Source organism: Hymenobacter segetis, assembly GCF_038448715.1.
In the GTDB taxonomy this organism is placed as follows: Bacteria; Bacteroidota; Bacteroidia; order Cytophagales; family Hymenobacteraceae; genus Hymenobacter; species Hymenobacter segetis.
Genome location: NZ_JBCEVZ010000043.1, coordinates 1 through 44549 on the forward strand (window position 1 = coordinate 1; position 44549 = coordinate 44549).

The 44549-nt window shown below is 61.8% G+C and carries 28 protein-coding genes, 1 tRNA gene and 1 rRNA gene; 10 read left to right on the forward strand and 20 right to left on the reverse strand.

What is annotated here, in order from left to right; genetic code table 11:
- The 6 genes from AAFH49_RS15650 to AAFH49_RS15675 all read right to left on the reverse strand — a co-directional run.
- Positions 1–161 (reverse strand): 16S ribosomal RNA (locus AAFH49_RS15650); the annotation flags it as partial.
- Positions 162–1307: 1146 nt separating this feature from the next.
- Entirely contained in the window at positions 1308–2576 is a 1269-nt protein-coding gene (locus AAFH49_RS15655) for an adenylosuccinate synthase (protein ID WP_342299644.1), read from the reverse strand.
- Positions 2577–2684: 108 nt separating this feature from the next.
- On the reverse strand, positions 2685–3035 hold the full coding sequence (locus tag AAFH49_RS15660) for an STAS domain-containing protein (RefSeq protein WP_342299645.1): 351 nt from the start codon (positions 3033–3035) through the stop codon (positions 2685–2687).
- The gene (locus AAFH49_RS15665; RefSeq protein WP_342299684.1) at positions 3032–3487 is read right to left on the reverse strand and encodes a Fur family transcriptional regulator; all 456 of its coding nucleotides are present in this window, start codon (positions 3485–3487) and stop codon (positions 3032–3034) included. Before AAFH49_RS15665 ends, AAFH49_RS15660 begins: the two co-directional genes overlap by 4 nt.
- Positions 3488–3741: 254 nt before the next feature.
- The gene (locus AAFH49_RS15670) at positions 3742–4074 is read right to left on the reverse strand and encodes a CHY zinc finger protein (protein WP_342299646.1); all 333 of its coding nucleotides are present in this window, start codon (positions 4072–4074) and stop codon (positions 3742–3744) included.
- 2 nt (positions 4075–4076) lie between these two features.
- On the reverse strand, positions 4077–6275 hold the full coding sequence (locus AAFH49_RS15675; protein ID WP_342299647.1) for a RelA/SpoT family protein: 2199 nt from the start codon (positions 6273–6275) through the stop codon (positions 4077–4079).
- A gap of 139 nt (positions 6276–6414) precedes the next feature.
- Between AAFH49_RS15675 and AAFH49_RS15680 the strand changes: the two genes are divergently transcribed.
- From AAFH49_RS15680 to AAFH49_RS15690, 3 genes are all read left to right on the forward strand, one after another.
- Positions 6415–6496: transfer RNA gene (locus tag AAFH49_RS15680), tRNA-Leu, on the forward strand.
- 88 nt (positions 6497–6584) lie between these two features.
- A complete protein-coding gene (gene tig / locus AAFH49_RS15685) occupies positions 6585–7907 on the forward strand; it encodes a trigger factor (RefSeq protein WP_342299649.1) in 1323 nt (440 codons plus the stop codon).
- A gap of 142 nt (positions 7908–8049) precedes the next feature.
- Positions 8050–8766 carry a ClpP family protease gene (locus AAFH49_RS15690; RefSeq protein ID WP_277881541.1) on the forward strand — a complete coding sequence of 239 codons (717 nt, stop codon included), beginning with the start codon at positions 8050–8052 and terminating at the stop codon, positions 8764–8766.
- 500 nt (positions 8767–9266) lie between these two features.
- On the opposite strand, the gene AAFH49_RS15695 is transcribed toward AAFH49_RS15690, so the two are convergent.
- Together AAFH49_RS15695 and AAFH49_RS15700 are read right to left on the reverse strand one after the other, a co-directional pair.
- On the reverse strand, positions 9267–9899 hold the full coding sequence (locus tag AAFH49_RS15695) for a GNAT family N-acetyltransferase (RefSeq protein ID WP_342299650.1): 633 nt from the start codon (positions 9897–9899) through the stop codon (positions 9267–9269).
- A 376-nt stretch (positions 9900–10275) separates the two neighbouring features.
- Positions 10276–14472 (reverse strand): two-component regulator propeller domain-containing protein, encoded by a 4197-nt coding sequence (locus tag AAFH49_RS15700; protein WP_342299651.1) that lies wholly within the window; start codon positions 14470–14472, stop codon positions 10276–10278.
- 425 nt (positions 14473–14897) lie between these two features.
- On the opposite strand from AAFH49_RS15700, the gene clpX reads away from it, so the two are divergent.
- Positions 14898–16121: an ATP-dependent Clp protease ATP-binding subunit ClpX gene (gene clpX / locus AAFH49_RS15705; protein WP_342299652.1), complete on the forward strand. Its 1224-nt coding sequence runs from the start codon at positions 14898–14900 to the stop codon at positions 16119–16121.
- Between the two features lie 349 nt (positions 16122–16470).
- Here clpX and AAFH49_RS15710 read toward each other — a convergent pair whose 3' ends face one another.
- The 5 genes from AAFH49_RS15710 to AAFH49_RS15730 all read right to left on the reverse strand — a co-directional run bounded on the left by AAFH49_RS15710 (position 16471) and on the right by AAFH49_RS15730 (position 24301).
- Positions 16471–20415 carry an IPT/TIG domain-containing protein gene (locus AAFH49_RS15710; protein WP_342299653.1) on the reverse strand — a complete coding sequence of 1315 codons (3945 nt, stop codon included), beginning with the start codon at positions 20413–20415 and terminating at the stop codon, positions 16471–16473.
- A gap of 217 nt (positions 20416–20632) precedes the next feature.
- Positions 20633–21745, reverse strand: coding sequence for a lipid-A-disaccharide synthase (lpxB, locus tag AAFH49_RS15715; RefSeq protein WP_342299654.1), 1113 nt, complete (start codon positions 21743–21745; stop codon positions 20633–20635).
- 133 nt (positions 21746–21878) lie between these two features.
- A complete protein-coding gene (locus AAFH49_RS15720) occupies positions 21879–22295 on the reverse strand; it encodes a 6-pyruvoyl trahydropterin synthase family protein (RefSeq protein ID WP_342299655.1) in 417 nt (138 codons plus the stop codon).
- 96 nt (positions 22296–22391) lie between these two features.
- The gene (locus AAFH49_RS15725) at positions 22392–23393 is read right to left on the reverse strand and encodes a FecCD family ABC transporter permease (RefSeq protein WP_342299656.1); all 1002 of its coding nucleotides are present in this window, start codon (positions 23391–23393) and stop codon (positions 22392–22394) included.
- Positions 23393–24301, reverse strand: coding sequence for an ABC transporter substrate-binding protein (locus AAFH49_RS15730; protein WP_342299658.1), 909 nt, complete (start codon positions 24299–24301; stop codon positions 23393–23395). Before AAFH49_RS15730 ends, AAFH49_RS15725 begins: the two co-directional genes overlap by 1 nt.
- A gap of 79 nt (positions 24302–24380) precedes the next feature.
- Here AAFH49_RS15730 and rfaD point away from each other — a divergent pair, with 79 nt between their 5' ends.
- The gene (gene rfaD, locus AAFH49_RS15735) at positions 24381–25349 is read left to right on the forward strand and encodes an ADP-glyceromanno-heptose 6-epimerase (RefSeq protein WP_342299660.1); all 969 of its coding nucleotides are present in this window, start codon (positions 24381–24383) and stop codon (positions 25347–25349) included.
- Positions 25350–25426: 77 nt separating this feature from the next.
- Positions 25427–26794, forward strand: a complete 1368-nt coding sequence (locus AAFH49_RS15740; RefSeq protein WP_342299662.1) for an FAD/NAD(P)-binding protein — start codon at positions 25427–25429, stop codon at positions 26792–26794.
- 54 nt (positions 26795–26848) lie between these two features.
- Here AAFH49_RS15740 and AAFH49_RS15745 read toward each other — a convergent pair whose 3' ends face one another.
- From AAFH49_RS15745 to AAFH49_RS15760, 4 genes are all read right to left on the reverse strand, one after another.
- On the reverse strand, positions 26849–27127 hold the full coding sequence (locus AAFH49_RS15745; RefSeq protein ID WP_342299664.1) for a hypothetical protein: 279 nt from the start codon (positions 27125–27127) through the stop codon (positions 26849–26851).
- Between the two features lie 167 nt (positions 27128–27294).
- The gene (locus AAFH49_RS15750) at positions 27295–28302 is read right to left on the reverse strand and encodes a zinc-binding dehydrogenase (protein WP_342299666.1); all 1008 of its coding nucleotides are present in this window, start codon (positions 28300–28302) and stop codon (positions 27295–27297) included.
- A gap of 151 nt (positions 28303–28453) precedes the next feature.
- Positions 28454–29335 (reverse strand): rhomboid family intramembrane serine protease, encoded by an 882-nt coding sequence (locus AAFH49_RS15755; RefSeq protein WP_342299668.1) that lies wholly within the window; start codon positions 29333–29335, stop codon positions 28454–28456.
- A 275-nt stretch (positions 29336–29610) separates the two neighbouring features.
- Complete coding sequence (locus tag AAFH49_RS15760) at positions 29611–30459, reverse strand: hypothetical protein (RefSeq protein WP_342299670.1); 849 nt, start codon at positions 30457–30459, stop codon at positions 29611–29613.
- Positions 30460–30610: 151 nt separating this feature from the next.
- Between AAFH49_RS15760 and AAFH49_RS15765 the strand changes: the two genes are divergently transcribed.
- Positions 30611–30901 carry a hypothetical protein gene (locus tag AAFH49_RS15765; RefSeq protein WP_342299672.1) on the forward strand — a complete coding sequence of 97 codons (291 nt, stop codon included), beginning with the start codon at positions 30611–30613 and terminating at the stop codon, positions 30899–30901.
- A 221-nt stretch (positions 30902–31122) separates the two neighbouring features.
- On the forward strand, positions 31123–32937 hold the full coding sequence (locus tag AAFH49_RS15770; RefSeq protein ID WP_342299674.1) for a glycoside hydrolase family 10-like protein: 1815 nt from the start codon (positions 31123–31125) through the stop codon (positions 32935–32937).
- A gap of 91 nt (positions 32938–33028) precedes the next feature.
- On the opposite strand, the gene AAFH49_RS15775 is transcribed toward AAFH49_RS15770, so the two are convergent.
- The 3 genes from AAFH49_RS15775 to AAFH49_RS15785 all read right to left on the reverse strand — a co-directional run bounded on the left by AAFH49_RS15775 (position 33029) and on the right by AAFH49_RS15785 (position 39328).
- Positions 33029–34312, reverse strand: coding sequence for a hypothetical protein (locus AAFH49_RS15775; RefSeq protein ID WP_342299675.1), 1284 nt, complete (start codon positions 34310–34312; stop codon positions 33029–33031).
- 174 nt (positions 34313–34486) lie between these two features.
- Positions 34487–36058, reverse strand: a complete 1572-nt coding sequence (locus tag AAFH49_RS15780; RefSeq protein ID WP_342299676.1) for a SusD/RagB family nutrient-binding outer membrane lipoprotein — start codon at positions 36056–36058, stop codon at positions 34487–34489.
- Between the two features lie 105 nt (positions 36059–36163).
- Positions 36164–39328, reverse strand: a complete 3165-nt coding sequence (locus AAFH49_RS15785) for a SusC/RagA family TonB-linked outer membrane protein (RefSeq protein ID WP_342299678.1) — start codon at positions 39326–39328, stop codon at positions 36164–36166.
- Between the two features lie 492 nt (positions 39329–39820).
- Here AAFH49_RS15785 and AAFH49_RS15790 point away from each other — a divergent pair, with 492 nt between their 5' ends.
- Positions 39821–43066 carry a SusC/RagA family TonB-linked outer membrane protein gene (locus AAFH49_RS15790; RefSeq protein WP_342299680.1) on the forward strand — a complete coding sequence of 1082 codons (3246 nt, stop codon included), beginning with the start codon at positions 39821–39823 and terminating at the stop codon, positions 43064–43066.
- Between the two features lie 91 nt (positions 43067–43157).
- On the forward strand, positions 43158–44483 hold the full coding sequence (locus tag AAFH49_RS15795; protein ID WP_342299682.1) for a RagB/SusD family nutrient uptake outer membrane protein: 1326 nt from the start codon (positions 43158–43160) through the stop codon (positions 44481–44483).
- Positions 44484–44549: the final 66 nt, after the last annotated feature.

Below are 44549 nucleotides of genomic sequence, written 5' to 3' on the forward strand. Positions count from 1 at the left end.
TATTAATCCGCCTTTCGGCGGGCTATCCCCCAGATTCGGGTAGGTTGGTTACGCGTTACGCACCCGTGCGCCACTATTGTTATTGCTAACAACCGTTCGACTTGCATGTATTAGGCCTGCCGCTAGCGTTCATCCTGAGCCAAGATCAAACTCTCCATTGTAAAATATTCTACACCACGGCGAACCGTGGCTGATGTCGAGTGCTGACCTTGCTCACATATTGACATTATGGTCAAATTCGTTTCGCTTGGTTTGTTTCACTGTGTTTCTTCCGAAGAAGAAGCAGCAAGTGGAACACTTACTATTTTGTCTATTTCCGTCATTCAAAGAACGTGTGATGCTTCCATTTGAAGCGTCAGTGTGGGTTGATAATTTAACCCGGTATTGGCGTTGTCAGCCTTTGTTCGTTTTGGGAGTGCAAAGGTAGAAACTATTTTTGATTTGACAACTTGTTTTCGAAAATCTTTGTGACTTTCGATTTGTTTTTCAAATCTGCCGATTTCGTTTAAAGCGGCTTTTTTATTTGTAAGTCAATTGTTTAAGACTGACTTTTAATTACCTCTGTTCGTTTTGGGAGTGCAAAGGTAGTTGATTTTTTCGACTTTCAAATTTTTCAGCGAAAAAATTTTATAATCTTTTCGTTTAGATTTTCAAGTCTGGCTGCTTCCGGTTGAAGCGGGCTGCAAAGGTACGGTGGCTTTTTTCGCCCGTGCAAGCTATCTGAGAAATAAATCTCGACGCTTGCAGCGGGCTGCGGTGGGTAAGACAAACTACTTTCCGCTGGAGTTCCTGACCTTTCAATTTGGTGCCAGAGCAGTTGCTTTTGGCTTTTCCGTTGGTCCGTTTGACGTTTCGGGACTGCAAAGGTAGGTGGACTTTTTGGGGTGGCAAGGGGGCTTTTACGAAATAGATGGATTAGAGTTGTAAGTAGCTGATTGATGCGGCTAAAAAATCAATTGAATTTGAGGTTTAGCTTGGAATGGTGGTGGATTAAGCGAGAGGGCGCTGCGTTGCGAGTGGATAAAGCTGGCGAGAAAATGCCTGCTTAGTGGTATTCGGAGCGGGTTTTGAAGGCGAAATCTTGAGGTTAGCGGATGTATCTTGATACGATATTTGCTCCTACCCTGCTGTTGGAGTGGGTGGTTTTGAAGTAATAATGCCCGCTTTGGGTGGTTATGGGAAAGTTGGGGCTGGAACATTCTTTGCAAAAGCCCCGCATCTATCTCCAGCATTTAAGGCTGGGGAGGAATGCGGGGCTGAATGAAGCAGCGAGAAACTGCGGCGCTGACGGACTTAGCGCTTAGTGCTTAGCGGTGGAGGGTGCTGACGCGGTCGGGGCCGACGCTGACGATGCGGATGGGGACTTGCAGCTCTTTTTCGAGGAATTCGAGGTAGGCGACGAGGTTGGGGGGGAGTTGGGTGGCGTCGGTGATGGTGGTGAGGTCGGAGTTCCAGCCGGGGAGGGTGATGTACTCGGGGGTGACGGTGGTGAGCTCGCCGGGGTCAGGGAGTTGGGGGGTGCTTTCGCCGGTGGCAGTGCGGTAGTGGGTGCAGGCCCGGATTTCGGTGAAGCTGTCGAGGACGTCGGCTTTCATGAGGTGGAGTTCGGTGACACCATTGAGCATGATGGCGTAGCGGAGGGCGGGCAGGTCTATCCAGCCGGTGCGGCGGGGGCGGCCTGTGGTAGAGCCGAACTCGCGGCCGGCCTGGCGGATTTGCTCGCCGACTTCGTCGTGGAGTTCGGTGGGGAACGGGCCGCTGCCGACGCGGGTGCAGTAGGCTTTGGTGATGCCGTATACTTTATCGATGTGGCGTGGGGCGATGCCGAGGCCGGTGCAGGCGCCGGCGGCGATGGTGCTGGAAGAGGTGACGTAGGGATAGGAACCGAAGTCGATATCTAATAAGGAGCCTTGGGCGCCTTCGGCGAGGATGCGCTTGCCTTGGGTGAGGAGGCCGTTGAGGAGGTATTCGGTATCTGTGAGTTGGAGGGTGCGGAGGAATTCGACGGCGGAGAAGAATTCAGCTTCGAGGGCTTCGATTTCCAGCTCTTTGTGGTTGTGAGCGGCGATGGCGGCGTGCTGGGCGACGGCTTCCTTATAACGTTGCTCGAAATCGGGCAGGAGGATGTGGCCGACGCGGAGGCCGACGCGGCCGATTTTGTCGGAATAGGTGGGGCCGATTCCTTTGAGGGTGCTGCCGATTTTGGTGTTGCCGCGGGCTTCTTCGCTGATGCGGTCGAGGGCACGGTGTGACGGGAGGATGAGCTGGGCTTTCTTGGAGATATAGAGGTTTTTGGACCAGTCTACTCCCCTATCGGTGAGTTTTTGGAGCTCCTGACGGAAAACGATGGGGTCGAGGACGACGCCGTTGCCGACTACGTTGATGATGTGCGGGTGGAAAATGCCGCTGGGGACCTGGTGCAGGACGTGCTTTACGCCATCGAAGAGAAGGGTGTGGCCGGCGTTGGGGCCGCCCTGGAAGCGGGCTACGGCATCGTAGGTGGGCGCTAATACGTCTACGATTTTGCCTTTGCCTTCATCGCCCCACTGGAGGCCTACTAATACGTCTACTGGCATGTGCTTGTGTGAAAACCTCACCTTGGGCCCTCCTTCAAAGGAGAGGGGAGCCGAACGGTGAATAATTGAAAATTGATTTGTTATTGGCTAGGACAAAAAAATGGCCGCCTAAATGGCGGCCGGGGTAAGCTGTTGGCGGGCGGTGGCTTCGTCGGGCGAAACGGTGAAGATGTTGTTTAGCTTCGTGATGGCCAGCATCTTTTTGGGGTGGTCGGCGGGGTTGATAAGGACCATTTCGCCGCCGCGGCTGCGGAATTTGGTGAGGAGCGAAACGAGAACGCCGATGCCGGTGCTGTTGATGTAGCGGATTTCGGAGAGGTCGACGGCGCACTGGTTGAGGTCTTCGCCGAGGTGCGTGTTGACGGACTGGAGGAGTTGGTCGGTGTCGGGGCTGCCGATGAGGTCGCCGTTGAGGCGGACGAACAGGATGCCGTTGTCGACGGTGCTGGTGGTGGTCATGCGTGGGGGTTTCGGGCGGCGGCCTGGGCGCGGCAGTCGCCGCAAATGCCGTACAAATTTAGAGAATGGTGCAAGATATGGAAGTTCAGCAGGTCGCCGACCATGGTCTGGATGCCGTGGATGCGGGGGTCACAGAATTCCACCACTTTATGACATTCGGTGCAGATGACGTGGTCGTGCTGGCGGTAGCCGTAGCTTTTTTCATACTGGGCAAGGTTGCGGCCGAACTGGTGCTTGCTGACGAGGCCCTGCTCAACGAGCAAATCGAGGGTGTTGTAGACGGTGGCGCGGCTTACTTGCAGGCCGCGCTCCTTCATGCCGGCGTAGAGCTCATCCACATCGAAATGGCCGGAGCGGGCGTAGATTTCTTCGAGAATGGCATACCGCTCGCCGGTTTTGCGGAGGCCTTTGTTTTCGAGATGGGCGGTGAAGAGTTTGCGGACTTCGTCCAGCTTATCGGTGTTAAGCGTTGCTTCGGAGGCGGGACTGGGCGTGTGTTTGGCGGCGTAGCCGGTTTCGGAGGAGCCGCCCGCGCCCTGGCCGGCCGCATCGGCGGGGGCGTTGGGGATAGAGGCGGCTGTGGATTTACTCACTGTATATATATGGTGTAAGTCGGCGGGACAAAAGTACGTTCTAATGGTTCACCTCGCCCCCCAGCCCCCTCTCCTCATGGGTAGGGGGAGCTACGGCGGCACGAATAAGGAATCTATTGTTCGAAATAGAGGTGATAGTGATTGGCGCAGCCGGGGTTAAAGGCGGCCTGGCAATGTGGGCAGGTACTGTCGCAGCTTAAGTAGCTGGCGATGGATAAGGTTTGGTGGCAGTTGCCGCAGTAGATGGCCTGGGTTTGGAATTCGGCTTTGGGCCAGACTTGCGCGGGGTGGTTGGCAGCTTCGTTGTGACACTGGATGCAGGCGTAGAACTCACTGCAGCATTTGTGTTGGATGGCGATGATGTCGCGCTCGGAGTGGTAGTGGGCGCATTGGGTGCGTGCATTTACCTCAGTGCCTTTGATGATGATGGGCTCGGTGGCTTTCACTTTTAGGAATCAAACCGCTCAACCTGGAGTACGCCGTCTACTTTCTTGAGGCGCTGGATGAGCTTGTTGAGATGGTCAGTATCATTGACGAAGACCATAATCTGGCCTTCGAAGAATCCGTCATCGGCGGTTAGGGAGATGGAGCGCATGTTCACCTTGAGGCTGGTGCTGATGATGCGCGTAACGTCGTTGACGAGGCCCACGCGGTCGGAGCCTTTGAGGCGGACGCCGGCGAGGAAGGCCAGCTCTAACTGGTCGGTCCACTTGGCGCGCACGATGCGGTTGCCGTAGTTCGACATGAGGTCGACGGCACGGGGGCAGCTGGTGCGGTGGATAATGAGGCCCTGGTCGGTTTCAAAGCCGAACACGTCATCGCCGGGAATGGGGTTGCAACAGCGAGCAATGCTGTAGTTGAACTTGTCGGTATGCTCGCCGACTACCAGCATATCCGGGCGCACGCCGCGGATTTTCTGGACTTCGTTGTCGAAGGTTTTGGGTTCGAGCACGGCCGGCAGCGGCTTTTCGGAGGTGAAGAGCGACTCACGGATGGCGCGGCCGTCAATCTGCCCCACGGCCAGACGGTAGTAGAATTCCTGGGCGCTGGGCACGTTGAAGTAGGCCAGCAGGCGGTTGAAGTTGTCCTGCGTGAAGGGCACACTGATGAGCTCCAAGCGCTTCTCCAGCAGAAAGCGGCCGTCTTCGGCTTTGGCGCGCTTGTCATCGCGCAGGAAATCCTTGATTTTGGAGCGCGCCTTGGTCGTGATGACGTAGTTGAGCCACTCGGCCGTGGGACGCTGCTTGTGTGAGGTCAGGATTTCGACCTGGTCGCCGTTGTGCAATTGGTAGCTCAGCGGCTCCAGCTTCTGGTTCACCTTGGCCCCGAGGCAGTGGATACCGATTTGCGAGTGAATGTCGAAGGCGAAATCCAGCGCAGTGGCCTTGTCGGGCAAAATCACCAGCTTGCCCTTGGGCGTGAAAGCATACACCTCCTTCACGAACAGATTCTGGCGGAATTCGTCCATGAATTCAAGCGCGCTGGAATTGTTGGATTCCAACATTTCGCGCACCTTGTTCACCCAACCTTCGAGCGAGCTTTCGGGCTGAATGCTGCCGGTGTCCTTGTATTTCCAGTGCGCGGCGTAGCCTTTCTCGGCGATGTCGTCCATGCGGCGCGAGCGGATTTGCACCTCCACCCACTGGCCGGCGCGCGACATCACGGTGGTATGCAGGCTCTCGTAGCCGTTAGCTTTCGGCGTGCTCACCCAATCGCGCAGGCGGTCGGGGTTGGGCTGGTAGAAGTCCGTTACGATAGAATAAACCTGCCAGCAAGCCGCTTTCTCCTGCTCCGGCGGCACATCCAGAATTACCCGAATGGCAAACAAATCATACACCTCCTCGAAGGTGATGTTTTGTTTTTTCATCTTCTTGAGGATGGAATAGATGCTTTTCGGCCGTCCCTTGATTTCATAATCGAAGCCCTGCGCCTTCAATTCCTCATCAATCGGCTGCACAAACTCCTTTATAAAGCGGTTGCGTGCCGCCTGGCTCTGCCGCACTTTGGCCTTTAGCTCATTGTACGTCTCTGTATCCGTGAATTTGAGGTACAAATCCTCCAACTCACTCTTTATAGTATAGAGCCCGAGTCGGTGGGCCAGCGGCGCATACAAATACAGCGTTTCCGAAGCAATTTTCAGCTGCTTGTGGCGAGGCATCGAATCCAGCGTCCGCATGTTGTGCAGGCGGTCGGCTATTTTGATGAGAATCACACGCACGTCCTCGCTCAGCGTGAGCAGCATCTTGCGGAAGTTCTCAGCCTGCTCGCTGGTCCCATACTCGAAGACCCCCGAAATCTTGGTTAGCCCGTCAATAATGCGGGCCACCTTGGGGCCGAATTCGCGCTCGATGTCCGAAATTTCAGTCGGCGTGTCCTCCACTACATCGTGCAGCAAGGCTGCCACAATGCTAGTAGTACCCAGCCCGATTTCCTCCACCGCAATCTGCGCCACGGCCAGCGGGTGCAGAATATACGGCTCGCCCGACTTGCGCCGCATCTCCTTATGGGCCTCCAGGCTCTGATTAAAAGCCTTTTTAATCAGTTTTGGGTCGCCGTCTTTCAGGTACGGCTTGGCGGTGCGCAGCAGGCGGCGGTAGTGGCGCAGGATTTCCTGGCGCTCAGCTTCGGGGGAGATAACGGGAGGCATAATGGGTAAAGTAACAACGCCGGGGCGGAAAAGGTGGCCCCACCAGCCCTTCTGATACGAGTTATACCCAGACTTTGCACGCAATGGTTTTCCCGAGTACCTTTGCGGGCCCGTAGCAAACGGCTGCGGCGCCCCATATGCGGATATGGCGAAATTGGTAGACGTGCCAGACTTAGGATCTGGTGCCGCAAGGCGTGTGGGTTCGAGTCCCTCTATCCGCACTTTTATTTGATGCAGGCCTTCAGTCGTATAGGCTGGAGGCTTTTTTTTCAACCTTTCAATCTGGCCGGCAGCAGCTGGCTCCCTGTTTTGAACATTACTCTCGACAAGAACGACGAGCAGCTGACCGGGCTGCTGACCGTGAACCTGACCGAAGCCGACTACGCCCCCGCCGTCGAAAAGCAGATTAAGGAATACACCAAGCGTGCCCAGGTGAAGGGCTTCCGTCCCGGCATGGTGCCCGTGGGCATGGTGCGCAAGATGTACGGTAAAGGCATCATGGGCGAAGAAATCAACAAAATGCTGGGCAAAGCGGTGGACTCCTACATCAAGGAGAACAACGTGAAGCTGCTCGGCGAGCCCCTGCCCGTGCCTTCGGAGGTTAATTTCGATACGGACAAAGACTTCGCTTTCCAGTTTGAGCTGGGCCTGCTGCCCGATTTCGAGCTGCCCGCTGACCTCACCGTAGAGCGCCACCAGGTGAGCCTTGATGACGAGACGCTGGCCCAGACCAACGAGCAAATCGCGCGTCAGTATGGTGAGACGACCAACCCCGAGGTTTCGGAAGCTGGCGACTACCTGTTCGGCAAGCTGAAGAAGGCTGGCGAAGAAGGCGAAGGCCGCACCATCCTGCTGCCCATCGGCAAGGTGACCGGCGACCCGGCTCAGTTCATCGGCAAAAAAGGCGGCGACGTGATTACGTTTGACCTGAAGGCAGCTTTCAGCAATGATGCCGCTTCGATTTCAAACGTGACCGGCCTGAGCAAAACCGAAGCGGAAGAAGCTACCGGCGACTACGAGTTCAGCGTGGAGAAAGTGAACCGCACGGCTGCCCCGGAAATGAACCAGGAGCTGTTCGACAAAGTATTCGGCCCCGAGGCAGTTTCGAGCCAGGAAGAATTCGATGCCAAAGTGCGCGAAACCATCCAGTCGAACTACGACCGCGAGAGCGACGGTGCGATGAACAACAGCATCGTGGAGCAGCTGGTGGAGAAAACCTCCATCAAAGTGCCCACGGAGTTCTTCAAGAAGTGGCTGGTGCGTGCCAACGAAGGCAAACTGACCGCCGAGAAGGTGGAAGAGCACTACGCTGACTACGAGAAGGAGCTGAAGTGGAGCATGATTCGCAACAAGGTGGTGGAAGAAGCCGGCCTGAAGGTGAGCAATGACGAGATTGTGGACCGCACGCTCGACAAAATCATGGGCCAGTTCAACATGCCGAACATGCCCGACGAGATGCGCGAATCGATGCGCAACTACGCCAACGAGTACCTCAAGCAGGAGAACGGCAAGAACTACGTGAGCGAGTACGAGGCCATTCTGGCAGAGAAAGTGCTCGAAAACCTGCGCGGCAAAGTTGTTGTTACGGACAAGCCCGTAACGGCCGAAGAATTCCGGACCCTGCACAGCTAACCCCTGCGCAACCCGATTTTTGGAAAAGCCCTTACGGAAACGTAGGGGCTTTTTTTATTGGGTTTCCAGCAACATTCGCTTTCTTCGTCCGTCTTACTAACCTCACCCGTGCGAGCGCAGGCCCGCACCCCATTTTTCTCCAATGAATCCATTACTGAATAGACAAGAATTCCGCAAGTTTGCCGTGAAAGGCCAGGGACTGAGCGGCCTGGGCGTTGACCAGTACCTGAACCACATGGAAGGCCAGGTGCGCAACGGCATGATGCTGCCCACCAACATGACCCGCTCGGTGATTGAAGAGCGTCCGCAGAACTTCCGCGAAATCGACGTGTTCTCGCGCCTCATCATGGACCGCATCGTGTTCCTGGGCACGGCCGTGGACGATTATATCGCCAACATCCTGACGGCGCAGATGCTGTTCCTGGAATCGGCCGATGCCAAGAAGGACATTCTGCTTTACATCAACTCGCCCGGTGGCTCGGTGTATGCCGGCCTCGGCATTTATGACACGATGCAGTATGTAAATCCCGATGTGGCCACGATTTGCACGGGTCTGGCCGCTTCGATGGGCGCGGTGCTGCTCGCGGGCGGTGCTGCCAACAAGCGCTCGGCCCTCCCCCACGCTCGGGTGATGATTCACCAGCCTTCGGGTGGCGCGCAGGGTCAGTCGTCGGACATTGAGATTACGGCTCGTGAAATCCTGAAACTGAAGAAGGAGCTGTATGACATTCTGGCGCAGCACACCGGCAAAACCTACCAGGAAATCCACGACAACTCGGACCGCGACTACTGGATGCGCGCCGATGAGGCCAAAGAGTACGGCCTGATTGACGAGGTGCTGGAGAAGAAGAAAGCCTAATCACGGATTCAGTCGCATTTAACTGATTTCACGGATTTTGTAGTCGCTTCTATTTGTAAAAAAGCCCCTGCTGGTTTAGCAGGGGCTTTTTTATTGACCGGATTTTAGGCGCTAATAACGGCTAGCCGGAGCCGGACGGGAGCCGCGTAATAGCCCGCCGGGCGCGAGGGTTGGAGCGGAGTGGCGGTGAAAACCCACCCTGTACCCCAGGCCGGGGTGATGGTGGAAGCTAGAAATACTAATTGCAGATGTTGGGCTTGTGATTCCATGAGTAAGAGCAGGAAACGTGACTTGCGCCAGGCGTCGCATTCTTGGGTTGGCTTCGATGATGCGGGTACCCATTGGGCAAGGCAGCGCGAAGGCAAGTCACTTGGTGTCGGATAAAATCAGGATGTGGGAATTCATTTTCAACAGGAAAGGACGGGGCAACTAATGGTAGCATAAGGGCAGGATGGTCAACTGGTATTTTGAAAAAGCGCCGGGCTGGCAGCATTAGTGCTTCAGGCGTGGCCTTCGCGCATGAGGCCCCAGTTGATGGGCGCTTCGGCGTCGTGGCCGGCAGCACACTGGCCGGTAGTCTGAAAACCCAGCCGTTGGAAAAAGAGCAGGATTTCGGACCGTTGGGCATCAAGGTAGCAGGGCGCGTGGGTGGCCTGCATGGCGGCCAGTGTGGCCTGCATCAGGCGGCGGCCCAGGCCGTGGCCCCGGGCGGCGGGGTGCACGGCCAGCGCCAGCAGGTAGTAGTGGCTGGTGGCAGTGAGGCTCTGGCGGCGCAGCCACGCCGAGGCCACCAGAAAGTGCCGCAGCCGCTGAAACCCGGCCCAATCGAGCCGCCATACGGCGGCAGGCAGCAGCCCCATGCGCAGCAAGCGCTGCAGCGTGACGGCCGGATGGCTGGGTCCCAGCCACACGGCAATGGCACTGGAATCGGCATTGGTGTACACGCGGCCGTAGCGCAGGCCGAAACGTAGCAACTGTTCCAGCAGCCATATTTTCTGGCTTTTGTCATCGGAGCCGGTGCAGCAATATTTCAGGACGGGATGGTCGGCGCACGCGGCTTCGAGCAGGGCGGTGGCCCACACCATATCGGCAGGCTCAAGGCGGCGGGCGGGCAGGGTCGTGGTGGGGTGCATAGGCGCATCGGTAATGGACGGGAATGACTAGGTGGTGACGGGTGTGAGTTTGCCCAATGATATACCCGTCTGGTTATTCCCGTTGTATGATGGGTCGCCGTTGGCCTAGCCCGGCGGCACGCAAATGGGCGAGCCCATTAAATAGCAAGTAGTGTTTTTTCATGGTGACGCATTAACCACCAACCATGCGTTGGCCGGCAATCTCAAAGCACGGCCGTTCTTCCCCAGATGCGTTTCGCTGATGTTGCAAATACATTCGCTAACGTTTCGCCGCATGCGAAAACGTTGCAAAAACTCATTATTTTATAAAAACAGCTTGGAATTATTCTGTAAAATTCAAACCTCGCGCCCTAAAAAAATGTAACAATTAATTGATTTATTGAATTTTATTACTGGCAACGTACTCTTTAACGGCCTCCTCCCCTGCCATTGCGCCATTCCTTGTTACCGCACTGGGAGGCATGCCAAACTGCCGCGAGAAGGCGGTTGAAAAAGCAGCCGGGCTGCCAAATCCCACCTGATAAGCCACTTCAGCCACCGTGCCCACGTGCGCTTGCAGGAGCACCAGCGCCCGGTTTAGCCGCGTGGTACGGAGGCTCTCGCCCGGCGACTGTCCGGTGAGGGCTTTCAGCTTGCGGTGAATCTGGGTGCGGCTCAGCCCAATGTCAGCCCCAAGCTCATCGACGCCGAAGGACTCATCGGCTAGGTGGCGCAGCATTGACTCGCTCACGCGCCGCAAAAAATCTTGGTCGAGGGAAAGCTGGCCAGCGGCGGCAGCGGTGTGGGCCGCCGCCTGCGCGGGCTCCAGGCTGACCAGCGGGGCGCTAGGTGCCGCCGGTGGCACGGGGGCAAAATGAGCCTGCACCTGCCGACGCAGCGCCAGCAGGTTGCGCACCTGCGCCCGCAACTCGCGGGGATTGAATGGCTTGGCCAGGAAACTATCGGCACCTGTTTCGAGGCCTTCGAGTTTGGCAGCGGGGCCAGATTTGGCAGTGAGCAGCACCACCGGAATATGGCTGGTGGCAACGTCAGCCTTCAGTTGGGCGCATACCTGGTAGCCGTCCAGGCCGGGCATCATCACGTCGCTCACCACGAAGTCGGGCACTTCGGCCCGGGCCAGCTCCAGACCGGCATCGCCGGTGGCGGCCAGCAGGAGGCGGTAGCCGGCCGGGGCGAGCGTCGCGCGGATGAATTCGCGCACCTCGTTGTTGTCTTCGATAATGAGGACAAGGTCGGGCTCGACAGTGCCCTGAACCGGCTCATCAAGCTGCTGACCATCGGGAAAAGGCAGCGGGGCTGACTCCGGATAAACGGGACTACGCGTAGTTACTCCGCCAATTAAATCCGGCACTTCTCGGGTCGAGTTGGCGGGCAGGCCGTGCGGCAATTGCACGGTGAAGGTAGAGCCGGCCCCCGGCTGGCTGGCCACGGCCACCGTACCCCCGTGCAGCATGGTGAGCTCGCGCACCAGCGCCAGGCCAATGCCAGTACCGGTAGGCCGGGCCTCGCGGCCGGGGCTGCGGGCCTGGAAGAATCGGTCGAACAGGTAGGGCACGTCTTCGGGCGCGATGCCCGGGCCAGTATCCTGCACGGCAATGCTGACGCTGCCGGCGGGGCTGGCAGCCGTGGCTGGCTCCTCGGTCACAATCACCGTTACGCGGCCGCCGGCCGGGGTGAAGCGCAGGGCATTGGCCACCAGGTTAGTGAGAATTTCCTCCAGCTTGCCCGCGTCAAACACCAGCGGCACTGGCTGAGCGGGTACCTGACAGGTCAGGTCAATCTGCCGGCTTTCGGCCAGCACGGCAAAGGACGAAACCAGCTGCCGCACGGCCAGCGCAACATCGCCCGGGGTGGGCAGCAGGTGGAGGGCTCCGGCTTCGAGCTTGCTCAAATCGAGCAGCTGATTGATGAGGGTGAGCAGCTTGCGGGCATTGCGCAGCACCAGCCCACCCTGGCGGCGCACGGCGGGGTCGGCGGGTTCGGTGGCCAGCGCTTCGGCCGGGCCGAGGATGAGGGTGAGCGGAGTGCGAAACTCGTGGCTGACGTTGGTGAAGAAGTCGGTTTTTACGCGGTCCAGCTCCTGGAGGTGTTGCAGAGCCTGGCGTTCGAGCTGGCGGTCGGCGCGCTCCCGCTCCCGGTTGCGGGTGTAGGCCCGCACCCCGTACATTATGCAGGCAAAAACTATGACATACAGCAGATAAGCCCACCAGGCACGCCACCACGGCGGCTGCACGCTGAAGGCAAACACCGCCGGGCGCGGGCTCCACAAGCCGTCTTCGTTGGCGGCCCGCACCTCGAACTGATAGTCGCCGGGCGGCAGGTTAGTGTAGGTGGCGGAGCGCGCCGCCGAGGGGCCATTCCACCGCTGCTCGAAGCCCGCCAGGCGGTACTGATAGCGCACGCGGCCGGGCGTGGTGAGGCTGGTAGCGCCGTAGTCGAAAGTGAGGTAATTGAGGCGGTGCGGCAGGCGGGCGTGGGGCAGCAGCACCGTGTCGTGCATGAACAGGCGGAAGCCGGTGAGCTGGGGGCGCGGCGGCACGCGGTTGGGGTGCGCCCCGGCGGGCGTATAGCGCATCAGGCCGAACACGGTGCCGGCCCAGAGCACGCCGTTGGGCTCGGCCAGTACGGCATTGATGCCGGCTTCCTGACCGATGAAGCCTTCTTCATGGCCAAAGAAATCCTGGCGGCCCGTGGCGGGCGTGTAGCGCAGCAGGCCCCGGGTGGTGCCCAGCCAAACGGCCCCGCTGGCGTCGCACTGCACGAAATAGGGATTGTTGACGTGGGCACCGGGCACATCCTGCAAGGGCACCCGGCGCAGCCCAGCGGCGGGGTGCGCCGGGTCATAGCAAAACATGCCTTCACCGAAACTACTGAGCCACAGCCGTCCGTGACCGTCTTCGCTCATCGAAAAAACGCTGAGGGGCTCGGCTCCCGCTGGCCGGGGCGCCACGATGCGGAACCGCAGGCCGGGCAGCGCCCCCGGACTGGCCGGGGCGATTTCCTGCGCTTCGAGCAAGCCGGAATTCTCAGTACCCAACCAGATGGTGCCGGTGTGGCTGCGCAACAGCTTCATCACGCGCCGCGCGCCGGCCAGGGTGGCCCCCACGTATTGCTGGTAGTGTGCCGTGGCGGGGTCGTACACTATCAGGCCCTGGGTTTCGGTGGCCAGCCAGATGCGACCGTGCCGGTCCTCGGCCAGGCTGGCCACGGTGGCGTCACTCAGCTCCGGGATTTGGGCATTCAGCGAAAGCCAGCGGGCTTGCCGGGGGTTCCAGATGGCGGTGCCGCCTTTGGTAGCACCGGCCCACACGTCGCCGTTGGCCCGCTCCAGCACGGCCCGGATGATGTTGTAGGTATCGGGCTCGCGCTGGGGCAGCACTTGGCAGCGAGTAGCTGGAAATGGGCCGGGATGCAGCAGCGCCAGGCCATTATTGGTCCCCACCCAATAGTCGCCACTAGTGCCCCGGGCCTTGGCCAGGGCATACACTTTGGCCCCGGGCAGCCCGTCGACGGTGCCGAACAGGGCAAAGCGGGCATCGGGCGGGTACTGGGTCAGGCCGTTGGCGGAGGTGGCCCAGAGGTTGCCTTCGCGGTCGCGCAATAGGTCGCCCCGGCGGTAGCTGTGGCTCACCAAGCCGGTGCCCGGTAGGCAGCGGGCCACCGGGGCCGTGGCCCGCTCCAGGTAGCTCAAGCCTTGCCCCGTGAGCACCCACACCCGGCCGGCCGGGCCGGGCTCGGCCACTATGCGTAGCACTTTATCAGAGCATAAGCCCTGCGCCATAGCATATTGATGCACTCTGCTCCCAGCGGCGGGCGGGTCGAGGACAAACATCCCGGCGCGTTCGGTACCCACCCACAGCCGGCCGTCGGGCGCGGCGTTCAGGCCCAGTACCGGCCCGGTGGTGAGGGCAGCCGGCAGCGGCCCCGGCAGCGCCCGAGGCTGGCCCGTGGCTTCATCTACCAGCAGCAGGCCCTGGTCGGTGGCGACCCAGAGGGCACCGGATGGCCCCAAGGCCAGGGCATTGATGGCGGGTGGCTGCCCACCCGGACCAATGGGCAGCGGCACCCGCTGCACTTGTGGGGCCGCAGGCCAGATGCGTCGGCCCGACTCCTGGGGCCAGAGCAGGCAGTATAAATCGCCGCCGCCGGTGCCCATCCACACCCGCCGCCGGGCGGCGGTGTCGCGGGCCAGGATGGCTCGCACATCGGTGGGGTAGCCCAGGACGCGGGGCGTTACGCGCTGCACGCGCTCGGAAGTGGGGTTGAAATAGCAGAGGGAGCCGTCGCGCAGGCCCATCCACAGGCCGGCAGCCAGGCCGGGGTCGGCCGCGAGGGCCGTCACGCGCGTGTTGGGCAGGCCCGATTGGGTGGTGAGCGAATGGAAGGCGTGGCCATCGTACCAGGCCGCCCCTACTTCTGACACCAGCCACAACCGGCCCAGGCCATCCTGCGCCAGGGCGCTCACGCTGGTTTCGGGCAGACCCTCGGCCAGGCTGAAGCTGCGCGAAGGCAGGGTCTGACCCACGGCGGCTAAGCTGAGCAGTACGGCCAGGCAGCTCAATACTGACCTCACCAGCCACCGAAAATGCGTGTACTCAAGCCCCATACCAGCACCTTTTGATTCAGGAATTCAAATATGGTAGATTGCCAAATATAGGAACTGATTTCTGGATTGACTACTGGGTTAACTAACGGTAGCCAGCGGCTAAACGCAGGCGTGCGGCGGGCCTACCCGAAGCAACCATTAGCCCGCGAAACGAGTCGTTTAATCCCCGCATCAAAGCCCCCTGGCAACTGTCCACCTACCTCGAAGGCAATTTACAGGCCGCCGTTTTTGCCGTTAACAGCGGCCTATTCGGGGATTTGACGCGCGGCTGGGCGATGGGCCCATGCGAAGGCGATGGCACCATTTTTCTAGCCGCCGACGTTGGGCATGTCGTATCTTTGAGCCCGCTTGTTCTAAAACTTGCCCTCCCACCTTCCTCTATACCTCCCTCCGTGGCCGAAATATCCTGTTCCTTTTGCAATAAGAGCAAGCGCGAAGTCGCCGTCATGATTTCGGGCATCAACGCCCACATTTGCGAAAAATGCGTGGGCCAGGCCCAGCACATCCTCGACGAAGAAGCCAAAGCCCAGGACGCCGGCCGCCAGCCCAAGTTCAACCTCATCAAGCCCAAGGCCATTAAGGAGCACCTCGACCAGTACGTGGTGGGCCAGGACGAGGCCAAGCGCGTGATGGCCGTGGCCGTGTACAACCACTACAAGCGCCTGATGCAGAAGCCCCAGGACGACGAGGTGCAGATTGAAAAGTCGAACATCATCATGGTGGGCGAAACCGGTACCGGCAAAACCTTCCTGGCCCGCATGCTGGCCAAAATCCTGCAAGTGCCTTTCTGCATTGCCGATGCCACCGTGCTGACGGAGGCCGGCTACGTGGGCGAAGACGTGGAAAGCATCCTCACCCGCCTGCTGCAAGCCGCTGATTACAACCTCGAAGCGGCCGAGCGCGGCATCGTGTACATCGACGAAATCGATAAAATTGCCCGCAAGAGCGATAACCCCAGCATCACGCGCGACGTGAGCGGCGAAGGCGTGCAGCAGGCTTTGCTCAAGCTCCTCGAAGGCACCAACATCAACGTGCCGCCGCAGGGCGGCCGCAAGCACCCCGAGCAAAAGATGATTTCGGTGAACACCGAGAACATTCTCTTCATCTGCGGCGGTGCGTTCTCGGGCCTCGACCGCATCATCAAGAGCCGCCTGAATACCAAGCCGATGGGCTTCGCCAAGACCAACCTGGACGAGCAGGTGGACACGCAGAACTTCCTGCGCTACGTGTCGGCCCAGGACATCAAGAGCTTCGGCCTGATTCCGGAACTGATTGGTCGTCTGCCGGTGCTCACCCACCTCAACCCGCTGGACCGCACGACCCTGCGCATGATTCTGACCGAGCCCAAGAACTCGCTCGTGCGCCAGTACAAGCGCCTGTTTGGCATGGAGAACATCGAGCTAAGCTTCACCGAGGATGCGCTGGAATACATTGTGGAGAAGGCCGACGAGTACCGCCTCGGCGCGCGCGGCCTGCGCTCCATCTGCGAGAGCATCATGACCGATGCCATGTTCGAAATGCCTTCGGAAGAAGGCTCCGACGCGCTGCAAATCAACCTGAGCTACTGCCGCAGCAAGTTCGAGAAATCGCCGCTGCGGCACATGCGGGCGGCGTAAAGCCTCCCATTCCGGTACATCGGTTGCCGCGTAATCATCACTAAAAAGCCCGCCTGATAATTCAGGCGGGCTTTTTAGTTGGTTTTCGTTGGAGCGCCCCTGGCGTAATGATGGAGGCAACAGTTGTACGAGTATTTTCAGAAAATGAAATTTACTTGTACACATTAACATCTCTATCTGTACGAGTGGATTTGCAAAACTGAATTTATTCGTACTGACATCGCCCGCCTTTGTGCACCGTGCACCCAAACAAGTTTGGCTCATTCCTGCCTCAGCCCCACAAAAAAGGCCCGCCAATTGGCGGGCCTTTTTCATACACAATTGGAAATTTTCCAATCAACTTTCAACCCTACTCCACTACCACGCGCTGCACGCTCGGCGCACGGCCGGCGGCCTGCACCGTGAGTAGATAGGTACCGGCAGCCAGGCCGGTCATGGGCAGTTCGGTGGCCGTGCCACTGAAGGCGCGGGTGGCTACCGTCTGGCCCAGCACATTGCGCAGGGTGACCTGAGCAGCGGTGGTGGCAGTGGCCAGCTTCAGGTTCAGGGTGCCGTGGCCGGCTACCGGGTTGGGGTACACGCTGAACGCGCTCTGCTGAGCGGCGGCGGTAGCCGTAGCCGTAGTTGTTACCGTGAAGGTCACGCCGTTGCTGGGGATGCCGGTGGCCGTGGTGATAACCACGTTGCCGGAGGTAGCACCGGCCGGGATGGTGAAGGTAATGGTGGTGCCATTCACCACCGTGAAGCCGGTTACGGCCACGCCGTTGATGGTGGCTGCCGTAGCTCCCGTAAAGTTGCTACCCGTGACCGTAACAGTGGTGCCGGCCGGGCCGCTGGTGGGGCTCAGGCTGGTGATGGCCGGGGCCACAGGCGGCGTGGCGCAGGTCAGCGTCAGCCCGAAGTTGCCAACCTCGGTGGCATCGTAGCCATTCACAAAGACGAGGTAATTGACTCCATACTGCGAAGCAAACGTCACGGTCGAGCACGTGTTCGCGCCGGTATCGTCGTTGCCCCTTACGCAGGTGTAAGAGCCGCAACGGCCCGTGAATACGAACAGTTTGGTGTCAAAGTCCGTGACGGCGTTGCAAGTAGTCACCGTCATGCTGGCTCCGGTGCCCACCACCGTATAGAACACGCCGCCCGGGCCGATGCTGAGGGTACAGGCAGCGGTGGGGTCGCCGGTAGACGTGGCACCCAGGTTAGTGCCGTTTATGGTTTGCCCGCAGGCCAGCGGAATGGCACCGGTGCACTGGTCGTTGGGCAGCGGCAGCAGGAAAGGCGTAGTCGAAGTGCCGCTACCGATGGGCGCGGTTACGGTAATGGGGCCCGAAGTAGCGCCGGTGGGCACCACCACGGTAATCTGCGTGGCCGAAACCACTGTGAATGTCGTCGCGACGGTGCCATTGAAGGAAACCTGCGTCGCCCCGGTGAAGTAGTTGCCGGTAATCGTCACCAGCGTGCCCACTGGCCCGCTGGTGGGCGTGAACGAGGTGATGACCGGTACCTGCAGCGTGAAACGGGTGGTGGAAACGGCAATGCCGTTGGGCGTAGTCACGGTGATGAGGCCCGTGGTAGCGCCGGTAGGCACGGTCACGGTAATCTGCGTGGCCGAAACCACCGTGAACACCGGAGCCACCGTGCCGTTGAACGTCACGCGCGTAGTACCAGTGAAGTTGGTGCCGGTAATCGTCACGACCGTGCCGGGCACGCCGATAGTGGGCGTGAACGAGGTGATGGCCGGAGCCGCCGGGATGGTGAAATTAGTAGCCGAGGTGCCCGTGCCCAGCGGCGTAGTCACCGCAATAGGTCCCGTGACGGCCCCGATGGGCACCACCACGGTAATCTGGGTGGGCGAATTCACTGAATAGACCGGTGCGCTCGTACCGGCGAAGGTAACCTGCGAAGCGGCCGTGAAGTTGGTGCCGGTGATGACCACCGTGCTACCCACCGCACCCGTAGCGGGCGTGAAGCTGGTAACCGTGGGCGGCACCCCTACCAGGAACGACGTGGCCGATACGGCCGTGCCGGCCGGCGTGGTCACGCTGATGAGGCCGCTAGTGGTACCGGCAGCCACCGTCGCAGTGATGCTGGTAGCTGATGCTACAGTGAATGTAGCGGGCGTGCCGTTGATGTTCACAGCCGTGGCCCCCGTAAAGTTGGTGCCCGTGATGGTAACCACCGTGCCCACCGGCCCGCTGGCGGGCGTGAAGCTGGTGATGGTGGCACCCGGACCCGGCGCGATGGTAAAATTGGCATCCGAAATATCGAAGAAGTAGTTGTCGGCCGCTTCCACCATCACACGGGCCTGGGCCGTGCTCACATTAGGCACGACTACCGTAGCAGTGCCGTTGTTGAGCACATTTGAGGCCAGCAACACCGGGTAAGTGAGGCCGCCGTCGAGGCTCAGGCGCAGGTTCACGATGGCGCAGCTCACGGGGGCCGCGTCGGTGCCGGCCACGTTCCAAGTTATAGTCTGCGCGGTGCCACCGGTCCAGCTAACGGCCGTGTTGGGGGCCGAAATCACGAAGGGACCAGCGGTGCTCACCACGTTCAGGTTCACGAAAGCGCTGTAGTCGACGCCGCCAATCACACCGGCGGGGCCGCTGTGCTGGTCACGGGCCGTGCAGCGGAATTTCAGGGTGCGCGTCACGGTGGGCAGGCGCTCGCCGATGACGGTGGTATTGTTCACCAGGTCGGTGAGGCGCGGGAAGTAGCGGGTGCCGTCCAGCAGTGGCACGAACGAGCGGAACAGCGGCACGTTGTCGTTGGCAACCTGTGCGTCGTTCGGGGCCTTCTGCGAGCCGAGGTCCATTTCTTCCCACATGTAGGTCAGGGGGTCGTTTTCGGCATCCGTGGCCGTAGCCGTCAGCTTAAAGGGCGTGCCCATGGGCAGGGTTTTGCCACTGGCCGGAGCCGTTACCACGGGAGCCGTGTTGCCGGTGGCCGCATCGGTGCCGCAGGTCGTGCTGGTGATAAAGGCCCGCATCTCCTGGTAATTGCCGGTGTGGAAGGTAGCATCGGAGTGCGCCTGCAGGTCGTTGGTGGCGGTGCAAATACCGGCGTAGGCCATGATGGTCGTGCCCGAGCCCGGCTCCCAGGCCGTGGTGCCGTTGCGGTTGCCGCCGGCGCAGCTGCCCGCATTGCCGTTGAACGGGTGGTTGCCGGAAAACTGGTGTCCCATTTCGTGGGCCACGTAGTCGATATCGAAGGCATCACCTACGGGGTTGGGCAGGCCGGTGACACCTTGGGCCTTGCGGGCCGAGGAGCACACCACGCCCAGGCCGGCAATGCCGCCGCCGCCGGTGCTCACCACGTGGCCAATGTCGTAGTTGACCGAGCCGATGATGCGGTCAACGTTGGACTGGTTCTGGCCCAGCAGGGCGCCGCCGTTGCTGTTGCTGAACGTGGGCGAAGGCTGCGTGCCAATACCGCTCAGAAACACGAGCTGGTCGTTGTTGGGCACCAGCACCATGCGCACGGCCAGCTCTTTCTCATACACGCCCACTACGCGGTTCACGGTGGTAACTTCGGCAGCCAGCACGCTGGTTACCGTGTTGCCTTTGGTTACGGCATACTCGGGGGTGTTGGACAGCGCCAGGCGGTAGGTCCGCAATTGCGAGCCGCTGGCCAGGGCCTTGCCCGCAGCAGCAGCAGCCGTCAGGCGCAACCGGTTGTCTTTCAGTTCTTCGGCGGTGGGGGCAAATTCGCAGGCTGGCATCGGGCCGGCGGCCACGCGGTTCATGTCCTTCCGAAAAAAGCCCAGATAGTGGCGGTTATCGGTGTGGCTAACGGGGTCGATGTAATAAGTTTTGCCGCCCCCGGCCAGCACCTGGGCGTGGAAGCCCTGTGGTGTCAGGTCGAGGCGCACCGAAGCCGACGGGTCGTCGAGGCCCACGCCGGCGTAGGTTTTAATGGTTGGGTACTTGCGCGCCAGCTCCGGGTCCATCACCGAGGTTTCGCGCACGGCGAAGCGGCTGGTGCTGCCATCGGGCCGGGGCAGCGCCAGCACCAGCGGGGCGGCACTGGACCGGATTTCGGGCGGTGCCGTGGCCAGGGCGGCCTGCAGGCTGTTCACGTCCAGCGTGAGGGCCTGCGAGTGGAACAGCGCCGCCGCAAGTGGCGAAGCGGCGGCCACACGGCGGGCCTCGGCATCGGCCTCAAAAAACTGAGGTGCGGTTTGTTGAGCATTGGCTCCGAGCGTCAGGCCCAAGGCCAGCAGCACGGCCCCGATACGGCCCCGGCCGCCTGTTGCCGGCCGAAGGGTGGCCGGCCAGCGTGAGTAACGTTGTGTCATTAAAAGAGGAAAATGGTATGTAAGAGTAAATCTAAGGAATAACCTCTACCATGGGGCATTTTGTCTGCTAATTGGCTGATTTAGTCGACAATTACTCTTTCAACAGTTGCCCTTCAACCCCAACACAATCACTCATATTCCCCAAACACAAAAAAAGCTCCTGGAAATACCAGGAGCTTTTTTATTGTGTTTGGGGAATAAATAAGGGCGCCGGCGGCTACTTGTCCCGCAGGTAGCTCACCATCAGCTCAGCGGTTTTTTTGGCGGCCTGGTGCTGGCCCAGCTTTTCGCGGAGCTCGGCGTAGCCGGCTTTCATGCGGGCCAGATAGGCTTGGTCGGTGAGCAGGGCGCGCAGCTCGTCGAGCAGGTTGCGGGCCGTGAAGTCACCCTGAATCAGCTCTTTTACCACCTCGCGGCCGGCAATCAGGTTCACCAGCGAAATGTAGGGCACCTTGATAACCATCTTGCCGATGGCGTAGCTCAGCGAGCTGGTGCGGTAGCACACTATCTGCGGCACGTCGAACAAAGCGGTTTCGAGCGTGGCCGTGCCGCTGGTGACGAGGGCCGCCGTGGCGTGGCTGAGCAGGTCGAACGTCTGGTCAAAAACGAACCGGATGCCGTTGCGGTGGAAGTGCTTGTAGTAGTTAGGGTCGAGGTTGGTGACGCCGGCCACCACGAACTGATACTCCTGAAAACCCGGCAGAATGGCAATCATCTCGTGCAGCATCTCCTCAATTTCCTGCTTGCGCGAGCCCGGCAGCACGGCAATAATGGGCTTGCCGGCCTCCAGGCGGTTGCGCTCGTAGAAATCGGTGGTGGGCTTAAACTCGGCCACGGCATCGGCCGTGGGGTTGCCCGTGTAGTCGACGGGGTAGTTGAATTTCTGGTAGAACTCCGTCTCGAAGGGCAGGATGACGAACATCTTGTCCACCCGGGCCTTCACCTGCTCAACGCGGCCCTGGTTCCAGGCCCAAATTTTGGGCGAGATGTAATAGAACACCTTGATACCATTCTCCTTAGCGATTTTGGCCATGCGCAGGTTGAACCCGGCGTAGTCGACCAGAATGAGCACATCGGGCTTGTAAGCCAGCAAATCCTGCTGGCACTGCTTGAGGTAGCCCCGGAACTTAAGGATGCTAGTGGCCGCTTCCAGAAAGCCCATGATGGCCAGGTCCTGGTAGTGGCGCACCAGCTCACCGCCTTCAGCCTGCATCATGTCGCCGCCCCAGTAGCGGAACTGCGCGTCGGCATCCTGCCCGCGCAGCTCGTGCATGAGGTTGGCAGCGTGGAAATCGCCCGACCGTTCGCCGGCTATTAGGTAGTATTTCAATTTGTTACGCCATCCTGAGCATTCCCCGAATGAAGGGGCGACGAAGGACCTTATCACGTCCGCGCCGCTTGGGTTAGTAATTCTGACAAAAGCGCCCGTGATAGGATGCTTCCTTCGTCAGCATGACAACGGCCTAGTTGCCGTAGTATTCCACGAAGTTGCGCGGCGTTTCGTAGAGTTTGATGCAGTGCAGCTTAGCCGGGGTAATGGCGGGCAGCTCGCGCTCGATGATTTGCCAGAAGGCGATGGCCAGGTTTTCGGTGCTGGCCATCTGGCCGGCCATGAAAGGCACGTCGAGGTTGAGGTTTTTGTGGTCGACTTGCTCGGTGATGTGCGTACGCAGCAGGTCGGACAGGGCTTTGAGGTCGACTACGAAGCCGGTTTCGGGGTCGGGCTCGCCTTTTACCGTCACAATGAGGTCGTAGTTGTGGCCGTGCCAGTTGGTGTTGGCGCAGGGGCCGAATACTTCGCGGTTGCGCTCCTCGCTCCACTTGGGGTTGTAGAGCTTGTGGGCGGCGTTGAAATGTTCCTGGCGGCTGATGTATATCATTCTGATTTTTAGCTGTTAGCTACTAGCCATTAGCCATTAGCTTTCAAATAAGCGCTTCTGAAAGCGGCTTACCGCCGTCAGCAATCAGCTAACGGCTTAATTAGTTTTCCGCAGCAAATATACGAAGAAGGGTACCCCGAACAGGGCCGTGACCAGCCCCACCGGCAGCCCGGCCGGCGGGTAGAGCAGCCGTGCCAGCAGGTCGCAGGCCAGCAAAAAGGCCCCGCCCAGCACCGCGCACACCAGCAGATTGTAGCGCCCCGTGGTGCCCAGCAGCCCCCGCGTGAGGTGCGGCACCAGCAAGCCCACGAAGCCCACCGGCCCGCACAGCGCCACCACGCCGCCCGTGAGGCCGGCCGCCAGCAGCACCAGCAGCCAGCGCCGCCGCGCCACCGGCAGGCCCAGAGCAGCAGCCCGCTCCTCCCCCAGCAACAGCAGGTTGAGGTCTTTCTGCAAAAAAGCCAGCACAAACAGGCTGATAACCAGTGCGGCAGCCGGATACGGCAGCACATCCCACCCAGCCCGTTCGAAGCTACCAAACGCCCAGAACACCACGCTCCGCAGGCTGCCCTCGGGCGAGGCCAGAAAGGTGAGCAGGCTGCCCACGGCCGCCGCCAGCGCCCCCACGGCCACGCCCGCCAGCAGCAGCGGGGCGGGCAGAATTTTGCCACGCCGGGTGCCCAGTGCCACCACCAGCAGCGTGGCCGCGAAGGCCCCCGCAAGGGCGGCCACCGGCGGCAGATACACGCTCATAAACGTGAGTGACGGCACCAGAACATAGCAGGCAATAGCCCCTAAAGAAGCTCCCGAGGCCGTGCCCAGCAGGTAGGGGTCGGCCAGCGGGTTGGTGACGAGGGTTTGGAGGAGGTAGCCGCTCACGGCCAGGCTGGCCCCGGCCAGCAGCGCCAGCAGCAGACGCGGCAGGCGCAGCTGCACCAGCACCAGCTGGGCGGGGTCGGCAGGGTTGTAGTGCTGGAAGGTGTTCAGGATGAAGCTGTACGACGTAGCGTAGCTGCCCACGCGCAGGCCCAGTACCAGCAGCGACAGCGCGAGCAGCAAGCCGATTATCAGCCACAACGCAGGACGACGAACCGGCATCAGCGGGCGGGAATGGGTGGTTTGGGCGGAGCCTGGTTCAGCAAGCCTTGCAGCTCGCGCACCGACTCGACCACACGGGGACCGGGCCGCTCCATGAGGTTGCCGGTGATGGGGAACACGCGCCGGTTTTTATACGCATTGATGCGCCGTAGCTCGGGGTAATTCTTGAAAAAGGTGCTGTCCAGCTTCCCGAAGTTGCCGCCGAGCAGCACGTCGGGATTCAGCTTGAGCACGTACTCGCGGGTGAGAGCCGGGTAGGGCTGCGGGAAAGTTTCGGTGATGGCATTGCGCCCGCCGGCGAAGCGAATCTCATTGGTGAACAGCGTATTCTGACCGTAGCAATAAATGGGGTCGAGCCAGGTAATGGCCAGCACTTTGGGGGTTTTGGCGGGGCGCGCGGCTGAAAGCGTGAGCTGCCGGAGCTGCTGCCGGAGCGAGTCCGTCAGGTGCCGGGCCTGGGCGGTGCGGCCCAGCAGGCGGCCCACGTCGTCGATGCCCTTGAACACGTCCTCCACGCGGCGGTAGCGCTGGAAATATACCGGAATGCCCAGGTCCTGGAGGCGTTTGGCGTCATCGACGGAGGTAATGCCTTCGATGGTGAAAACCACGTCGGGCTTCAGCAGCACCAGCTTTTCCAGGTCGAGCGGGTAGTTATTCACCACCGGCTTGCGGTAGACGGCGGCGGGATAATCGTCCTGTGGCACGCGGGCAACGATGGTGGCGGTATCGGCCACGGCAAACAGCATTTCGGTCATGCTGGGGGCTAGGGCCAGTACGCGGCTCGGATGGGCGGGTATTTTCATGGACCGGCCCAGGTCGTCGCGCACCTGCACGGTGCCCGTTTTCCCGGCCTCGGATTGGCAACCCAGCAGCAGGGCCAGGGGTAAAAGCAGCATCAGAACACGCATGGCGCAAAGGTAGGCGAGCGGCCCCACGGCCCGGCGCGCCGGTATACCTTTGCCCTTCCCCGCTTCAATCTCCGCTCCCATGATAGTAGTCACCGGCGCAGCCGGCTTTATTGCCAGCTGCTTAGTTTCCCGCCTCAACGCCGCCAATTTCAACGACATCGTCGTGGTGGATAATTTTTCCATCGAGAAGAAGCTGCCCAATATCGAAGGCAAAAAGCTGCGCGAATACGTGGACCGCGAAACGTTTTTCGACTGGCTCGATGCCAACCACGAACAGGTGGAATTCATCTTCCACCTCGGGGCCCGCACCGATACCACGGAGATGGACCCGGCCGTGTTCGATGTATTAAACTTGAACTATTCCAAGCAGATGTGGCAGGCCTGCGTGAAGTATAATCTGCCGTTGGTCTACGCCTCCTCGGCCGCGACTTATGGCGACGGCACGCTGGGCTACACCGATACCGACGAGGCGCTGTTCCCCCTCTACCGCCCGCTGAACCCCTACGGCGATTCGAAAAACGACTTCGACAACTGGGCTTTGCAGCAGGAAGAAAAGCCGTATTTCTGGGCCGGATTGAAGTTTTTCAACGTGTACGGGCCGAATGAATACCACAAGGGCCGCATGGCGTCGGTGATAATGCACGCCTTCCACCAGATTCAGCAGTCGGGCTCGATGATGCTGTTCAAATCGCACAACCCTGACTACACCGACGGCGGCCAGATGCGCGATTTCGTGTACGTGAAGGATGTGGTGGAAGTATGCTTTTTCCTGCTGAACCACCGCACGCATTCCGGCATTTACAACCTGGGCAGCGGCCAGGCCCGCACCTTCCTGGACCTGGCCTTGAACACGTTCAACGCCCTGGGCCGCACGGCCGATATCCAGTTCCGGGACACGCCCGAGGATATTCGCGATAAATACCAGTACTTCACCGAGGCTGATATGAGCAAACTCAAAAGTATTGGCTACGACCGGCCGTTTACGCGTCTGGAAGATGGCATTGCCGATTACGTGCAGAACTACCTCGTGCCGGGGCGGTATATGTAATACTCCCGTTTGTCATGCTGAGCGAAGTCGAAGCATGACGTTCTTTGGTTCCGCTCTATTCAAATACCTCTCCGCCCGTGCCCCAACTTGCTCGTCCCGTTATTACCGTTGTGGGCGGCGGCTTCGCGGGCACGGCGCTGGTGTTGCAATTGCGGCGGCAGCCGGCGTTGGCTGCGGCTGAAATTCATCTCATTGAGCCGCGCGACGTACCCGGCCCCGGGCTGGCCTACACCGCCCGCCGCCCCGAATACCTGCTCAACGTGCGCCCCGGCGGCCTGAGTCTGTACCCGGACGAGCCCAACCATTTTGCCGACTGGCTGCAAACCCAACCCGAAAGTGCCGCCGGACTGCCGGAATTCGCTTCCCGCGCCGCTTATGGCCGCTACCTGCGGGAGGAGCTGGCGCAGGAATTAACCACGGCCGCCGTGCGCTGGCACCACACTACCGCCGTGGCCGCTCCGCTCCTGCCCGATGGCCGGCGCGCCGTGCTGTTGGCCGATGGCACCATAATCAGCAGTGATATCGTGGTGTTGGCTCTCGGCAACTTCCCGCCCCCGCCCCCCACCGGTCCCGACCGGCGCTACCTCCAGCACCCCGGCTACCACGCCGACCCGTGGGCCATCGGCAACCTGCGCCGCATCGGCCCCGATGAAGAAGTACTGCTCATCGGCTCGGGGCTGACGGCGGTGGATGTGCTGCTAGCCCTGCGCCAGGATGGGCACCGCGCTCCCATTACCGTAGTGGCCCGGCACGGGCGCTGGCCCTCGGCGCATGGCCCGCTCATGGCTCCCTACCCCAGCTTTTATCCCGAACTGGCCCACGAAACTACCGTGACGGGTGTGGTCGCGGTGTATAAGCGGCACCTGAAACTGGCCGCCGCGCAGGGCCTCGACTGGCGGCCGGTGCTGGATTCGCTCCGGCCCGATTTGGGCCGCATCTGGGCGGCGTGGCCGCTGGCGGAGCAGCGCCGGTTTCTGCAGCATCTGGCGGGATTGTGGGCCGTGGCCCGGCACCGCAGCCCACCCCAGAATGCGGAGGCAGTGGCCGCCCTCACGGCCGCCGGGCTGGTCCAGCTGCACATTGGCACGGTGCGCGAGATTCTGCCTGAAGGCAACCGGCTACGGGTGGGCGTGCGAACTCATAGCCCAGAGACTTGCTGGCATACCGCCGACCACGTCGTCAGCTGCGCAGGGCCGCTACTGGACTACACCCGCATTGCCGACCCATTGGTGGTGAGCCTGCGCGAAGCCGGGGACCTTACTCCCGACCCGTTGCACCTGGGCCTGCTGACCGATGCCCACGGCGCGCTGCTGAACGCTGCCGGGGCGGTTTCGCCGGGCCTGTTCACGCTCGGCCCCAGCCGCCGGCCGGCTTATTTTGAGTCGACGGCGGTGCCGGAATTGCGGCAGCAGGCGGCGGCGCTGGCAGCCCATCTGGCACAATAAAAAAGCCCTCGAAATAGAATTTCGGGGGCTTTGCATACCGGTTTTGGCTTGTGGTTAGGCCGCCATGTTTTGCTGGCCGGGATAGAGCGGCAGCACGGTGGCCTCGTCAGCAAAGAAGGACGAAGAAGTGGCATTAACTGCGGGAGCAGCGGCCGGGTCGCTAGCGTGATGGCGTAGGGCACGCATCAGCAGGTAGCGGTATTTCTCGGCATCGGCCACGGCTTGCTCGATGGCATTCAGAGCGGCATCATAGGCTACCACCGGCTGCAATTCGCGGCGCGGGCGGCGGGCTTCAAACACTTGGTTTTTGAGGTATTCGGCGGCGGACTTCATAGCGGAAAAGCGGCTGTATTTAGGTCATATGACAGCGCACTTTATTAACTCTAAAATCCTCGTTTTCATTCCACAAAGCAATGTTTTACCACTTTTTCAGCAAGCAAAATCGCAGTTAAAATCTCACGGATTTTAACTGCGATTTTATCATTTATCCAGCTCTTTTCTCAGGCAATTTTCAGCACCACTTTGCCAAATTGCGCGCCCGCGTCGAGGCGGCGCAGGGCGGCTTCTCCTTCGGCCAGCGGGAAGATTTCATCAATCACCGGCACCAGTTTTTTCTCGCTCACCAAGGCCAGCATGTCCTCAAAATCCTGCGCCGTGCCCATGGTGGAACCCAGGATGCTGAGCTGCTTCCAGAATATTTTGGCGGGCGGCACATCGGGGATGTTGCCCAGCGTGCCGCCGTAGAACACGATGCGGCCGCCGGGCGTGGCCGCATCGAGCAGCGCCCCGAAAGCCGCCCCCGCCGCGCTGTCGACGATGACATCGAACGCGCCGCCAGCTTGATGGGTGAGGGCTTTCACCCAGTTTTCGGCGTTGTAGTTGATGCCGCCTTTGGCTCCCAGCGCCTGGGCGCGGGCTATTTTTTCCTCGGAGCTGGACGTTACCCACACCTCGGCACCCCGGGCCACGCACAGCTGCACGGCCGTGATGGCCACGCCGCCGCCCACGCCGGTTACCAATACCCGCTCGCCGGGCTGCACTTTGGCGCGGGTGAAGGCCGCCCGGTATGCCGTGAGGCCCGCCAGCGGCAGCGCCGCCCCCTGCTCGAAGCTGAGGTGGGTCGGCAGCGGCCGGATGTATTGGGCCGGCAGGGTGATGTATTCGGCAAACGTGCCGGGGTCGGGCATGCCGAGGACCACGAAATCGCGGGCCTGGGCGCGGGGGTTAGTGCCCCAGCGCAAGCCCGGGTTGATGAGGACGCGGGTGCCCACGGCCGGCGCATCGGCGGGCACGTCGGGGCCGTGGGCGGCTACTTCGCCCGCGCCATCGGCCCCGAGGGTGCAGGGCAACTTGATGCCGGCATACTTGCCCTGCTGAATGAACACGTCGCGGTGGTTGAGGGCGGCAGCGTGCAGCTTCACGAGGATTTCGCCGGGGCCGGGCGTGGGCGTAGGCACTTCGCGCACAACGGCGGGCTGGTGGATAGCATCGAGCTGGAGAGCTTGCATGGGTTGTTTTTGGGTTTTGGATTAGTGGCGAACAATAAGGAACGTCATGCAGAGCGCAGCGAAGCATCTTTACCGTGGAAGCATATCATTTACTACCGAGGTAAAGATGCTTCGCTGCGCTCTGCATGACGTTCTACATATTAATAACAGACTACACCGTCTCCATTTTCTCCCCGCCCTTGAGCCCGATAAACGCCAGCGGGCCGGCGATGAACAAGCCAGTGGCCAGCCCGCCGAGGTGGGCCGCGTTGTCGATATTGCCGGTGAGGCCGGAGAGCAGGTTGCTGAGCACCAGGTAGAGCACCAGGCCCAGCATGGCGCGGCGGTCGGACTTATCGAGCACCAGCTTCTTGCCAATCAGCAGGGCCAGCAGCAGGCCGTAAAGGCCAAAAATGGCCCCGCTGGCGCCCACGGAATTAATGCCCTGGGTATTCCACCACAGACTGGCCAGGCCACCGCCCACCCCGCAGGCCAGGTACACCAGCAGCAGGCGCAGCGGCCCCACCCGGTCTTCCACCAGCAAGCCCAGCAGCCAGAGCGAGAGGATATTCAGCAGCAAATGCGAGAGGCCGGCGTGCACAAACATGTAGGTGAGCAGCCGCCAGGGCTGGCCATACAGCGTGAGGTCGGTGACGTTGGAACCCCAGCGCACGAGCTGCTGCGCGGTGGGGTCGGAGGCCGGTACGCCGTTGAGCATCATCAGGCCGAATATCAGCAGGCAGGCATCAATCAGCAGAGGCGTGGCCAAGAAGCGGCGCGAAGGGATGAGCAGCCCGCGCAGCAAATCGCCCAGCAGCTGGGGCCAGGTTTCGTGCTCGGTTTCGGCTTTGGCGGGTGGCGGCACGGGGCGGGCGGTGTCGGGCAGCAGGCCGCGCCGGTTGAGCTCGGCCACGGCGGCGGCCCCCACGGCGGGCGGGTAGCGGGCCGAATTCTGGGCCAGGTACAGCAGCTCGGCTTCGGGCTTCTGGGCAAAAAGCTGGGCAGCCAGCGCGGCCGTGGAGCCGGGGGCGTGGTCGGGAGGAGATGGTTCCATTAGAAAGCCGGACGCGGCAAGGAGTGCGCCAGCTTCCCCAACCGGCCAATTTGCCAGATGTTGGAAACTGAGGTCCGAGGACCAACTCCCCTCCTTACCAAGGAGGGGACGCGGCCGCGAAGCGGACGCTGGGGTGGTTGTGGCGTTGGGTGACACTGAGTAGCAACCAAAACCCCTTGAAATACCTGCTCAACGAAGCGGCCACCCACACCCCCCGTTTCAGCTTCACTGAAACATCCCCTCCTTACCAAGGAGGGGGGTTGGCTACCCTCCCGCTATAGCCGCACCCGGCGCACGATGGTATTATAAGGCTGCCCCGTGACCGGCGATTTCGGCAGCAGGCCGGAGAGCAGGTCGCTGACATCGGCGGTGCGCTTGCGGGTCTGGTCGTTTTCGTAGCTCTGGGGGTTGTTGGCTACTATCAGCAGGTCGTTCAGGCCTTCCTGCTGCTGTTGGGCCACGCGGGTCATGATGTCGAGATGGTCGCTCATGGCTGGGCCGAATTTATAGCTGTAGCGCAGGGCCTTGTTCCACTGCTCCCAGGTGGCTCCTACTGCCTGGATGTGGCCGGGCAGGGCCGCGTCGAGCTGGCCCCGGCGGGCCTGGTTCATCACGTATTCGGTCTGGGTTTCGGCCGTCCAGAAGCGCTTGGCCAATTCGCGGTACTGGCGCAGGGGCATGGCCTCCTTAGCCGCAGCGGCCCGCTCGGCGGCCGGAATGCGCTGCACCTGCCGCTGCACGCTGGCCACCACGGCCGGCCCGAAATCGGGAATGGTGGAGGTGGCAACTTCCGTGAGGCGGGGTGGCGCTTTGGGTTTGGCCGGGGCGGTGGTGGCAGGTGCGGGGTCATTTTTGTGGTTGATGAAGTAGAGCACGCCCAAGGTCAGGGCCAGCACTACGGCCACGGCCAGTACCAGCGGACCGGTTGGCAGGCCGCGGGTGGGTGGCGCATATGCTACTTCGGCTGGGGCGGGTGCCGGCTGGGGCAGCGCCACGCCCCGGCGGCGCAGCTCGCGGCGGGCTTCGGCCACAATGTCGGGCTGGTAGTGGTCGGGGTTTTCGATGAAGAACTGGAGCTCAGCGTCGGTTTTCTGATGGTAGAAGTCGGTGATGGAATCGGCCACGGCAAGTGGAATATTGGGTGAAAAGGAAAGTTCTCAGCAAGATGGCAAACGCCGCGCAATCTACCGCGCCCAACCGTGCGGGCCGGCCGCCGTAAACCCAACCACGGGGCTGCTACCGCGCCTCCTTCATCCTTCTCATTTCCTCTCAATCATGCCTGACCCCACGCAAAACCCCACCGACCCGCAGCCCGACTACGCGCCCACTTCCAGCACCCCCGACGATACTTCGGAGCAGGAGGCCACCGTGAACGCCACGCCCGACAAAGGGCCTGACGAACAGCCCCGCACCGGTACTACCATCCCCAGCAGCACCCAGCAGAACATGGGCGACGGGGCCGGCATTCGCGGCGACTACGGCGACGCCAGCCAGACCAACGGCCTCGAAGGCGGCCCCGATACGCCCGACCAGCCGATGACTGACACCGAACTGACGGGCTCGTAAACCCGGCAACAGCAAAATAGAACGGTCATGCCGAGCGCAGCCGAGGCATCTCGCATGTGGTAGTAATTCCATCGCAAGGAAAGATTTACTGTCACACGCGAGATGCCTCGGCTACGCTCGGCATGACCGTTCTCATAACCGTTCTTCATTAAGCAGCAATCAGACTGCGGGGCTTAATGGCGTAATTTGCGGCAATTATTCCTGCTGCTGATTTTCCCTTGATGCGTCGTTTCCTTTCCGCTGGTCGGTTTTTGTTTTTTCTGGTGCTGCTGAGTGGTTTCTGCGGCTCACTGCCCACCCTGGCCCAAACGGCGGCCGACTCCACCGAAGCTCTGCCCCCGCCAAAGCGCGAATTGCGCGGCATGTGGATTGCCACCGTCGAAAACATCGACTGGCCCAACCAGCGCGGCGAGGCCCCCGAGCAGTACCGCCGCGACTATCGCCGCCTGCTCGATGCCGGCCAGCGCGCCGGCCTCAACGCGGTGTTCGTGCAGATTCGGCCCGCCTCGGATGCCTTCTATAAATCAGACCTGGAGCCTTGGAGCAAGTGGCTGACCGGCGTGCAGGGCAAGGCCCCCGCCGGCGGCGACGACCCCCTGCCCTTTCTCATTACCGAGGCGCACCGGCGCGGCATGGAGTTCCATGCCTGGTTCAACCCCTACCGCGCCACCATGGATTCGGTGACGCGCCGGCTGGCTGCTAACCACCCCTACCGCCAGCATCCGCAATGGTTTTTGCGCTATGGGGGGCAGCTGCTGTATAATCCCGGCCTGCCGGAGGTACGGACGCACATCACTCGCGTGATTATGGACGTGGTGCGGCGCTACGACATCGACGCGGTGCATTTCGATGATTATTTCTACCCCTACCCCGACCCGGGAAAGGTGTTTCACGACGAGGCAGCCTTCCGCGACTTCAACCCCGACAGTCTGAAAAAGCTGGCCGACTGGCGGCGGCAGAACGTCAACATCCTCATCCACGACCTGCACGACAGCATTCAGAGTGCCAAGCGCTGGGTGAAATTTGGCATCTCGCCGTTTGGGGTGTGGATGAACAAGTCGAAGGATTTCCCGCAGGGGTCTGATACGCGGGCTGGGCAGCCGTCGTATTCGAATTTGTATGCCGATACGCGGCTGTGGCTGGAAAAGGGCTGGATTGACTACGTGGTGCCGCAGCTGTACTGGAGCTCGAACTTCCGCCTTTGCCCCTACCCCGTGCTGGTAAAATGGTGGGCCGAGAACCACTTCGACCGCCACCTGTACATCGGCCACGGCACCTACCGGATGCTGGAAAGCACCCGCTCCGACACCACCTGGCGCAACGCCCGCGAGCTGCCCCGCCAGATTCGGACCAATCGCGCCACCGACGGCGAGGCCATCGGCAGCGTATTCTTTTCGGCCAAATCGGTGCTCACCAATCCCCTTCACACCACCGATTCGTTGCGGCAGGACCTGTTTCGCTACCTGGCCTTGGTGCCGGCCATGCCCTGGAAAGACGCCACCCCGCCCCTGCCGGTGACCAACCTCACCCTGCGCCGCCTCAGCCACTACGTGACCCTGAACTGGCAGTCCGGCCCGCCCGCCGCCGACGGCGATGCGGCCACCTACTACGTCCTCTACCGCTTCGAGCCCACCGAGGCCAGCACCCCCAACGACCCGCGCCGCATCCTGGCGCTGCCCCGGCCGGCCCCCGGCTTCCCCGCCACCTACGTGGACACCACCGCCGTGCCCGGCCAGGCCTACGCCTACTACGTAACGGCCGTGGACCGCCTGCACAACGAAAGCCGGCCCATGCGCGTCATCACCACCGGCCAGCAATCGGCGGAGCTGGCCTTGGGCCAGGCCCCCGGCGGCGCGCCCCGGCCAGCGGCTCCGGCCGTGGCCACGCAGCCCGCGCCGGCAGCCCAGCGCCCCACCATCCGCCTCAACGCCCCGGCCGATAAGCCCGAGGCTTCGGCACCGTTCTCCAAAATCAAAATCAAGGAGAAGCCGGCGAAGAAGAAGGGCTTTTTCGCACGGTTGTTTGGCGGAGGGTAATGCTCGCCCTGTCCCTTCGGCTAACATGCAAAAGCGGCCTTCCCCAATGGAGAAGGCCGCTTTTGCATGTTAGCCGAAGAAGGTTAAGTCCTTACAGCGTCTTGTACTCGAAGCGCACGCGGGCGTTGGAGCCGGCCGAGCTTTGCTTCACGCTGAGGATGCGCAGCAGGGCAAACTCGGCGGCGCGAATGCGTACGGCGTACACGTCGCCAGCCGCTACGGGGCCGAGGTCGGCGCTGACGCTGGCGGCCGAGGCCACGCCGTTGGCGTAGAGGGCCGTGCCCACCGCGTTGGCCGTGGGCGCGGAGTAGAAGCCCCGGTCAAGCTGCAAAGGGGTGATTTTGGTGTAGCGCGTGGTGTTGGCGGCCGAGAGGTACACGCCGCCGCTCACGCCGCTCACAAACAAATCCTTGGCGGTAGCCGGGTTGGCGGCCGGCTCGATGAGGCCGGTGCGCAGGTTGAAGGCTAGGGAATCGGGCGTAGCATTGGGGCCGCCGCTGATGCGGCCGGTGCGCAGCGTGGCCAGCGCCGTGGGGTTGGTCACGTTGATGGGCGGGGCCGTGACCGTCACGGCCTGCACCGCCCCGTAGGCCGTGAAGGAATAGGTGACGGGCTGGCCGTTGGTGTTGCGCGGAATGGTCACGTCCACGGTGCGGGTGTTGGCCGCACCGTTCGAGGGGTTCCGAATCACGCCCACCCGCACCGGCGCACCGGTCCCGATGCGGTAGAAGGTGGTGAGGCTGTCCACGGCCTTGAACAGCGGGTTGGCGGCCGTGAGCACGGCCGGCGGCGTGGGCAGCGCCCCAATTCCGGTTTCGTTGGTGATGAGCGAGTAGCCGATGATGTCGCCCTCGCTCTGGGCCGTTGCGGCCAGCGTGTTGCGGTAGGTGGCCGGCGTCGCGCCAAACTTAAGGGTGATGGGCTGGGCCACGGTGTAGGTGAAGCGGCGCAGGCGCTTGGCCCCGTTCTGGAAGGTCAGGGTCACATCCACGCGCACGGGCACGCCGTTGGCGGCATTGGCGGGCACCGTATAGGGCACGGCCTGGGCCAGCAGGCCCCCACTGGCATTGAAGGCCCCGTTGGCTGGGTACACGCCGGTCTGCACCGAGTCGGCCTTGTTTACCACCTGAAACACGGTGATGTCGCGCAGCTGGTCAGTTTCGTTATAGGTCACGTAGAGCGGCACGGCATCGCCGGGGGCGTAGCGGGGGCTCAGGGGCACGCGGGGCAGCCCCAGCCCGGCAAAGCCCGAATCCGACGACTCGTTGGTCGGGGCGTGGAAATAGTCGTCGAGCTCGTTCTTTTTGCAGCCGCCGAGCAGCAGCCCCAGCACCGGCAAGGCCAGCAGCAGGTTTTTGGTTGAGAAGAAATTCATATCGGGAGGGAATGGAAGTTTAGAGGAAGATGGATTCGGCGCTCGCCCGTCATGCTGAGCGCAGTCGAAGCATCTCTACCGCAGCAGTAATTCAATTAAAAGGAATAGTTACGCAGTAGAGATGCTTTGACTGCGCTCAGCATGACCTTTCTGGCGAGGTCAGCCAAGCCCGCTTTACGGCCGGTCAAACCACAGATTCTTGGTGACGTACTCCTGGTCACCGGCCGTGGTGCCCACCGCCACGCCGGCCTCGTTGTAGAGGGCCGCGATGGCGTTGGGGTTCACCGTGACTTCGGTGGCTCCCGGCAACAGGCGGCGCGGGAACTTGTTGCCCGTCAGCGGCGGGATGGTGTTGCCGGAATACGTCGGGTACAGGAAGTTCACGTAGAGGTCGCTGCGGAAATCGTAGCGGCGCAGGTCCGACCACGAGTCCGGGTTCAGGAACATGGCAATGTATTTCTGCTCCATGATGTGGCGCAGCGTGAGGGCCGTTTCATTCTGGGGCAGGGCGGCGCTGGCCAGGTAGGCCGTAATCTGCCCGTCGAGAATGACCGGGAACGTGACGGCCGGGGGCGAATACGAGCCGCCCGCGCCCACCTTCTTCATGTGCGCCGTGATGCCGGCCCGCAGCGCATTGAAAGCCCGGAGCTTGTTGCCGGCCAGGAAGGCCGCCTCGGCCTCAATAAACTTCAGCTCGTGGTAAGTGATGGCCTCGTAGTAGCCCAGGTCGCGGGCGTACCAGCCACCGTAGAAATCGGTGATGTTGGTAGTGCCCGGCGTGAGGTTGGCCGTGGTGCTGGTGCCCCGGCCGGGGTCGATGCCCTGACTGTTGGTGGGCGTGAGGATGCCGAAGCGCGGGTCAATCACGCCGGGGTAGGTGGTGCCGTTCAGGTACTTCACGATGTTCGACGAGAACGTGGCCGTGCCAAAGTTGGCCCGCGTCACCCCAAAAATATTGGTCGTGTTCGAGAGCGGGGCAATGGCCGTCTGGAAGTTAATCTGGGCATCATCGGCCGTGCTCTGGAAGGCTTTGTCGCAGAGAGCCAGCACGGCGTTGGGGTCGTAGCTGGTCTTTTTGGTGAGGTGCTGGGCCTGGCGGGCCTTCAGGGCGTAGGCCAGGCGCACCCACTTGGCGGCATCGCCCTTGTAGAGGATGTCGCCGCTTTCGCTGGGCGAGGTGCTGTAGAAGGGGCGCACCTGGGCGCTGGCGGGCTTGCTCATTTCCACCACGCCCTCGTCGCAGAGCTTGTTGATGGTGGCGTAAATCTGCTGCTGCGAGTCGTACTTGGGCGTGAAATTGGCCCCGCCTTGGTAGGCTTCGGAGTACGGAATATCGCCCAGCATATCGGTGGCATGGGCCAGAATCATGGCCTGCATAATCTTGCCCGCCCCGATGTAGTACACCGAACCCTCGGCCTCCGCCGCCTTCTGCATGGTCGGGATGTTGCCGCCCGACTGGAAGTAGGAGTAGTTGAAGGTGTTTGTGCTTTGGGCGTTGGTGAAGAAATACTGGTCGTTGCCGCCGCTGTTGGCCGTGCGGCTCACCACGTACTGCGTGATGTAGGGCGTGCGCAACGCCGTGAACATCTGCGTCTGAATGCCATTGGCAATGATGCCCGGCAGCAGGAAGTTGGGCGTGGAGACGACCGGGTTGTTGGGGTTGTTGTTCACGTCGAGAAACTTCTCGCACGCGGTAAGGGCCGGGAGGCTAAGTAACAGGCCGAAGCCTAGGATATATCTTTTCATCGGAGGAATTATTAGGATGTAGGGGCGGGGCTTGTCCCCGCCCGCAGTTCGCGCCACATGGGCATCGTTCAACGACGGGCGGGGGCAAGCCCCGCCCCTACTCGGTTAGAAATTGACCCGCACGGCCATGTCCACGCCACGGGTGGCGGGCACGTTGCCGAAGTCGAAGCCATTGGAGCCGCCGCCGCGCACGCCCGCGCCGGCCGCCGACGTTTCGGGGTCGGCCCCGGTGTAGCCGGTCAGCAGTATCAGGTTGCGGCCGGTCACGCTCAGCTCCACGCCTTTGATGTATTTGGTGGGGCTCAGCAGGCTGGCGGGCAGCGCGTAGCTGAGGGTGGCGTAGCGCAGGCGCGCCCACGAGCCATCCTCGATGAAGGCGGTGCCCACCCGGCCCAGAATGCTGGTGTAGTAGGTCTGGGTCAGCTCCACGGGGCGGGTGTTGGCGGAGTAAGTCACGCTGCCGTCAGCATTTTTCTTGATGGTGCCGTCGGCGTTGAGCGGGGCCACTACGCCATCGAACACCACCTGCTTGTAGCGGTCGGCGGTGCGCTGCGAGGTGCCCACGCCGGTCTGGTACCAGTCGTTGCCGTTCACCACTTTGCCGCCCACCCGGAAGTCGAACAGCGCGGCTAATGACAGGCCTTTGTAGGTGAACGTATTGGTGAGTTGCGTGGTGAAGCGCGGGGCACGGTTGCCGGCGTAGCCCAGAGTGGTGTTCACGCTGGGGTAGCCCGTCGAGCTCACGATGACTTTGCCGTAATCGGGGCTGTTGGGGTCGGTCACGCGGTTAAAATCGGTGGCCCCGATGCTGGAAATGGCCCGGCCGGGGAAGGCGCCGCCCTCGTGCACGTCGGTGATGAAGGCATCGGACTGAAACACCACCGTGAGCGGATAGGGCAGCTCTTCCACGCGGTTGGTGTTGTGGTAGAAGTTGGCAATGATGTCCCAGCTGAAATCCTTGCTCTTGACGGGCGTGCCAGTGAGGGCAATTTCCTGGCCCTCGTTGGTCACGATGCCGCCGTTGATGTACTGCAGGATGAAGCCGGCCGCCTGGCTCACGCGGGGCGCGATAATCTGGTCGGTAGTACGCGAGTAGTAGTAGTTGAAGTCCAGACCCAGGCGGTTTTTCAGGAACTGCAGGTTGACGCCGGCCTCGTAGGTGCGGGTGCGCTCGGGCTTGAGGTTGGGGTTCGAGCCGAAGAAATCATTACGGAAGCCGCCGCCGATGTAGGTGTTCTGGGCCAGCGCGGCCTGGATGCGGTAGGGCTGCGTGTCCTTGCCCACCTCGGCCACCGAGGCGCGTACCTTGCCGTAGTTCAGGATGTTGTTCTGCTCCAGGCCCAGGGCCTTGGTGAACTCATAGCCCAGGCCGGCCGAGCCGTAGAGGAAGCCCTTGCCGTAAATCTTGTTCTGGTCGGGGCGCGGCAGGGTCGACGACTGGTCGTAACGAGCCTGCAATTCCACAAACAGCTGGTTGAAGGCGCTCACGCTCAGACGGGCAAAGTTGCCAATGAGGTGGCGTGTATTGTCGCGCTGCAAGGCGCTGCGGTTCACGGTGTTGTTCAGGCCCACAAAGCCGGGGTTCTGGAAAATCAGGCCGATGTAGTCCACGGCCTGGTCCTTGTTTTCCTCAATCGTGTTGCCCAGGATGAACGTGCCGCCGAAGTTTGAGCTGAAATCATGCGTAAACGTGGCCAGCGACGTGGCCGTGATGAGGCGGAACTGGTCCACGGTTTCGGCCAGGCCGCCGTTCTGATTGCCCACCTGCGAGGTGCCCACGGCGCGCACCGAGGTGTTGCGCGAGGTGTACAAATCGGTACCGATGTTGTGGCTCAAAGTCAGCCATTTGGCGGCCTTGAAGCTCAGCTGCACGTTGCCGATGAAGCGGTTGGTGCGGTCGGTCTGCGGGTTTTTCTCAACGGTGAAGTAGGGGTTGTCGGCGTCGGCATCGGTGCCGTTGCCCAGGGCCAGCAGGCGGCGGCGCGAGCCATCGGGGTTGAGGTAGTTGCGGGCATCGTCGCCGCGCGGCCAGTTCAGCAAGCTCAGCAGATAGCCGCCCGACGAACCGAACAGGCCCGGCCCCTGAATGGGCCGCTCGCCGCCCGAGGTCAGGTACTGCGCCGAGCCGCTCACATTGAGCCGGGGCGAGATTTCGGCCGTGCCCGACAGGCGCACGGTGGTTTTGTCGTACTTGCTCTGGGGCGTCACGCCGCTCTGCTGCAGGTTGGAGGCCGACACGAAGAACGTGGCCTTATCCGAGCCGCCCGACATGTTCAGGAAGTTCTGGTAGGTGTAGCCCTTGCGGTAGAAGTTAGCCAGGTTGTCATACACCGGCTGGCCCGGCGTGAAGCGCGGCCCGAACGACACCCGCGTGGTGCCATCAAACACGCCGCCCGAACCCTGGCCGTACTGGTCCTGCATTTTGGGCAGGCGGTTCACCTCATCCACCGAAACCTGCGAGCGCACATTCAGCGTAGTGCGGCCGGAAGTGCCTTTTTTGGTCGTAATCACCACTGCGCCACCAGCAGCGCGCAGGCCGTAGAGGGCAGCGGCAGCCGGCCCTTTCAGCACCGTGATGCTGGCAATGTCCTCGGGGTTGAGGTCGCCGGCGCGGTTGGCCGCACCCACCGAGCGGCCCAGCAGGCCGTTGAACTGCGAGCCCGCGCCCGGCGCGGCGCTTTCCTGAAACGAGCCGTTGTCCATAATCATCCCGTCGATGACGAACAGCGGCTGGTTGTCGCCATCCAGCGACGTACCGCCCCGGATAACGATGCTGGCCCCTTCGCCCGGCGCGCCGCCCGAGGAGGTGATGTTCACGCCCGCCACCTTGCCCTGCAGGGCGTTCACCACGTTGGTCTGGCGCGAGTCGATGATGTCTTTGCTCTTCACTTCCTGCACGGCCGTCACCAGCTCGCGCTTGTTTTGGGCAATGTTGTAGGCCGTCACCACCACCTCATCGAGGCCGGTAGTGCTTTCCTTCAGGGCCACGTCGATGTTGCCGCTGGCATCCACCGTGCGCTCCTGCGACGTGTAGCCAATGAAGCTGAACACGATAACCGCGCCCGGCGCGGCCGATAAGGAATAGCGGCCGTCGGAACCGGTGGTGCTGCCGATGGTGGTGCCCTTCACGAGCACGGTCACGCCCGGGAGTGGGCTTTGGTCGGTGCCCGAGGTGACGGTACCCGACACAGTGCGGGCCGTCTGGGCCCAGCCGGGCGTGGCCAGCAGCAGGCCCAGCAGCAGCAATAATAGCCAGTATGTTTTCTTCATGAGAAGGGGAATTAGGGTGAGAAATTGGGGGTGAGAGTCAATAAAAAAGGCCGGGACCCGGCGCGGTACGCGCTCAGGTTCCGGCCCTGGGTAAAGGCGGCAGGTGGCAACAGCAGGAAGCCGCGCAGGACATCGTATTCAGGACAAGAAGGGTGGGAAATGGAAATGAGGGGTCAAATGTGCGAAATATTCAGGAAACATTCAGCGGAAACCACGCCGCCTCATCACCAACAAATTAGCACATTCTATTTTATAATTATTTATTTTTCAATATTTATCAGCACAATATCACCCCTGATTTTCACCTGACAATCAAGCCCAAATGACCAAAGCCAATGCCCCAGGCGGGCCAGTCTGGGCATAGTTGCTCTATCGGGGCTTGCAGGGCTCTCGCCAAGCCATTCATCAGCAAACCATTCGGCATTAGGCAAGCATCAACTTTTTGCGATATTAGCCACCTCATCCTTCACTCTCACCTAACCCCTCTTTCCCATGCGAAACCCCTACTCATCTGGTAGCTCGAGCCTCCGTTGGACCGGGTTGCTATTTCTCCTGCTGCTGGCGGCCCTCTCGGCCGGCGCGCAAACGGCGGCGCAGCGCTACACCCTGCAAGGCCGCGTGACCGATGCCGGCGGCCAGGGCCTGCCCGGGGCCACCGTGCTGCTGAACGGCACCACGCTCGGGGCCTCGACCGGAGCCGATGGCGGCTACTCGCTGGAGGCCAGCATTGCGCCGGGCAGCTACACGCTCACCGTGTCGCTGATTGGCTACGCGGCCGTGTCGCGGCCCCTCACGCTGGGCGCGAGCCCGACGGTGACCACGGACGTGGCGCTGACGGAAGCCCGCCAAAAGCTGGACGAAGTGGTGGTGGTGGGCTCCACCATCAGCGCGCCGAAGCGGGAGCTGGGCAACGCCATCAGCACCATTCGGGCCGAGGACTTAGCCCAGAGCGGCTCGGGCGGGCTGCTGAACTCCTTGCAGGGCAAGGTGGCCGGCGCGCAGATTACCCAGAACTCGGGCGACCCGGCCGGCTCGCTCTCGGTGCGGCTGCGCGGGGTGCACTCGCTGCAAGGCTCGTCGGACCCACTGTATGTGATTGACGGCGTGATTGTGAGCAACGCCAGCACCAACGTGTCGCAGCTGGCGCTGAGCAACGACATCGGCGCGGCCAACCCCGGCCAGAACCGTTTGGCCGACCTCAACCCCAACGATATTGCCAGCCTCAACATCATCAACGGCGCGGCGGCGGCGGCCCAGTACGGCTCGCGCGCGGCCAACGGCGTGGTGCTCATCACCACCAAGCGCGGGCAGAGCGGCGCGGCGCGGGTGGCGGTGTCCACCAGCTTTAACATGAATGAGCTGCGGAAATCGGTGCCGGTGAATACCTACGGCAAGCAGTTTGGGGCCGACAATTTCACGGCGCTCGATAACCTGGGCCGGCCCGTACCCAGCGTTTTCCGGCTGTATACGATTGGTTCGGCGGCCCCCATTGCCTCCAATCCGGCCAACACTTTCCTGACCACGGTGCCGATTACCCGGGCCGGCACGACCACCCCGCTGGCTTCGAACCTGATTGACGTGACCCGCTACAACTACTTCGACCAGATTTTCCGGACTGGCTACGGCACCGATAACGCGGTGTCGGTATCGGGTGGCTCGGAGCGCACGCAGTACTACGTGTCGGCCAACTATTTGAAAAATGAGGGCATTATCAAGGGCACCGATTTCACGCGCTACAACCTGCGGGCGCGGGTCGACCAGCGGCTCACGGACTGGGCCAAAGTGTCGGCCGGCCTGAGCTACGTGAACAGCTTTTCGAACGAGAAAGCCAACGGCAACGTGTTCTACAGCCCGATTAACTCCATCAACATCACCAACAACATCTACGACATCACGAAGCGCGACATCAAAGGCGACCTGATGGCCGTGGAGCCTACCCGCGTCAATCCGCTCTCGACCATCGAGGACATGAAATTTACGCAGAGCGTGAACCGCACCGTGAGCGACGTGCAGGTGAACCTCACGCCTTTCAAAGGCTTTTCGGCCGACTACGTGCTGGGCGTGGATGCCTACTCGCAGGTGGGCCAGAGCTACATCCGGCCCTACCCTTACCAGGCCACGGCCGGCCTGCCCGCCGCCCGCTACCCGCTGGGCTTCGCGGCCAATGGCAACAACGCCGTTATCCAATTGAACTCCGATATCAACCTCGGGTACGAGTACCAGCTCAGTGAAAACCTGAAGCTGAACCTGCGCGCCGGCTACAGCTACCAGTACGCGCAGCAGGACTACACCACCACGCAGGGCCAGAACCTGGCCCCGTTCATCACCACGGTTTCGGGGGCGGGCAGCACCACGGTGGTATCGGCCTACAACCTCGACCGCTACGACCTGAGCGGCTACTACGGGCAGGCCACCATCGGCTTCCGCAACCTGGCATTTCTGACGGGTGCGGTGCGGCGCGACCGGTCGTCGAAGTTCTCGTCGTCGGAAACCAACCAGGTGTACCCCAAGGTGAGCGGCTCGCTGGTGGTGTCGGATTTCAGCTTCTGGCAAAACAGCGCCTACGCCAACTCCTTCAACAGCCTGAAGCTGCGCGCCAGTTACGGCGAGGCCGGCAACCTGACGGGCATCGGCTCCTACGACCGGTTCTACCAGTTCAGCCCGGTGGGCTTTTTGGGCAAGAACACCATCACGCCGGGCACGCAGCTGGCCAACCCCGCCGTGAAGCCCGAGCGCATGGCCGAGCTGGAAGGAGGCGCCGACCTGGCTTTCCTGCACGACCGCATCACGCTGGGCGTGACGGCCTACTACCAGAAAATCACCGACCTGGTGGTGAAGCGCAACCTGGCCCCGAGCTCGGGCGGCTCCAGCATTGTGAACAACGTGGGCACGATGGAAAACCGGGGCCTGGAGGTGTCGCTGGGCGGCACCCCCGTGAAAACGACTGATTTCACTTGGGACGTGGCCTTCATTTTCAGCCGCAACCGCAATAAGGTGCTAAGCCTGCCCGGCTCGAACGGCAGCGTGCAGGCCATTTCCATTGATAACGCGGCCGGTGCGCCGGTGTATCTGCTGGAGGGCCAGCCGGCGGGCGTTTTCTACGGCTCGGGCTACGCCCGCAACCCCGACGGCTCGCTGCTGCTCACGCCCCAGGGCTTCGCGCAGGACGAGCACGCCGTGGGCCAGGGCGTAGGCGCGGTGAGCTTCACGCCGGCCCGCGGCAGCGACGGCCAGCCGCCCGCCAGCTCCCCCACTGCCAACGTGCTCATCGGCAACCCCAATCCGAAATGGACGGGCTCCTTCAACACCAACTTCACCTACAAAAAGCTGGGCCTGCACGTGCTGCTTGATGCGGTGCAGGGCGTGAGCGTATTCAACGCCGACAAGCGCACCCGCCAGGGCGTGGGCCTCGGCGATTTGGCCGAGCAGGAATTGCGCGGCACACTGCCGCGCGGCTACATTTTCGCCATCTACAACACCCAGGAATTCCGGGTGGACGACGGCTCCTACGTGAAGCTGCGCGAGGTAGCGCTGAGCTACGGCCTGCCCACGTTCACGAAGTTCATTACCTCCCTGAACCTGTCGCTGGTAGGCCGCAACCTGTATTCGTGGGACAAATACAACGGCTTCGACCCCGAAACCAGCGCCGGCGGTGCCTCGGATTTGCTGCGGGCCATTGACTTCGGCAACGTGCCGATTCCGCGCACTTACCAGGTTAAGCTGGCGGCTACTTTTTAGGTGTAGCGCGGACTTTTAGTCCGCGCCTGAGCCGTTTCCGGCGCGGACTAAAAGTCCGCGCTACTCTCCCACCTTCCCGCAATTCATCATCATGAAGAAAATAATAACCCTCGCAGCCCTGGCCCTCGCGCTGGGCAGCTGCAACAAGGAATACCTGAACCCAAGCACCGCCAGCCAGCAGCAGGTGGTCACTTCCTCCGATGGCCTCATCACGCTTTGCAACGGCTTGCAGGCGCGCTACAGCACGGGCGGCCTGCTCAGTGTGCTGTATAATACGGTGGCGGCCGGCGGCCTCACCACCCGCGAGCTCACCGTCCTCAACCAGGGCAATATTGAGGAATTCAACGTGGGCCTCGGAGGCGGCAGCATCACCAACAGCAACGGCGTGGTGCGCAACCTCTGGACCCAGGCCAACTTGGTGAAATCCAACGCCGACCTGGTGCTGGCCAACGTGGGCAACGCGCCGGATGCGGGCACCCGCAGCGGCATCGTGGCCTACGCCAGCATTTTCCGGGCGCTGAGCATTGGCACGCTGACGCAATATTTCGAACAGCTGCCGCTGGTCACGCAGGAGAACGCGCCTTTTGTGCCCCGCGTAGATGCCCTGCGCAACGCCGTAGCCCAGCTCGAAGCCGCCGCCACGCAACTGGCCGCCACGCCGGTTTCGGCCGATTTCAACGCCAAGATTGTGCCCGGCATTGACTTACCGAACACCATTCAGGCCCTCATCGCCCGCTACAGCCTGGAGGCCGGCGACTACGACAAGGCCCTGGCCGCCGCCGGCCGCGTGGACCTCACCAAACGCTCCGTCCTCAACTTCGACGACAACACCCGCAACCCGCTGTTCGAAACGTCTTTTGGCAATAAGAACGTGTTTGAGCCCACCAACACCAACCTGGGCCTCACCGGCGCGCTGGCTCCCGAAACCGGCGACCGCCGCCTGCCCTTCCTGCTGCGCATCACCCCGCCGCCCACCACCACCCAGAACCTGGGCACTGGCTTCTACACCGCCAACAGCGCCCCCATTCCGGTGTACGTGCCCAACGAAATGCTCCTGATTCGGGCCGAGGCCTACGCCCGCAAAAACGACGTACCCAATGCCGTGACGGAGCTGAACAAGGTGCGCACCAGCACGGCCGCCGCTGCCACCACCAGCACCGGCCTGCTGCTGGCGCTGCCCGGCGCGGCCCTGCCCCCCTACGCCGGCCCCCTCACCACGGCCGACGTGCTCACCGACATCCTGCGCAACCGCGATATTGAGCTGGCCTTCCAGGGCTTCCGGCTGGCCGATAGCCGCCGCTTCGGCCGCCCCGCGCCGGGCACCACCGGGGCCGAGCGCAACCGCAATTTCTTCCCCTACCCCCGCATAGAGCGCGAAAATAATTCGCAAACGCCTCCCCTGCCCGACCCACAGTAAGGCAGTGGAGGGGGTGAAACGGGGCGTTGTGCCCGCTGGGCAGTGCGCTTGCAGTACCGACTTCCA

What these genes read in the sequence shown, in the direction of transcription:
- AAFH49_RS15795 (WP_342299682.1), top strand. Translation starts at nt 43,158, where the DNA reads ATGAAGAAAATAATAACCCTCGCAGCCCTGGCCCTCGCGCTGGGCAGC.
- AAFH49_RS15765 (WP_342299672.1), top strand. Translation starts at nt 30,611, where the DNA reads ATGCCTGACCCCACGCAAAACCCCACCGACCCGCAGCCCGACTACGCG.
- AAFH49_RS15695 (WP_342299650.1), bottom strand. Translation starts at nt 9,899, where the DNA reads ATGCACCCCACCACGACCCTGCCCGCCCGCCGCCTTGAGCCTGCCGAT.
- rfaD (WP_342299660.1), top strand. Translation starts at nt 24,381, where the DNA reads ATGATAGTAGTCACCGGCGCAGCCGGCTTTATTGCCAGCTGCTTAGTT.
- AAFH49_RS15750 (WP_342299666.1), bottom strand. Translation starts at nt 28,302, where the DNA reads ATGCAAGCTCTCCAGCTCGATGCTATCCACCAGCCCGCCGTTGTGCGC.
- AAFH49_RS15675 (WP_342299647.1), bottom strand. Translation starts at nt 6,275, where the DNA reads ATGCCTCCCGTTATCTCCCCCGAAGCTGAGCGCCAGGAAATCCTGCGC.
- AAFH49_RS15770 (WP_342299674.1), top strand. Translation starts at nt 31,123, where the DNA reads ATGCGTCGTTTCCTTTCCGCTGGTCGGTTTTTGTTTTTTCTGGTGCTG.
- AAFH49_RS15725 (WP_342299656.1), bottom strand. Translation starts at nt 23,393, where the DNA reads ATGCCGGTTCGTCGTCCTGCGTTGTGGCTGATAATCGGCTTGCTGCTC.
- AAFH49_RS15745 (WP_342299664.1), bottom strand. Translation starts at nt 27,127, where the DNA reads ATGAAGTCCGCCGCCGAATACCTCAAAAACCAAGTGTTTGAAGCCCGC.
- AAFH49_RS15790 (WP_342299680.1), top strand. Translation starts at nt 39,821, where the DNA reads ATGCGAAACCCCTACTCATCTGGTAGCTCGAGCCTCCGTTGGACCGGG.
- AAFH49_RS15785 (WP_342299678.1), bottom strand. Translation starts at nt 39,328, where the DNA reads ATGAAGAAAACATACTGGCTATTATTGCTGCTGCTGGGCCTGCTGCTG.
- AAFH49_RS15690 (WP_277881541.1), top strand. Translation starts at nt 8,050, where the DNA reads ATGAATCCATTACTGAATAGACAAGAATTCCGCAAGTTTGCCGTGAAA.
- AAFH49_RS15755 (WP_342299668.1), bottom strand. Translation starts at nt 29,335, where the DNA reads ATGGAACCATCTCCTCCCGACCACGCCCCCGGCTCCACGGCCGCGCTG.
- AAFH49_RS15655 (WP_342299644.1), bottom strand. Translation starts at nt 2,576, where the DNA reads ATGCCAGTAGACGTATTAGTAGGCCTCCAGTGGGGCGATGAAGGCAAA.
- AAFH49_RS15775 (WP_342299675.1), bottom strand. Translation starts at nt 34,312, where the DNA reads ATGAATTTCTTCTCAACCAAAAACCTGCTGCTGGCCTTGCCGGTGCTG.
- AAFH49_RS15710 (WP_342299653.1), bottom strand. Translation starts at nt 20,415, where the DNA reads ATGACACAACGTTACTCACGCTGGCCGGCCACCCTTCGGCCGGCAACA.
- AAFH49_RS15730 (WP_342299658.1), bottom strand. Translation starts at nt 24,301, where the DNA reads ATGCGTGTTCTGATGCTGCTTTTACCCCTGGCCCTGCTGCTGGGTTGC.
- AAFH49_RS15780 (WP_342299676.1), bottom strand. Translation starts at nt 36,058, where the DNA reads ATGAAAAGATATATCCTAGGCTTCGGCCTGTTACTTAGCCTCCCGGCC.
- AAFH49_RS15720 (WP_342299655.1), bottom strand. Translation starts at nt 22,295, where the DNA reads ATGATATACATCAGCCGCCAGGAACATTTCAACGCCGCCCACAAGCTC.
- AAFH49_RS15660 (WP_342299645.1), bottom strand. Translation starts at nt 3,035, where the DNA reads ATGACCACCACCAGCACCGTCGACAACGGCATCCTGTTCGTCCGCCTC.